Consider the following 57,671-nt stretch of genomic DNA (forward strand, 5'->3'; position numbering starts at 1 on the left):
CAGTGTGCGTTCTTTCATACACTCGTTCGAATTCGTTTGGCGACATATAGTTGCAATGGCTATGAATTCGTTTCGTATTGTAGAAAGCTTCCAGATATTCAAAAATCAACTGGTATGCCTGCTTATAGTCGCGAATTTTAAAGCGATTGAGCCATTCACGTTTGATAATAGAATGAAAGGATTCAATGCATGCATTATCCCACGGAAATGCTTTCTTCGAATAACTGCGCTGCATATTTTCGGTTGCTTTTTTATATTCCTTTGCAACATATTGGCTGCCACGATCCGAATGGATAATTAATGGTTGATCGATATTTCGGCGAGCTTTGGCTTTGTTTATAGTATCAATCACGCAAGATACTTCCAGTGTTTCTGAAAGCGTCCAGGCTATGATTTTTCTGGAAAATAAATCCATAACACTGGTCAGATAGACAAATCCATCTATTGTCCAGATGTAGGTAATATCCGAACACCAGACTGCATTCGGACGATCAGGATTAAATTGCTCATCAAGGATATTTTGTAATTCAGTGCTGAAATCGGAATCTTTTGTGGTGATCGTCCATGGTTTGCTCCACTGAGCACGGATTCCCATTTGGCACATATATGTACCAACGGTTCTTTCCGAAATGACTTCACCAGTTTTTCGAAGTTCTACAGTGATTTTCGGATCACCGTAGTTCTGCTTGGAATCATCCTAAATATCCTGTATTTTTGCTTTTACAGCTTTACGACGTTTTTCTGTATCAGAAGGTACGTGGTGGAGCCATGCAAGATATCCTGAGCGAGAGACACCTAAAAATTTCAACATTCCGGAAACGGAAACCCGGCGTCCAGCCTTTTTTGCAGCTTCCGTCTTCTCAGACACTTCAAGATAAATGGCTTCCGTCATTTTTCCAGAATGTTGATTGCTTTTTTTAACACATCAAGTGCATCTTGGGCATCACGTAATTCACGTCTGAGACGGGCAATTTCCTTCTGCTCATCAGATGCATAATTACCAGAACCACGAACAGGAATATCACCTGATTCCCGGAAGTCTTTCAGCCATTTTGTTAATGTGCTGTATCCGATGCCAAGATTTTCTGCACATCCACGTACTCCGAGATCTTTGTGATCCTGATAGTACTGGACTGCATCAAGTTTAAATTGTTTGTCATGTTGCTTTGCCATATGAGATCCTCCTTCAGCATGCCTCTATTGTATCATGCTTATGTGTATTTGGAATTTCTCATTTTGGCTTGTACTATTTATATTCTAGCACCAGTTTCACTTGTCTGTTGGTTCCACCTAAAGGTGTTCACAGCACTATTTCTAATATCGAAAGGGACAGCCGATATTAAAATACGTGGACTCCCGGTGGGAGGAATGATATATAATATTTGTTTACACATCTACTCTCTTATGCGAAATAACTTTTCTGAATTTTTAGTTGTTAATTCAATTATTCTTTCTTTTGTAGTTCCTCGAATAGACGCTACTTTCTCTGCAATATTCCATAAAGAAATTGATGTATTCGGCCCTATTCTCTCTGGTAGATTAATATACGGAGCGTCTGTCTCAAGAACAATGCTTTCTTCAGGCATGAAACGTACCGCTTTCCCTAATTCCTCTTCATAAAATATTTTGCCGCCAATTCCAAAATAGTTTACTCCCATATCGTAGTAACTCTTCGCTTTTGCAATATCACCGTCAAAGCAATGATAAACAGCACCAAATTCCAACGGATGTTTTTTGAGAATAGAAATAGCATCCTTGTCAGCATCTATATTACATCTATTATATTCAAATTCTTCTTTCGCTCCAGAGTGAATATGAAGTATTGCCGGAAGTTGATATTTATTTGCATAGTCAATAAAAATTTCAAAAAATTTTTTTTGTAACTTCTGATGTTCTAAACAAAAGCTTGAATAACTATAATCCAGGCCTGTTTCTCCAACCGCAATACACTTTGGACTACTAAGCAATTCCGCATACTCGTTCCACCGTTCTTCATTCCATTCATGGACTTCTTTTCTTAAATATTTAGGGTGAGAAGCATGTGCATAATAAATCCACTTATACTCTGGCTTATCAAATAACCTTTTCATTTCGAAATTCGTCCAATAATTAATTGCAGGTACGATACATTTTTTGATATTAGATTTATAAATCGCTTTTAACAATTCTTCTCTATTTATTTCATTAGGCATATTATCAAAACACTTATGGAAATAATGTGCGTGAGTGTCAAAGATATAGCAACTGTCATCTAATAAGCAACTATCACTCAAATTATTGTCTTTCATTATTTGATTACCTCTACATTTTATCTTTTCATCCAAATTACGACTGTTCTCTTTCAAACACGCTCTAACAAAAATCGGATTGCATTAGCTGGAAATTGATCATTTTGAATGGAATCTTGTGTCACGAACGTGATTTGAAAATAACAAAAGCGTTCGTTGTCAGCTAATCCAGCTAACATTTTCGAACGCTTTGAAGCCCGTCGCCAAGAGGATTTGAACCTCCGACCCCTCGCTTAGGAGTATGGCTTACCATGTGATACACGGTTCGGATGTAACTTCCAATATCATCCCTTACGCAGAATGACTTGTAGTAAACGAACTTTATGGTGCAAAACACCTATTCTGACGCAGTTTTATGTGTCCGTTGGGTGGTCCTATTAGCAAATTCTTAGCAAGAGGACACCCCGCCAAAGCCGATTGCTACTGCCATTCTTCACTCCCTTAGTCAAAATGACAAGGCAAATACATGGAGGTTACTATGGACAAGAAAGAGAAAAAGTCACTGCCGGAACCGCGCACATATACCGTGGAACAGATTGCAGCCATGCTTAACATTGGCCGCACAACCGCATATCAGCTCGTCAAGCAGGAGGAGTTCAGGATCGTCCGCATAGGCAATGCGATCCGCGTCTCCAAGAAATCTTTTGACGAGTGGCTGGAAAGTTTGGAATTGTGAATATCGCAAGAAACGCCGTAGGCTCAAAAGACCTATGGCGTTTTTTTATACCCATTTTGAAGGAGGCTGGCAATGAAACTGACAGAAGCAGAAATGAGGATGGTGTTTCAGATTGAAAGTACCAATCAGAACGCCGCCCTGAATGAGATTTATATGACATGGCACTATGCGCCGAACCCGGCAACGAAAGAAACGGCGGAAGGCCTTCTGGACAAGCTCCGCCCACTGTCGGATCAGGAGTGCATGGATTTGATCCGCAAGGTGCAGGCCGAATACCGTCTGCCGGAGAAAGCCCGCACCATCGGAGAAATGCTGGCAGAAGCCAGGCAGCGATCCGGGGCGCAGAAGTTATCTGGCCATGACATTATGGCTTTAGAGCGTTTCGACCCGGCGACCAGACACATGATTGTCTTTGATGTTCTTACCCATGACTCGCCTGTTGGCTGGAAGGGTGAGAAAATGCGCCTGTTCCTGACCGACACCGGATACAGCAAGGCTTTGGAAAATCAGGAAAAGGGACATATCAAAATCCGTAACCATGCGAAGGTGCTTTCCGGCGATCTCCACTATGACCATAAAGACCGTGAGAGGTAGCCGCCCCAAACTGTATCAAAATCAGCGGAAAATCTTCTGTTTCTTCCTCCGTGGCTTGCGTTCTGAACAGAGCGTGGATGTTTTCCCATGCGGGAGGCTATGGAGGCATACAGACGGGTAAACCGCTCAAAATCAACACTTTTTATTTTCACAGGAAGGAGGTGCGAAGATGGCTGTTTTTCGTATTGAAAAGACCCGTGATTATACGGTCATGTCGAACCATCACTTGAAAGATCGGACGCTGACCCTGAAATCCAAAGGGCTGCTGTCCATGATGCTGTCACTCCCTGACGAGTGGAATTACACCACCAGAGGTCTTGCGGCGATCTGCCGGGAAGGTGTGGACAGCATCGGCGCGGCATTGAAGGAGCTGGAAAACCACGGGTATATCCGGCGCACCCAGCTTCGGGATGAAAAAGGCAAGATCACGGATACCGAGTATGTCATTTACGAAATGCCTCAGTGCGAGCCGCCGTCAAGCCCAGGTACGCCTTTACCGGGTACGGCAAAGCCATATACGGAAAACCCGGATATGGGTATCCCGGATACGGCGGAACCGTGTACGGAAAACCCCGCACAATTAAATACTAATCAAACAAAGACTGATTTATCAAGTACGGAGATATCAAATCCTATCCCATCAAATCCTATCCCATCAAATCCCCCTACCCCCGCAGGGGCACGGATGGGAATGGATCGGATGGGAGCCAGAGAATGTTATCGTGAAGTGATTTTGGACAACATCGAGTACAGCTATCTGGTGCAGGACAGCCATATCGACCGTGAGCAGCTTGACGAAATCGTTGACCTGATCGTGGATACCGTGTGTTCTGCCCGCAAAGTCATCCGCATTGCCGGAGACGATTATCCGGCGGAGGTGGTAAAGTCCCGGTTTATGAAGCTGGACAGTTCCCATGTGCAGTATGTCATGGACTGCATGAAGGACAACACCACCTATGTCCGCAATATCAAGAAATACCTTCTGGCGGCACTGTATAACGCTCCGACCACCATCAACAGCTATTATTCTTCCCTGGTGCAGCACGATATGTACGGGGACGGGCAAAGGGGGCGAGGCTAAATGCAGGAGGAAGTAACGCGGGGCGCCGTGACGCTCATTGTTGACGGAGCCAAGCTAAGTGAGCAGGTCTTTGAAAAGGCCGTCAAAAAGTTCCTGGAGGAAATCCGGAAAAGCCAGAAGCCCAAAATCTACCGTGGCAGGCAGAGCCTTAAACAGCTTGCCAGCCAGAACGCCGGTCTTGCCAATATCGAGATCAGCGACAAGAATATCAAGGCTTTCTCCCGTGTGGCGAAGAAATACCATGTGGATTTTGCCTTGAAGAAAGACACCACCGCAGAGCAGCCCCGTTACCTGGTCTTTTTCAAAAGCCGGGATGCGGATGCCATCACAGCGGCGTTTCAGGAGTTTGCCAGCCGGAAAATGAGCCGTGAGGAAAAGCCCTCCCTCCGAGAGCGGCTGACCCAGGCGAAGGAACAGGCGGCAGAGAAAACGGAACACCGCACCATTGACCGGGAGAAAGTAAAGGTCAAAGATCGGAGCGTGCAGAGATGAATATGAAAAAACTGTTTTTGCTGAACCTTCCGTATCTTCTGTTCGTGTATCCCTTCGATAAGCTGGCACAGGCTTTCCGGCTTGCGCCCGGTGCTGACCTCTCTGGCAAGCTGCTTTCCATCGGGGACGGCTTCACGGCAGCGCTTTCCTCCCCGTGGCTCAGTTTCCAGCCAACGGACCTTCTGATCGGCATAGCCGGTGCGGTGGTCCTTCGCATGGCGGTCTACCTGAAAGGCAAGAACGCTAAGAAGTACCGTCACGGGATCGAGTATGGTTCTGCCCGTTGGGGCACGGCGACGGATATTGCTCCCTACATGGACAAGGACTTTTTCCAAAACATCCCCATGACGCAGACGGAGCGGATCACAATGGCGAGCCGTCCAAAGCAGCCGAAGTATGCCAGAAATAAAAACATTCTGGTGATCGGCGGTTCCGGCAGCGGCAAGACGCGGTTCTTCTGTAAGCCGTCGCTGCTGCAAGCTCATTCGTCCTATGTCTGCACTGATCCGAAAGGAACCTTGCTGCCGGAGATCGGCACTTTCCTGGAACGGAAGAAATACCGTATCAAGTGCCTCAACCTGATAAACTTCCGAAAATCCATGAAATACAACCCTCTTGCCTACATTCGATCAGAGAAAGATATCTTAAAGCTGGTGAATGCCCTGATTATGAACACGAAGGGCGAAGGCGAAAAATCTTCGGAAGATTTTTGGGTCAAAGCGGAACGACTCTATTATTCCGCACTGATCGGCTACATCTGGTACGAGGCCACAGAGGAAGAAAAGAACTTCATCACACTTCTGGACCTTATCAATGCCAGTGAAGCCAGAGAAGATGACGAGACTTATCAAAGCCCGGTGGACCTGCTCTTTTCTCAACTGGAGGAACGGGAGCCGGACCACTTCGCCGTCAAGCAGTACCGCAAATTCAAGATGGCGGCGGGCAAGACACTCAAAAGTATATTGATTTCCTGTGGTGCCCGGCTTGCTCCCTTCGATATCAAGGAGCTGCGGGACCTGATGGAATATGACGAACTGGAACTGGATACCCTGGGCGACCAAAAGACGGCATTGTTTGTGATCCTGTCGGATACGGACAGTACTTTCAATTTCGTGGCCGCCCTCATGTATAGTCAGCTTTTCAATCTGCTCTGCGACAAGGCGGATGACTTCTACGGCGGGCGGCTGCCCGTCCATGTGCGGCTCATTCTCGACGAGTTTGCCAACATCGGCCAGATACCGAACTTTGATAAGCTGATCGCCACCATCCGAAGCCGTGAAATATCGGCTTCTATTATTTTGCAGTCGCAGAGTCAGTTAAAGACCATCTACAAGGATGCGGCAGATACCATCGTTGGCAACTGTGACAGCACCTTGTTTTTGGGAGGCAAAGAGAAATCCACGCTCAAGGAAATTTCGGAGCTGCTGGGGAAAGAGACCATTGATCTCTATAACCAGTCCGAAAACCGGGGCAGTCAGGTTTCCCATGGCCTCAGTTATCAGAAATTAGGAAAGGAGTTGATGACCCAGGACGAATTGGCAGTGATGGACGGCGGCAAGTGTATCTTCATGCTGCGGGGCGTGCGCCCGTTCCTTTCGGACAAGTACGATCTCACCCAGCACCCGAATTACAGATACACGGCCGACGCCGACCCTAAAAATGTCTTTGACATGGAACGGTACATGAAGAAGCAGCGTGCCGTGGTAAAGCCCACGGATACCTTCGATGTGTACGAGATTGACGCAACTACTTAAACCCAAATCAAAAACATTTTTTAGGAGGATTATTTTATGGCATTTTTCAACAGTGCAGTTGGTGTTTTGCAGACCCTCGTAGTGGCCCTGGGCGCAGGTCTTGGTATCTGGGGCGTTATCAACCTTCTGGAAGGTTACGGTCAGGACAACCCTGCTTCCAAAAGCCAGGGTATGAAACAGTTGATGGCTGGCGGCGGTGTCGCCCTCATCGGCATCACTCTTGTACCTCTGCTCTCCGGCCTGTTCGGTTGATCGTCCGGCGGTGATCGCTTATGAGCGGCATACTCGACAAACTCGATGAATGGCTCCGAGGGCTGCTCATCGAGGGAATCACGGGAAACCTGTCGGGCATGTTCGATACGGTCAATACCAAAGTAGGCGAGATCGCCGGTGAAGTGGGACAGACGCCGCTGGCATGGAACAGCGGCGTCTTTTCTATGATCCGAAACCTCTCTGAAACGGTGATCGTTCCAATCGCCGGGGTTATCCTGACATTCGTAATGTGTTATGAGCTGATCCAGCTTGTGACAGAGAAAAACAATCTGCACGATGTAGACACCTGGATGTTCTTCAAGTGGATTTTCAAGACCTTCTGTGCCGTTCTCATTGTGACGAACACATGGAATATTGTCATGGGTATCTTTGATGTGGGACAAAGCGTTGTGAACAGCAGTGCAGGCGTCATCATCGGGAATACCTCCATTGATATCAGCAGCGTTATCACGGATATGGAGGCGCAGCTTGAAGCCCTGGGCACGGGAGAATTGTTCGGGCTGTGGTTCCAGTCCCTTTTCGTGGGGCTTACCATGAACGCCCTTTCCATCTGTATCATGCTTGTCATCTACGGCCGCATGATCGAGGTGTATTTGACAACTTCCGTTGGACCAATTCCGCTTGCCACTATGACAAACCGGGATTGGAGCCATACAGGACAGAACTACTTGAAATCCCTGTTTGCATTGGCGTTCCAGGCATTTCTAATCATGGTGTGCGTGGGAATCTACTCTGTTTTGGTACAGAGTATCGCCACGGACGGAAATATCTCAGGCGCGATATGGGCCTGCATGGGCTACACGGTCCTGCTGTGCTTCGCCCTGTTCAAGACCGGCAGCCTCTCTAAGAGCCTGTTCGGAGCGCATTAAGGAGGCTTGATAAATTGGCGTATGTAACCATTCCAAAGGATTTGACGAAAGTAAAATCCAAAGTGTTGTTTGGACTTACCAAACGGCAGCTTATCTGTTTCGGAGCGGCGGCACTCATTGGAGTACCGCTTTTCTTTTTGCTCAGACGCACGGCCAGCAACAGCGCCGCCGCGTTCTACATGATTATCGTCATGCTCCCGTTCTTTCTACTCGCCATGTATGAGCGGCACGGCCAACCCCTGGAAATGGTGGCCGGACAGGTCATCCGCTGTATGTTCCTGCGGACGAAAGAGCGGCCTTACCAGACAAACAATTTCTACGCAGCCTTGGAGCGGCAGGCCCAGGCGGAAAAGGAGGTGAAAGCCATTGTTCAGAAAGCGAAAGCAAGAGCCGCAGGCACGGCAGGCGGCAAAACCCGCGGTAAAGCTGACCGCCGCGGAAAAGCGTGAGATCAGGCGTATCCTGGAGACTGCCAGAGGCGACGGCAAGGTACATTCCGCACAGGATACCTTACCGTTCCGCCAGATGTACCCGGACGGCCTGTGCAAGCTGGACGATCACACCTGGTCGAAGTGTATCGAGTTCGAAGATGTGAATTATCAGCTTGCAAAGCCTGACGACCAGACGGCGATCTTTGAAGCCCTCTGCGATATGTATAACGCCCATGACGCTTCTATCGGGATGCAGCTCTCTCTTGTGAGCCGCCGCATGAACCGGGAGGATTTTGTGAAGCGTATCGAGATCGCGGCGCAGGGAGATCACTTCGACCATATCCGTGAGCTTTACACGCAAATGCTCCGCAAGCAGCTTGAACGTGGCAACAACGGTCTTATCAAAACGAAGTATCTGACCCTCACCATCGAGGCACGGGACAGCAAAACCGCACGGGCACGGTTTTCCCGGATCGTCATGGACGCCCTCAACCATTTCAAGGTCATGGGTGCTTTGGCAAAAGAGCTTGGCGGCAAGGAGTGGCTGGAAATGCTCCACGGCATCCTGCACCCGGACGGGGAACGGTTTGCCTTTGAATGGAGCTGGCTTGCCCCTTCCGGCCTGTCGGTCCAGGATTTTATCGCACCATCTTCCTTCCGCTTCGGTGAAGCACGGAAGTTCACGATGGCGGATAAATTCTGTGCCGTGTCCTTTCTGCAGATCAGCGCACCGGAAATGGATGACCGTATGCTCACCGAACTGCTGGATACGGACAGCGGGCTGCTTGTCAGCCTCCATATCCGCAGCATGGATCAGAACGAGGCAATCAAAACGGTCAAGCGGAAGATCACCGACATTGACAGTATGAAGATCGACGCACAGAAAAAGGCGGTGCGGGAAGGTTTCGATATGGATATCATCCCCACCGACCTTGCCACCTACGCAGGCGAGGCAAAGAACATCCTCCGTGACCTGCAAAGCAGAAATGAGCGAATGTTCCTGATGACCTTCCTGGTGGTAAATTTTGCGGACAGTAAGCAAAAGCTGGAGAATGACCTTCTCCGTGCGGCAAGCGTGGCACAGAAATATAACTGCTCCCTGGTGCGGCTGGACTTTCAGCAGGAGGACGGCTTCGTGTCGGCTCTGCCCCTGGGTGTCAACCGCATTAAGATACAGCGTGGGCTTACCACTTCGGCGGTGGCGGTGTTCGTTCCCTTTACCACACAGGAGATTTTCCACGGCGGCGAGGCTCTCTACTACGGGCTCAATGCCACTTCCGGCAACATGATCCTTGCTGACCGCAAAAAGCTGAAAACACCCAACGGCATGATCTTGGGCACACCCGGCAGCGGCAAGAGCTTTTCCGCAAAGCGTTCCATCGTTGGGGTATTCCTGAACACAAAGGACGATATCCTGATCTGCGACCCGGAGGCGGAATATTTTCCGCTGGTGAACCATCTGGAAGGACAGGTCATCAAAATCTCACCTACCAGCACGCAGTATGTGAACCCTATGGATATCAACCTCAATTACAGCGAGGACGATAATCCGCTGGTGCTGAAATCCGACTTTATCCTGTCGTTCTGTGAACTGGCGGCAGGCGGACGGAACGGTCTGGAGCCGGTGGAAAAGACGGTCATTGACCGTGCCGTGCGGATCGTGTACCGCCCCTATATCGCAGACCCCCGCCCGGAGAATATGCCGCTGCTGGAAGATTTGTATGACGAGATCAAGCGGCAGCCGGAGCCGGAGGCGCAGCGGATCGCGGCGGCACTGGAACTGTATGTGCATGGCAGCCTGAATGTTTTTAACCACCGCACCAATGTGGATATCAACAACCGCATTGTCTGCTTCGATATCAAGGAGCTGGGAAAGCAGCTCAAAAGCCTGGGTATGCTGGTGATCCAGGATCAGGTGTGGAACCGTGTTTCCCAAAACCGGGATCAGGGTAAATCCACCTGGTACTTCGTGGACGAGTTCCACCTTCTGCTGTGCGGCGAGGTCGGTGCCTGGAGCGTGGAGATTTGGAAACGCTTTCGCAAATGGGGCGGTATCCCCACAGGAATCACGCAGAACATTAAGGACCTGCTTTCCTCCCCGGAGATCGAGAATATCTTTGAAAACAGCGATTTTGTGTACCTTCTGAACCAGGCCAGCGGAGACAGGAAAATCCTCTGCGAGCGCCTGAATATCTCCAACCAGCAGGCGGCGCATATCAGCAACGCAGGCCCCGGCGAGGGGCTGATCTTCTTCGGCAATGTGATTCTGCCTTTTGTGGATGACTTCCCGAAGGACAATGAACTTTACAGCATTATGACGACAAAACTTGGTGAAACCGGGAAAGGAGAAAACGAACATGAATGATCCCCATTATTTGCATGCGGAAGAAAAACAGGAAGGTGAAACTTTCTTTGATGTGATGAACCGTCTGATTGCCAGAAGCAAGGCGGTCACGGCGGATATGGAGGCGGTCCTTGCGGAGCTGGAAAGTGAGATCGAACCGTTCCGTGCGCCGAAGGACCATGAATAAACTGACCCATGTGAGCCTGTTTTCCGGCATTGGCGGTCTGGACCTGGCGGCGGAGGCTGCCGGGTTTGAAACCGTCTGCCAGTGTGAGTGGGCGGATTTTCCGCACTCCGTCCTCTCCGCACGATGGCCGGATGTTCCCAGGTTCCGGGATATTACTACTTTTACGAAGGAGGCGTTTTTTGAAAAAACAGGACTTGAAACAGTTACCGTTATCTCAGGCGGCTTTCCCTGTCAGCCCTTCTCCACCGCCGGAAAACGGAAGGGCTTTGCGGATGAACGCTACCTGTGGCCGGAAATGTGCCGCGTTATTACCGAGCTGCGGCCCCGTTGGGTGCTTGGGGAAAATGTTGCTGGCTTCATCAATATGGGGCTCGACAAAACGATCTTTGACCTGGCAAAAGCGGGATACGCTGTTCTCCCATTCGTATTTCCGGCTTGCGGCGTCGGCGCATGGCATGAGCGCCAGCGAACTTTTATCGTCGCGGCTGATGTTTCCCACACCCCTTGCCTCCGACAACAACACCGCCAGGGACGCGGCAAGCCTGGATGTGTTCCTGTCGGACAATGGGATATTCCGCAAGAGGAACCGAAACGGGGCAATCTGGAGCCTCAGCCTGTCGGCGGCGGTATTCTATCTGACCCCGGTGGCATCGGACGGTTTTCGCTCGACCTTGAAGCCGTCGGCCTTCGATCCGGCGAAGAAGGACGGGAACTTGTCGGCGCAGATCATCTCTCAGGAACAGCCGGTGTCCGAAACGGCAGCACTGAACCCGGATTGGGTGGAATGGCTCATGGGCTTCCCGAAAGGATGGACGGACGTATCCTCTGGGCCGTCGAGCCCGAAGGAATCCCCCGCATGACCGAGCGCATGGATGACAGGGCGCTGCGGCTGAAAACTTTGGGAAATGCGGTTTGCCCGCCCCAGGCCTATCCTATTTTCCGCTATATCGCCATGATTGAAAATGGCACCTGCGGCGACTTTTGTCCCTATGGAAAAGAAGGTGACTGCCTATGAGGGAACTGAAAGCAACCGATAAAATCACACAGAAAATGACCCGTGACGGTGCGGTATCGGAAAATCTTGCCACGGGCGAGGTGGAACATATCAGCAACCGGGAGCCGGAAACGGAACTGTCCGCTTCTTCGGAAGAATCCGCTGGCGCTGCGGCTGACCTCGCCCTGCGTGCGGCGGAACACCATGAGAAGAAAAGCGCACGAAAGGCGGAAAAGGCTGACACCCAGGCGGTGCGGGATGGTTCTGCCGCAAGGCAGCGCCCGTCCTCCCGCCTGAAATTCACCGAGGAAGAACGTGCCGATCCCATACTTGGAAAGTACATCGACCGTTCCGAACGTGCGGCGGACAAATTGGATGCGGCAAAAGCAGCCATCCCCACAAAGAAAGTCCTTCGCACCGAGCGTATTTTTGACGAGACAGCCGGAAAAGGCAAGACGCAGCTTCACTTTGAAGAAGTGGAGAAACGCCCCAACGGACGCCTGCGGCACAATCCACTTTCCCGACCGGTCCATGAGATCGCCCACGCAGCCCATGCGAAGGTGCATGAGGTGGAACAGGAAAATGTGGGTGTTGAGGCTGGACACAAGGGCGAGGTGCTGACGGAACGCGGGCTTGCCTACGGAAAAGGCAAAGTCCGTGCCGCCGTCCACCATCACCGCACAAAGCCCTGGCGTGACGCGGCGAAGGCAGAACAGGCTTCTTTTAAGGCAAACGCCGACTACCTTTACCAAAAGGCACTGCATGATGATCCTGCATTGGCAGCTTCTAACCCGGTATCTCGTTTTCTGCAGAAACAGCGGATCAAGCGGAACTATGCAAAGGAACTGCGGCAGGCGGAGAAAACCGCAAAGAACACCGCAGCTACGGCGAAAAGTGCGGCGCAGAAAGCAAAGGACGCCTTCAAGGAAACATTCCTCTACATCAAACACCATAGCCGGGCGGTTCTGCTGGTGATCGGCATTGGCGCCTGTGTTGCCCTGCTGTTTGGCGGGATATCTTCCTGTTCCATGATGGCGGGCTCCGGCGTGGGCGGTGTATTTACTTCTTCTTATCTCTCCGAGGATGCGGATATGCTGGCTGCGGAGGCGGCCTATTGCGAATTGGAGCAGGAACTTCAATATGAGCTGAGCCACTATGAGGCTTTGCACCCCGGATATGACGAATACCGTTTTGACCTGGACGAGATCGAGCATGACCCTTATGTGCTGATCTCCATTCTCACGGCGTTCCATGAAGGGGTGTTCACCATCGACGAGGTTCAGGAGGAACTGCAAATGCTCTTTGAAAAGCAGTACATCCTGACGCAGACCGTGGAGGTGGAGGTGCGCTATCGGACGGAGACACGGACAGACAGCAAGGGAAATGACTATGACGTGGAAGTACCGTACAACTACTATATCTGCAAGGTGAAGCTGGAAAACTTCGATCTTTCCCATGTGCCGGTCTACATCATGGACGAGGAAATGCTTTCCCTGTATGCGGTCTATATGGCAACGCTGGGAAACCGGGAAGATTTGTTCCCCGGCTCCGGCTATGTAGACAAGTACACCAAACCGCCCACCACCTATGATATCCCGCCTTCCGCACTGGAAGATGAAACCTTTGCGACGCTCATTACCGAGGCGGAGAAGTACATCGGCTATCCCTATGTCTGGGGCGGCAGCAATCCGAACACTTCTTTTGATTGCTCCGGCTTCGTATCCTGGGCGCTGACGCAAAGCGGCGTCTGCAATACGGGCAGGCTGGGAGCCCAGGGGCTCTACAATATTTCCACCCCGGTATCCTCTGCCAACGCAAGACCCGGCGACTTGATCTTTTTCGTCGGCACTTACGATACGCCGGGCGTTTCCCATGTGGGTATCTATGTGGGCGGTGGAAAAATGCTGCATTGCGGCGACCCCATCCAGTATGCAGATATCAACACAAGCTACTGGCAATCCCACTTTTACGCTTTCGGGCGACCGCCCTACAACTAAAAAACGATATGGAGGTAATTTGATTTATGGCAACGACACAGAAAATCCGCAATGACATTGCGAAAACCAAAGAAAAGATCACGGAGCAGCAGAAACGCCTTCGTGCGCTGGAGGCTCAGCTTGCGGAGGAAGAAAATCTGGAAATCGTCCGCATGGTGAAAGCCGTGAAGATGGACAACAAGGAACTGACTGCCTTCCTGAAAGCCTATGCCAGCGGTATGATCTCCCTGCCGGAAGGTATGCTGCAGGAGGGCAACACCGAGAATGAGGAAACGGAGGGATACGAGGATGAAGCATAACTTTATGACAAAAATGGTATCGGCTCTTTTGGCGGTGGTGCTCAGCACTGCCGCTTTTTCTGTCACCGCCTTTGCCAGCGGCGGCGAGGAAAGCACGGAGTCCGTGGCTGAACAGGAAACGGCCGGTGATGTCTCTGATCTGCTTTCCGCTCTGGCCGGCAGCCAGGTCACGGTATCCGTCACCGAGGACGGTATCCAGTTCAGTTCCGGCGAAAATGACTCCGGGCAGACCGGCACCGTCACCACGGGCGGCGGCAATCTGAATGTCCGCACGGGTGCGGGAATGGACTACACCGCCTTCACCCAGCTTCCCAACGGAACGACCGTGAAGGTGATCGGCACGGACGGCGACTGGCTGAAGGTCATCCTGCCGGAGAAAGTCGGCTATGTCTATTCCGGCTATATGACGGTAAGTGACGGCGAGACTGGTTCAGGGGAAGGTCCTTTCTCTCTGGACGCGGAAACGCTGGAAAATCTGCTGGGGATGCTGGGCGGCGGCTTGAATGGCGGTGCCGCCTTGACTCCGGACGGGAACCTTTCGCTGATCGACGATATCGGCAGCCCGACCGCCAGCGGCAAGCAGTTTATTACAGTGGAAACGAAGAACGGCAATGTGTTCTATCTCATTATCGACCGTGACGACGAGGGCGAGGAAACCGTGCATTTTCTGAACCAGGTGGATGAAGCCGACCTCATGGCGCTCACGGAGGATGGAGAAAAGGCGGAAACACCTATTGTCTGCACCTGTACGGAAAAGTGCCAGGCCGGAGCGGTCAATACCGCTTGCCCGGTCTGCGTAAAAAACCTCAGTGAATGTGTTGGCACAGAACAGAAAGCTGCGGAGCCCACCGAACCGGAGAATCCGGAACCCGAAAAGAAAAGCAATACCGGGGCGATCCTGGCGGTGCTGCTGATCCTTGCAGCCGGAGGCGGCGCGGCGGTCTATTTCCTGGTGCTGAAACCGAAGCAGGGAAAGAAAGTTCCCGCTGATCTGGATGATTTCGACCTGGAGGATGAAGAAGAATATCTGACTGAGGACGAGGAAACGGAGGAAAAGAATGAGTAAACTGATTATCGCAGAAAAACCGAGTGTGGCAAAATCTATCGCATCGGCCCTGGGTGCTTCATCCAGGGCCGACGGCTTTTATGAGGGCAGCGGCCTTCTTGTGTCCTGGTGTGTAGGGCACCTGGTATCCCCGATGGATGCGGGCGGCTATGACGAGAATTTCAAGAAATGGCGCTATGATGATCTTCCCATTCTGCCGGAGTCGTTCCGCTATGTGCTGGCACCAGGCAAGGAGGATGCTTTTGAAAATCTCCGTGCCCTGATGGACCGCCCCGATGTGGATACCATCGTCAATGCCTGTGATGCCGGGCGTGAAGGGGAACTGATCTTCCGTCTGGTGTATGAAATGACCGGCTGCCGCAAGCCGGTTCTTCGCCTCTGGATTTCCTCGATGGAGGACAGCGCTATCCGAGAGGGTTTTTCTGATCTGCGCCCCGGCGCCGACTATGAAGCCCTGTATCAATCTGCCCTCTGCCGCCAGAAAGCGGATTGGCTGGTGGGAATCAACGCCACGCGCCTTTTCTCCGTTCTCTATCACCGTACCCTGAATGTGGGCCGTGTTCAGACCCCCACACTGGCAATGCTGGCGGAGCGTGACGCGAAGATCACGCTGTTCCACAAGGAAAAATATCATCTGCTGCGCTTGACGCTGAACGGAGCCGAAGCGGTGTCGGAGAAATTCACCGATCCGGCGGAGGCGGAACAGGCAGCGGCTATGTGCAAGGGTGTGACCGTCACCTGTACTTCCGTCACGAAGGAGCAGAAAAAGGAGCAGCCGCCGAAGCTCTATGATCTTACCACCTTGCAGCGTGAAGCGAACCGCCTGTTCGGATACACGGCGAAGCAGACCCTTGACTACGCCCAGAGCCTCTACGAAAAGAAGCTGCTGACCTATCCCCGCACGGACAGCCGGTATCTGACCTCCGACATGGCGGAAACAGCCTCCTGCGTCATCCATCTGGCGGCGAACGTGCCGCCCTTTGACGGGATCAGCAATTTCTTCCCGCTGGTGGAGACCATGATCTCCGACAAGGATGTATCTGACCACCATGCTATCATCCCGACTATGGAGATTGAAAAAGCGGATTTGAAATTGCTCCCCGTTGGTGAACGAAACCTTCTGCTGTTAGTCTGCTGCAAGCTGCTGTGTGCATCGGCGGAGCTGTATGTGTATGAGGCGGTCACGGCCACCTTTGATTGCGGCGGCTATTCCTTCACCGCAAAGGGCAAGCGCATCCTCTCCGAAGGCTGGCGGGAGATCGACCGCATTTTCCGTGCCTTTCTGAAAGAAAAGCCTGCGGATGGGGACGGCGGCACGCTCCCGGACTTCACCGAAGGGCAAATTTTTGACAGTGCGGAAATTGCTGTTACCGAGCATTTCACCCAGCCGCCGAAGACCTATACCGAAGATACCCTCCTGTCCGCGATGGAGAACGCAGGCAAGGATGATATCCCCGATGAAGCAGAGAGAAAGGGGCTTGGCACGCCAGCGACCAGGGCGGCCATTATCGAAAAGCTGGTGACAGCCGGATTTGTGGAGCGCAAGGGCAAGAGCCTGATCCCCACGAAAGCAGGTATCAACCTTGTCACCGTCCTGCCGGAGCCGCTGACCTCTCCCATGCTGACAGCGGAGTGGGAACAGAAATTGACGGAGATCGCAAAAGGCGGCGCTGACCCGGATACCTTCATGGATGGTATCCGCACGATGGTTCAAGAGATCGTGTCCACCTATTCCTGCATTTCCGAGGATGGCAAAAAGCTGTTTGCCCCGGAGAAGGAAGTGATCGGTACCTGCCCCCGCTGCGGCCAGCCGGTTTATGAGGGCAAGAAGAACTTTGCGTGTTCGGATCGGTCCTGCGGTTTCGTCCTCTGGAAAAATGACCGCTTCTGGACGAGCCGTAAGAAGGAACTGACAAAAAAGATGGCGACGGACCTTCTGAAAAAAGGCCGCACCAATGTTAAGGGTATGTGGTCTGAAAAGAAACAGGCTGCTTATGACGCTGCGGTGATCTTGGATGACACGGGTGGCAAATACATCAACTTCAAACTGGAATTTCCGAAAAGAAAGGAAGGTGTCAATGGCAGAAAATAAGACTTTTGAACATTTGCCCGAAGTGAGGGCGGCGGTGGCTGCCCTCTCCCCGGAGGACCGGGAGCTGCTGGCGGCGGTGCAGGCCTCGCCCTTCAAGCTGACAGCACCGGAGCAGTTCAAGGAGTTTGCGGACAACATCGACTATTTCGTATTTGAGCCCAATATCCACGATCTGAATGATCTGGGGTGGCGGTATCTGGCGCAGCACATGGATATGCTGCTGCCCCCAGAACTTCTGAAAGCGATCGACCCTGTTCCTTTTGGCAAGTACGCCATGCAGGAGGAACAGGGCCATTTTACGGAACACGGATACATTTCTCTCTCCGGTGACGAGTGGAACCATGAACGCCCTGCGGAGCCGGAGAAAAAGCCTTCCATCCGGGAACGGCTGGAACAGGGCAAGAAGGAATGTGCGGAGAAAAACAAGGCGCAGCCCCATAAGGAAAAATCTGCGCCGGAGCTGTAAGGAGGTGCTGATATGCCATATTACGATCACGACAAGGATTATCCCTTTGCCGCCTTTATCACCAATCTTGGGAAGTACAATGAGGGCGAGCTTGTGGGCGAGTGGGTGAAGTTTCCCACCACCGCCGAGGAATTGAAAGAAGTGTTTAAGCGTATCGGGATTGGCCAGAAGGATGACTTCGGCCAGCCCTATGAGGAATGGTTCATCACGGACTATGATTGCTATGTGGACGGTCTTTACAGTAAGCTGGGTGAATATGAAAATCTGGACGAGCTGAATTATCTGGCATCGAAGCTGGATGAAATGAGCGAAAGCGAATACGCACAGTTTCAGGCCGGTATGGAAATGGGCGACCATTGCGGCAGCCTGCAGGAGATCATCAACCTCACCGAGAATCTGGATTGCTATGAGGTTTACCCCGATATCCATGACTATGACGATCTGGGCCGCTATTACATCGAAGAACTGGACGTTATGCAGGTGCCAGAGCATTTGCAGAATTACATCGACTATGAGGCCTACGGCCGGGACGTTGCGTTGGAGGAAAACGGCACCTTCACGAATCAGGGCTATGTGCGTGATACGGGTGACAGTTTCCATGAGTATTACGACGGTGAGCGCGGCAGTATCCCCGATGAGTACCGGGTGATGACCTTCCAGGATGACCTTCCCGAAGAAGAAAAATCCGAGTGGGCTATGGATATCGCCTTTGACATGGATGAGTTTTTCCGTCAGAACGATCCGCAGTATGCGGCGGAGCACCCAGAGGCGCACGCCGCAAAGGAAGAACTTTACGAAAAGCTGATGGCAGGACGCATTTCCGCTCTGGATGAAAAGCTGGCGGCGCTGGGGCAGACGCAGGAGGACTATCTTCCTTCGGAGATCGAAAAATTCAAGGACGCCACGGGCTATGAGGAATTTCTTGATTTTGATCCGGCGGAGGTCAAGGCCGCTTTGGATGACCCGGAGAAGTCCCATGCGGATGAAATGCTGTCCGCTGCGGAGAAGGTTGCCTCGGAAAAGATGACTGTGCTTGTAGTAGAGCCTATGAAGGAACCCTATGTGAAGGAGATCGACCCCGACCTTCATTCCCTGCAGGCAGAGGTTGGCGGTGATATTGGAGCGACTTATCCTTATTCTGACCCGGTGGCGCTGGTCTGCAATGATGAAGGCAAGCTCATCGGGCTTGATCTGAACCGTGGGCTGCGGGATGAAAATGGAGAAATTTATGATATCGTAGCAGGGACTTTCCTGGTGGTTGGACTTGGTGAGGAAGATTTTGCGTCCCTGTCCCCGGAACTGATTCAGAAATACACGGAACAGTTCAAAACGCCGGAACGATTTATGCAGATCAATGGCAATATCGTCGTTCTCCCTGTCCCGGCAGAGAAACAAGACCTCGCTTTTCTTCCAGACCGTTTTGAAACTGGCGAACGTGTGCAGACACCGAGGGGCAGCTTTCAGGTGACGGCTATGAGCCGGGAGCAGATGGAGGCAGCCGGTTACGGTGTCCACCATATTTCCGATGATAGAAAGTACCTTATCATGGGAAACGGCACACGGGCCTTTGCCGTGGCAGCGGAGCAGCCGGAAAAGGACAATCCTCTCCGCACGGCAGAAATGACGCTGGAGGATGACTACGGCATGATCGACGGCGTTATCAACAACGGCAGACGCGGCGAGGAACTGGAGAAGGCGCAGGAACACGCGGAGCAGACGAAGCCGGAGAAGCCTTCCATCCGTGAGCGGTTAGAGGACGCCAAACGGGAGTGTGCCGAGCATAAGCCACCGGAGGGCAAGAAGCCCGGCCGTGATGTGCCGGAGCATGACTGCCTATGAGCCGAAGCAAGAAATGGCGGCTGGAATGGGCGTTCTTCCTGGGTGACAACGGCAGGCGGCAGTATAACCATATCTGTAAAAAATGTGTTCACGGCTGCAAGCAGAGTTTCCGGGCGTGTCTGGTCGCTTGTCCGCATTACAGTTCCAAACGGTCTAAAATCTGTGAGGATATGGGTGGAAAAAACACAGAATAATTCCCTGTATCCGTATTTTCAAAGGGAGCCTTTATGATTTTTCATGTGTCGGTCTGCTTGCTGGCACATGAAGAAAAAGGCTTGATTTCAGACACTTTCTGTCACGCAAAACGGGAGTACAGCTTTTCGGTTCATCCGATTGGCTGTACTCCCGCTTTTTCTTTTTGCTATCATCAAATTACTTTAACACGGTTCTGTTGTTTGAACAGGGGTACAAATTGTACCTCCGTTGAAAAGGAATTTCCATAGTATTTTCTCATTAGGATTGGATAGGAAAGGATGGATAGCCGCCGCAGTAGGCGTTGTGGGAATGTGTGTAAACTGCCAGAATTGTGAGGCTGTGGGAAAGCTGTTTGCAGACTTGTGGGAAAAGGCTTGTCTTTTTCCATCAGGTTGTGAATGGCTTTTCCATCGGCACGAGCGGCAGTTTTCCATATTTCCATGACGCAAGAAAATCATCCAACGATCAGCCGGTACACCGTCAGCGGCACATACCACACCGCCACAATAAGCCGCCAGGCCAGAACGAAACCGCCGATTACACCGCCGATAATAAAGTTCAATGCAAACAAGGCGATCCCTCCACCCAGGGAGCCGCCGCCCGGCACGATCCAGAGGCACATCCGATGGAGGCCAAACGGCAGCCCGCAGAGTATCCAGAGCCATACATAGTCAACCTCTCCGTTCTTCACGCAGGCAGATTTGAAGATACAATACAGGATCAGTGCCACGGTCACGGGCAATACGCTTTTGAAGAAAAATGCTTTGATTGCTTCGCTTCTTGTCATCGGTAAAACCTTCTTTCGCAGCTCCATTATACAGGATGCCGGGAGCTGCGCCCAGCGTCTTTCAGAGAAAATTATTCAAGTTCATGTCGCCGCTGTTGTTCCTGTTCCTTTGGAACGGTCAGTAGTGCATCTACATTCTGTTTAACAGTATCGTATTCCTGGGCTTCGGTTCTTGCGGTTTTGTACTCCGCAAGAAGGTGTTCCTTTTCTGCGCTGAGAGTGGCAAGCTCCGTTTTCATGCTTTCTGTTGTCGGCAGCGGTACAGCCCCCAGCCGTTTCAATTCTCTGGCGGCCGCTTCAAAAAGGATGATCTCGCTCTCATGCCCCCGCAGGAGCTTTTCTTTATCATTCGATTTACGGTATCGGTCATAAAGCGGCTTTAGCTGACGGTAAGTTTCAGCGTGCTTCATCACAAGGGCAAGTTCGGCACTTCTACTTTCTATCCGCTTGATTTCTGCATGAGCGGTATCCCTGCGTGCGGATACTGCGTTCAATTTGCTTTCCAGTTCTCCATAACTGCTTATCCCGTGTTCCGTCAGGAAATTCATGGTCTTGGCGGCCTGTTTCAGATTGTTCAGCTTCGCCCAATGGGTGAAGCCTGCACTCTGCTGTGCCTTGATGTTGTTCTGGATATCAATGAGTAGACTGATCTTTCCGTTCCGCTGTTTTGGCTGGTGGGAAGGTCTGGATCGTCCGGCGATCCGGGCGGCAAGGGCTTCTTCGGTGTAGTCAACCCCCAGCGTTTTCAGACGGGTGAACCGTTCCTGATCCGGTGCTCTGGCAGAGATATACTTGCCGCGCTTGATCTCATAACCTTCTCTCTGCAGGCGGCGAAGCAGTTCTTCCAGGTTGGAACAGGCTGGCAGGAGCCGGTCGATGGCCGCTTTCAGCTTTGCCTTATAGCTGGTGCCGTTCTGCGTAGCCTGATGTTCAATATAGCTCTTGCCCTTGTCCTGTCCAGGAATAATGACAGACAGACCATGTTCCTTGCAAAGCCGGTCGGAGGTGCGGCGGATATCGTGATAGCTTCGCTTGTTGGAATGATAGTGTTTATGATCCGCAAAGCTGACCGCATTGAAAATCAGGTGGTTATGAACATGATCTTTGTCTATATGGGTGGTAAGTACAAATTCATACTTGCCGCCCAGGATTTCTTTTGCAAGCTCCATGCCGATCTCATGGGCTTGTTCCGGCGTAACCTCCCCAGGCTGAAAGGCTTGGATCAGGTGACGGCCCAGGTTCGTTCCCTTGTCGATGGCATGGCAGCGGGTCCAGGAAAATTCGATATCCGCAGTTTCGGCGGCACAGCCATAGGAAGAAACAAGCAGCTTTCCGTCCGTCTTTTCCGGGTTGCAGATATAGTCAATGGCTGCTTTCAGCGTTGATTTGATAGGATGTGTCTTTGTAACTGCCATATCTCGTCCAGCCTTTCCCGTATCTCGTCCATATCGGCCTGATACGCAGGACCTCCGGCGTTGATCCGCTTGGCTATCTGGTTGATGTTCCTGCCGATGGCGGACAGTTCCGAGGTAAACGCTTTGATCTCCGTGGTGTCGGTGTAGATGATATACCCGTCAATCGCCATCTTTCGGAGGTAGGCGCCATATCTGCGTGTCGGTAACTGGCTCATTTTTTCGTCTATGAGCCGTTTTTCATCCTCCGTGACATAGAATTTCATTTGAATATTCCGCTTTCGGTTTGCCATTCGCCGCCTCCGTTCTTCATAAGGGTTTGGGACTATCCCAACAAGCAATTTTGAATTTCCGGGTAAGGGACCTGAAAATCTCAAAATTCGCAAGCGGGTACTCGCTTGCTGTGCTTGCTACCGTATCTTATCCCTACTTATAAAGCGTTTCGGAAACCTCAAAATGCCCGCAAAATAAGAAAAACAGAGGATGTTCAGACACCCTCCGTTTCTTCATTCGGCTTTTCAATTTTTAAGGCCCCGTCAATGGCACCCTCCACGATAGGCAAATACTGTTCCGGGCAGAGCTTTAACTTCTGTCCGACCCGCTGGCGCAGCTCGCTTTCCTCTCGCATGACCTCTGGATTGAAATATCTCTCCATCGGCAGGCCGCAGATTTTTACAAGCTGTATGATGACCGGCAGGCTGGGGATCGTGCCCTCGTTTTCAATGTTGGCAAGATACCTGGTATCAATATTCACCTTTTCGGCTAAATCTTTTCGTGCAAGGTTCTTCGCCTTCCGTGCTTCTTTTACATCTGCACCGAAGGTTTCAAAGCCAGGGCAGTCTTTCACTTTTGCCATTCAACATCACCCACATACATTCTATATTTCATAGTTTGCGCGTGGAATGATGTGATATCCATTCTGACTACATTTTATAATTCATATCTTTAACCTTGTATTCTTCGAGCAGACGAAATATAATATTTTAGGAGGTGCAAAATGGACTATATAACATTAAAAGAGGCAAGCCAAAAATGGAATGTTACGCCGCGCCAGATAAATTATTTGTGTACATCTGGGCGCATCCCCGGTGCTGTAAAAATGGCGACGATTTGGCTTATTCCTAAAAATGCAGAGAAGCCAGTAGACAGGCGGAGAAAAGAAAACAAATCTCAGTGAGGTTTCTGTGACATTTGGGTGCTACACTGAAATTGAAGGAGTGTGATACCATGCGAATTTTAGTAGTCGAGGATGATCGGCTTTTGAATAATACTTTATGCTATAACTTGAATACTGCGGGCTATGTTGTGGACTCTGCCCTGACAAAATCAGCAGCCAGTGATTTTCTGACCAAGCAGGACTATGATCTGATCGTGCTGGATGTAAACCTGCCGGATGGGAACGGCTTTGATTTCTGCCGTGAGGTAAAAGAACGCCGGCCGGATACGGCGGTAATCTTCCTGACCGCAAATGATATGGAGAGCGATATGCTCAAAGGCTATGAGCTGGGCGCAGAGGACTATGTGACCAAGCCATTTCCTATGAGCGTCTTTCAAAAAAAGCTGTCCGTAGTGCTGGGGCGGCTGGCGAAACAGTCTGGCGGCGGTGATAGCTATGAGGACGGTGCGCTGTCCATCAATTTCTCGGAGATGACGGCTTCCCTGTCCGGTAAGGCGCTGGTGTTCACTCCGCTGGAATACCGGCTGTTGAAAATCCTGACCAAAAATCCGCAGAATGTTTTGACAAGGCAGGTGCTGCTTGAAAAGCTGTGGGATGCCGATGGGAACTTTGTGGATGAACACGCCCTGACCGCGGCTATCAGCCGGGTGCGGAATAAAATTGAAACGGATGGACGCCAGTACATCAAGACGGTGTACGGCATGGGCTATATGTGGATCGGAGGGGCGCTCAAATGAATATGCGAAAACTCTCCATCAATAAAGCCTGCGTTCTTTTGGGAACGCTTTTGCTGCTGGCAGTGGGCGCAGTCTGCACCACTGTTTATCTACTGACCCGGAATATAATCGCTGTCCGGTGTGTGTTCCTGTTCAGCCTCTTTGTGCTGCTCTGCGTCATCTTCTTTGTGGCGCTGATCCGCTGGAAGCTGGTTCAGTTCTCCGATGCCTTTTGTGGTCAGATGGATGATATGCTCTCCGAAAATATGCAGCCGAAGCAGACGACCTGCGAAGAAAGCCTGTTCTACAAAATCAACTATCGGCTGGGGCGGCTATATGAAGTCATGCAGGAAAATAAAAACAGCATCGCAAAGGAACGGACTGACCTGCAAGAGCTGATCTCTGACATCTCTCATCAGGTCAAGACCCCGATTGCCAACTTGAAAATGATCAACAACACGCTGCTTGAAAATGAGGTTCCTCCGCAGAAGCAAAAGGAATTTCTGACAGCCCAGGCCAGCCAGCTTGATAAGCTGGACTTCCTCATGCAAGCCATGATTAAAACCTCCCGACTGGAAACGGGAGTCATTTCGCTGGAGCAGAGACAGCAGCCGATTTACGATACCCTTGCCGCTGCCCTAGGCGGGATTTTGCTCAATGCCGAAAAGAAAAAGATAGATGTGCAGGTGGAATGCCCGGAGCATTTGGATGCACGCCATGATAGAAAATGGACAAGCGAAGCCCTGTTCAACATTCTGGATAATGCTGTGAAATACACCCCGGCAGGCGGGCAGATCCGTGTGTCGGTGGAAGGCCGGGAAATGTATGTGAAGATCGACATTGCCGATACCGGCATCGGCATTTCAGAGCAGCACCAGGGGACGATTTTCAAGCGGTTTTATCGGGAAGATGTGGTGCATGATGTGGACGGTATTGGAATCGGTCTGTATCTGGCCCGTGAGATTGTGACCTTGCAGGGCGGTTATATCCGGGTAGCGTCTGAGGTTGGGAAAGGCTCAACCTTTTCTGTTTTCCTGCTCCGAAAGTAGAGTAAGCACACCCCGAAAATTGAAATGTCACAGATTCGTGACATTTGGGGCTGAATTTAGCGGAAATTTTTTGTGGCTCGTGACATTTCTGTGAGGTTTGGTCGTTACAATGGGTTTATCAAAAAGAAAGGATGGTGTTCTCTATGAGCATTTTGCAAACGACTGAACTGAAAAAATATTATGGCGCAGAGCCGAACATTACCAGAGCCTTGGATGGTGTGACCCTCTCTATTGAAAAAGGAGAATTTGTAGCTATCGTAGGAACCTCCGGCAGTGGTAAATCCACGCTGCTGAACATGATCGGCGGATTGGATGTGCCCACCTCCGGCCAGGTGGTCGTGGATGGCAAGGAGCTGTCCAAACTCAAAGACGAGGAACTGACCGTTTTCCGCAGAAGAAAGATCGGCTTTATCTTCCAGAACTACAATCTGGTACCGGTGCTGAATGTCTTTGAAAATATTGTGTTGCCTGTGGAGCTGGACGGAAACAAGGTAGACAAGAAGTTTATGAACGAAGTAGTGCAGATGCTGGGGCTTGAGGATAAGCTGAACAATATGCCCAATAACCTCTCCGGCGGCCAGCAGCAGCGCGTAGCCATTGCCCGCGCCTTGGTGTCAAAGCCCGCTATTGTCTTGGCTGATGAACCCACCGGCAACCTGGACAGCAAGACCAGCGCCGATGTGCTGGGGCTTCTGAAAACTACCAGCCAGAAATTCCACCAGACCCTCGTAATGATTACCCATAACAGTGAGATCGCCCAGCTTGCCGACCGCATTATTCGGATCGAGGATGGTAAGATCGTGCAGTAAAGGGGGGCGGGACTATGAATGACATTCTATTTGGCAACAATAATTCCAAAGTAATTACCAAGCTATCCAAACGCTATTTCAAGAAGAATAAGGTACGCAATCTGGCTGCACTGCTGGCAATTATCCTGACTGCTTTCCTGTTTACCTCTATCACTTCCCTGGCGTTCAATATGGCGTCCTCCATCCAACTCTCTCTGCAAATGCAGAAAGGCAGCAAGGCGGATGGCACTTTGGGGTATATGACGGAGAAACAGTACGAGCAGCTTGTAAACAGCGATTTTGTGGACCAGGCAGGACACCGGCGTATCATTGGCTATGCAAGCAACACTTCCAGCCATTCCATTGAAATCAATTATGAAGATAGTGTGCAGCAGGAACTGACCTTCTGTGTGCCTACCCACGGAGCTGCACCGGAGAAAGCGAATGAGATCGCTACTACGGATTTGGCGCTGAAGGCGCTGGGTGTAGAACCTGAGATCGGCGCAGAGGTTCCGTTAGAATTTGAACTGCGGGGGAAAACTTATCATTACGATATGGTGCTTTCCGGCTGGTGGGAAGCAAGCAATGACTCTGTGAGCGTTGCGACTGTTTCAGAGCAGTTTATAAAAGAAAATCCCGATGTGGTTCAGAACACTTATGCGGTAGACCATGTAATGTCCGGCGTTACTTTTTCCGATGTCGTGCTGAAGAATAAAGCAAATGTTCAGCAGCAGTTGAATGAGTTCGTTTACTCCATTGGCGGCAATCCAGAGGATATGGGCGCAGACAATTTCATTCTCGCCTCCGAAAATCAAATGTCCCAGGGATTGACTTCATCAGAGTCCATCGTGCCTGCTGTTGTATTTATCCTGATGTTTGTCGTGTGCGGATACCTGCTGATCTACAATATCTTTGATATTTCCGTGATGCAGGATGTTCGTCAATACGGTCTGCTGCGGACGATTGGAACTTCCACACGGCAGATCAAGAGCATTGTGAACCGTCAGGCGGTCTGGCTCACGCTGATCGGACTGCCTATTGGTCTGATTGCCGGTTTCTTTGCCGGTTGGGTGCTGCTTCCTATCGTGACAGAGATCATTAACCTTGAATACTCTATGGTGGGTACATCCGTATCTACTTCGCCTCTGATCTTTGTTATCGCTGCCCTCTTTACAATCCTGACCGTGTTTATCAGCACCCGGAAGCCTGCAAAAAAAGCGGCAAAGATTTCTCCTCTGGAGGCGATCCGCTACACCGAGCAGAACGCCTATAAAAAGAGAAGTGCCAAACAAACCAATGGGGTAAAGCTGTCCCGTATGGCCTTTTCCAACTTAGGGCGCAACCGCAGGCGTTCAGCGTTTATCATTATTTCCCTGCTTCTGTGCATCGTCCTGTTTAATTCTATCATCATTGTGACGCAAAGTCTTGATGAAGAAAAGTGGGTAAACCGTGTTACCAGAACAGATTTTAATGTCTATAACTCCGCCGCATTTAATGTAATGGAAAGCGTTCAGCACCATGAAGATACGCTCTCACAGCAGGCGGTGGATCTGATTGCCGGACAGCCCGGAGTTGAGGATGAACGCTATCTTTACCGAAATACAAAAGACGATAGAAATGTGTTGGTTGACTATGGGTTTGAAGATTTAAGCGGCATAGAGCTATTCCATGAGGAAGAAGGCGTCGTAAATCAAAGCTATCAGGGATATAGCCTGTACACAAGTTCTGATACCGAAAGGCGCTATTTTGGTAATGTGATGGGAGCCTCCGAGAATTTCTGGGCGGATATGCGTATTTTTGAAGGCGAAAAAGATGCCGAAACCTTAACGCAGAAAATGGCTACCGGAGAATATGTCATTATTGGTTGCCCCATCGACAAATTGACAGAGGAACCAAATAACACTCCGCTGACCGATCAGTTACAGGTCGGGGAGAGCATTTCCTTCTACAAGGATGGGGAACTGGTCAAAACCAGCACCATCCTTGCAAAAGCGATTCTCGTGGGAACAGAAACAGAAACGCCCACAGGCACTACCGCTCAGGCACACATCGCCGGTGATGCTCCTTTTGTATATCTGCCGGACACTGTATTCAAGGAAATCTATGACGCTCCCACGCTTCTGACTTATGGATTCAATGTGGAGGAAGCCTTGCAGCCGCAGATGGAAGAATTCCTGAGCAGCTATGTGAGCGAAAATACTTCGGTTGCCTATACTTCCACCAAGCTGTTGAAAGAGCAACTTGATTCGGTCCGCAGCATGATTCTGGTTATCGGCGGTTTGATTGGCTGCATCATGGCCTTTGCGGGACTGATCAACTTTACCAACATGATTATTACCAACATCATCACCCGCCGCCATGAGTTCGCTACCATGCAAAGCATCGGTATGACCGGCAAGCAGCTTCGCCGCCTGATGGTCTATGAGGGCATCTATTATGCCGCCGGCGCAGACATTATTGGCGGAGCAGCCGCAGCGATCCTGGCAGTCACGGTGCTAAAGAGCGCATTAAATGGCCCCTCCATGTGGTTCTTTACCCTGAACATTACATTGGTTCCTGTTCTGGTCATTGGTGTGCTTTATCTGCTGCTGGCTGCGGTCATTCCGCTGATTGTTCTCCACTTCTTTAACAAGGGAACTGTGGTGGAACGGCTGAGGACTTCGGAGTAACGGCAGAGATTGCTACAATAAATAATCATAAACCTATTGAAAGCCGGGAGGAGGCATTTCCTCTCGGCTTTCCTCAAAAAATTTGAAATCTCACAGATTGGTGAGATTTCAGCTTGTTATTTTGTCGAAATGGCGTATGTCCGTGACATTTCTGTGAGGATTGCCTGTTAAGATAAAAGAAAAGTGAAAAAGTTGCCGCACGATAGCAAAAGAAAAAAAGCCATCGTACAGCGACTATATTGTTATGCACTTTGTAACGGTGGCTTTGAGAAATCAGAGCCGCCGTTTCTTTGCGTTTACACAAACCTATAACGACTTGCAGGGACGCGGTAGCCGATTGGAGGTTATTTTGCCGTGTCCTTTTCTCTTTTTCGCAGTATCCATGATCTGCACCAGCTAAAAAAAGCATAGCCCCTCCATCGGAGCAGTCCGGCTTTGGATATGAACTATACCATGTAAGCAATCTTCTTCATAAAACATTTCTGCGCCCTGCAGGTCCGTTGCGACTTGCTGGGCGCTTTTTGCTGTTTTCCGATGACAAGCCCGCCTCGAAAAAATTTTTTAAGAAATTTTCAAAAAGGAGGCTTTTAGCGGGTAGCGAGCGGCTTTGCGTTCGCCTTGTTAGCGGAAAGGGAGAAACCCACCTCATTCCCCCAGGAAAGGGGGTGAAAAGATGGATATGATCCCCCGCAATGACTATGGCGAGCGGTGCCAGTTCGATGCTTACTGCAAGCTGGTACTCTACCATGAGGCAATCGACTACCTCCGGGAAATGCAAAGGCGCCGTGACAGGGAACTGTCATTCAGCGACCTTCCGCAAATGGAGATGGACAAGCTCTGCGTTGTAGATCATTACCCCAGTGACAGATTTACATTCTCGTCCCACGGGTATGACCTACATATTGAAAATGAGCTTGTGGCTGATGCCTTCGCCGGTTTGTCCGTTCAGGAGCAGAGTATTTTGATCCTGCATTTTGTTCTGGACCTGCCAGATCAGGAGGTCGGCCGCCTTGTGGGAATGTCCCGCAGCGCCGTGCAGCGGCGAAGGGCAAAATCATTGACCGAGCTGCGGATCAAGTTGGCCGCACTCATGCCGAAGGGAGGTTGAAGGTATGAAGAAACCCACTTACAAGGGCAAGGAGCTTCTTCCTCTTTCGGTGATTGACGCCGCCCGTGACGGGGACGCTCAGGCTGTGGATCAGGTACTCCGGTATTATGAGGGCTATATCAATAAGCTCTGCACCCGGACGCTTTACGATCCTGACGGTCAGCCCCATGTTCGGGTGGACGAGTACATGAAGCGCCGATTGGAGATCAAGCTCATTCATTCCATTGTCAGCATGAGCTGACAAGCCCGGTCTGAAAGCGAAAACAGCTTACCCTTTCCCTGTTTCTCTCTTTCGTGGCCGAAGGCAGCACCTTGACAAAGAAAGCCCGTTGGGAGGCCAACGCCGCAGTATAAGGCAAACGGATACATTCCTGTTTGTGCCGAGCCATACGGCCGGTGCGCCATGACCTCGTTTCAAGTCCGCAGGACGGGACCACTGTAACGGGCGAGCGAACAGCACCAGACCGCAAAGTAAGCGTGGCTGCTTGCGGGCGATGACACACGGGCAGGGTCAAAGATACTCGCGCATTGAACGCCCACAAAGCATTGTGCGCCGCACCCATCAGCATGGGCCGGGGTTAGACTCCCGTGGAGCTGTGCCAGCAGCCGTCCGTAAGCCTACTTTTCTTTTTTGAAAGTTTATGGATAGATCGTAAACTTTTCAATTAGCAGCAGACAAACACGGAGCAGCACGGTAAAATGATGGTGGAAGTTATATTATCCACACATATTCGTGCTGTTCCTTTTCATAACTGAAAGGGGGTTCTCATGTCTCAAACATGGAACGGCACGAAGAAAGAAACCCCTGAAAGAAGGACATATACGGTTGACGATATTGCTCAAATTCTGGGCATCGGAAGAACTTCCGCATATATCCTTGTAAAAGAAGGGCACTTCAAAATCGTGCGAATTGGTAACGCCATACGCATTTCCAAGCGGTCATTTGACGAGTGGCTTGACTCCCTCGACCTGTGATCCAAGAAAGGAAGAACGATATGGCATCTATAATCAAGCGAAAGAAAAACTATTCCGTTGTTTACAACTATGTGGACGAAAACGGAGAAACCAAACAGAAGTGGGAAACCTGGCATACCCACAAAGAGGCCTTAAAGCGCAAGGCGGAAATCGAAAATCAGCAGCACACGGGAACTTTTCTCCCGCCAAGCAATCAGACGATCACCGAGTTCCTTTATGACTTCGTATCTCTTTACGGAGAAAAGAAATGGGGCGTGTCTATGTATGACAGCCAAACGGCGCTGATTGCCAACTATATCAATCCGATCATCGGTGATATGGAGGTACAGGCGGTTACTCCCCGTGCGGTTGACGGTTATATCCAGACCTTGCAGAAAACCAAGTCGGTGTCTACCAAGACCCGAAAGGCTGTTACCACCTATGTCAGCGACAAGACCATTGAAAAGATCATCAAGCTCCTGCGGTGTGCGTTTAAGCAGGCGGTACGATGGGAAATCATTGCAAGAAATCCCTTTGACAATGTGATCCTCCCGAAAACGGAGTATGCGAAACGGGATATCTGGACAGCGGATATGATCCGTCTTGCCCTGGACAAATGCACGGACAGCAAGCTCTATGTAGCAATGAACCTTTCCTTTGCCTGCTCTCTGCGCATGGGTGAAATCCTGGGGCTGACCTGGGAGAACGTCCATATTTCCGATGAAGATATTGCGGCGGATAATGCCTATGTCTACATCGACAAGGAGCTGACGAGGGCTTCCAAACGGGCGATTGAAACGCTGGGTGAGAAGGATATCTATTACATCTTCACTCCGCTTATGCCGAACACCAGCACAAGAATTATTCTGAAAAAGCCGAAAACCGATTCCAGCATCCGTAAGGTGTGGCTGCCGAAAACGCTGGCCTACATTCTGCGGGAGTGGAAGAAATCCCAGGACGAGCTGAAAGGTTTCCTGGGCGACGAGTATCAGGACTTCGATCTGGTGGTGGCACTTCCCAATGGACGGCCCTGCGAGGATCGGATCATCCTCAAAGAGTTTGCAAAGCTCCGTGAGGACGCAGGGCTGCCGAAGGTGGTCTTTCATTCTCTCCGTCATTCCAGTACCACCTACAAACTGAAACTGAACCACGGCGATCTGAAAGCCACTCAGGGCGATACGGGTCATGCCGAGATCGACATGATAACCAGTATCTATGCTCACATTCTGGACGAGGATAGAAAGGTCAATGCTCAGAAATTTGAGACAGCCTTCTATGCCAAGCCTGATCTTCGCAATGTCCGTCCGCCGGAGGAACCGGCAAAATCGGAACCTGCGACCCTGAACCTTGAAAGTCTTGTGGAGCAGCTTCAGAAGTCGCCGGAGCTTGCAAGTGCGCTCGCAGCCCTGATAGCGGCGCAAGCCCCGGCAAAGTGATCCGAAAAATCGAATTAGCAAAACGCAGAATTTTCTTAGCAAATTTCTGAAAAGCGTTCGAGTCCAATTAGCAAATATACATCATGCGGCGCATAAAAATCTCCCGGTAACGGAAGTGAAATTACCGGGAGAAGGAGGAACAAAAAAACGCTGCAAACCCCGAAAAAAGGCTTGCAGCGGTGCTTTCTGGCGTCCCAGAGAGGATTTGAACCTCCGACCCCACGCTTAGGAGGCGTGTGCTCTATCCAGCTGAGCTACTGAGACATTTATAAGTTTTATGCAATTTTCAAGGCTCAAAGGAATCGAACCATCTGCCGCTTAGGAGGCGAGTGCTCTATCCAGCTGAGCTATGACGACACATGCCGCAACCCTTGATTTTACTGGGTTTCTGGGAATTTTCCCTTCGACCATATATAAGATTATCAGCTCTGTTATAAGCTGTCAATCACATTTTTATATCTATCCAAAAACTAAGGAAACAGTGTGTCTGGCAGCCGAAGCTGCCAGCCTTTTTATTATAGCACAGCTTTTTTTACGAGTCTACACTTAATTTGCGAAATTGATATGTCCCTGAAGCCATATAGTACCTTTAAATCTTCTTCCGACCTCCGGCTCACCGAGCAGATCCTCTTTGTTAATACAGACATCCAGGTTCATATCGTTGCACTCCAGCCTGAGCTGATAAATGGTTTCTTTTGTATATTTATTCACTGTTTTTTCAACATCCTTAATGTTTCCCATGACCTGATAATGATCACATTCCAGGCCATACGGCATAAAGAGTGTGTCTACAATGCTGAAAAGATCTTCTTTTAAAATCCTCTGATTGACTGCCGCATAAGTATCAATATCTTCCAATGTCAGGCTTTCGATTGCCTCTGCATCACCCTGTCTTGCGGCTGCGATCATTTTATGCCTCTGATTTGCCGAATCACTTCCTGTCGCAGTGACACGCGGCTCCGCCTTCTGTACTGGAAATAAAATTTTGCCTTTCAGGGAAAGTCCGGAAAAGCTCGTGCTGATCTTATCACTCAACAGATGTCCGAGCAGCATTTCCTTTTTATATTTTGCGGCATTCTGTAAATAGAAAATAACCGAAACACCGATCCTTACATCTTCGCAGACACCGGCAAAGGATTCTCTTGCCGCATGGCGTTCAATGATCAGATCTTCTTTGCTGCTGATATCTTTTCCCTGAAAATATGGGAAATAATACTCCTGATGGAAACCATCCGTATCCATAATGCCGCACATCTTGATTCCCATATTTTCACCAAAGCTTTTTGTATACTCTACAAAAGCTTTGTTTTTCCCTTCTCTTGAAACTTCTCTTTCGTCAAAATCGTGGAAAACCTCGGTGAGGATTTCTTTTATATCTTTTTCATTCTGCAGATTGCTAAATCCGATTGCTCGCAGATAATTATGCAATTATGCCACCTCTATTATTTCTTTTCAATCACTTTCATGCCGCCCATGTATGGCTGAAGTACTTCCGGAATCTTAACGCTTCCGTCAGCCTGCAGGTTGTTCTCCAGGAATGCAATTAACATACGAGGCGGTGCAACTACGGTATTGTTTAATGTATGTGCAAAATATTTGCCATTCTCACCATTTACGCGGATTTTCAGACGGCGTGCCTGAGCGTCACCTAAGTTTGAGCAGCTTCCTACTTCGAAATATTTTTTCTGTCTTGGAGACCATGCTTCTACGTCCACTGATTTTACTTTCAGGTCTGCCAGGTCACCGGAACAGCATTCCAGCGTACGAACCGGGATATCCATGCTGCGGAACAGATCTACGGTGTTTTTCCACAGTTTTTCATACCACATTTTGCTTTCTTCCGGTTTGCATACAACGATCATTTCCTGTTTTTCAAACTGGTGGATACGGTATACACCTCGCTCTTCGATGCCGTGTGCACCTTTTTCTTTTCTGAAACATGGAGAATAGCTGGTCAGCGTCTTCGGCAGCTCTTCTTCCGGAATGATTGTGTCGATGAATTTACCAATCATAGAATGTTCGCTGGTTCCGATCAGATACAGATCTTCGCCTTCGATTTTGTACATCATGGAATCCATCTCGGCAAAACTCATAACGCCGGTAACTACGTTGCTGCGGATCATAAATGGCGGTACGCAGTAAGTAAATCCACGGTTGATCATGAAATCACGTGCGTATGCGATCACTGCGGAATGCAGTCTTGCGATGTCTCCCATCAGGTAATAGAATCCGTTTCCGGCAACTTTTCTTGCACTGTCAAGGTCGATACCGTTGAAAGATTCCATGATTTCTGTATGGTACGGGATTTCAAAATCCGGAACAACCGGCTCACCGAAGCGTTCGATCTCTACGTTTTCGCTGTCATCTTTTCCGATCGGCACAGACGGATCGATGATGTTCGGGATAACCATCATGTTTGTTTTCAGTTTTTCTTCTACTTCAGCTTCTTCTGCGGAAAGTTCGTTGATACGGTCAGCACTTGCTGCTACCTGACGTTTTACTTCCTCTGCCTCTTCTTTTTTACCCTGTTTCATCAGGCCGCCGATCTCTTTGGACAGTTTGTTTCTTTCTGCACGCAGAGCTTCTACTTCCTGTTTGATCTCACGGTTTCTCTTGTCCAGCTCCAGTACTTCATCTACCAGCGGCAGTTTTTTATCCTGGAATTTATTTCTGATATTCTGTTTTACAATTTCCGGATTTTCTCTCACAAATTTAATGTCTAACATTTTTTATCGTCCTTTTCTTTTATTTCATTTTATTTCAACTCAAGACCCTCTGGATCACGGGTCACTTCTTTTCCGATTTTAACACATGTAATCTGCCTCGTAAAGTGACTTTGTGTCCTTCTGTACAAACACTTTCTGTTTTAATACCTGACGTTATCCGATATCGTTATGTGCATTTACAGCCTGACGCAGTGCTTCTTTTTCTTCTTCGCCAAGCACGATATAAGACTCGCCTTTTACGATTTCTTTGACATAAGTATAACAGCCTTCTCTGCTGTGGATCGCATTTAATACAAATCCGCTGTTCTCTTTATCCAGCATTGCAAGTGCAAAACTTAATTTGCCGCCGACATCTTTGAATGCATCATATTTTACGATTGCAGTTTTGTTCAGTGTCATTTTCTGGATTTCTTTTAATTTATAAATCTCATCCGCCTGATATTTTACTGCTTCTGTCATGGCATCTACTTCTTCGAATTTCTTTTCAAATGCTTTTTCCAGAGATATCGCATCTTTTCCACGCATGAACATTTTGTACTTATTCGTAAGTCTTGCCAGCTTCATGGACTGCTTGACCAGGAAAAAAATCAGCACAAGCTGTATCAGAATTACAATGATCAGCACGATACCTGCATCAATGCCTATCGCATCAAAAATCCCCATATTTTCCCTCCATTCCTTATTTAATTTTAATGATTCTGAACGCTTTCCAGCAGTTCAATGATCCTCTCCAGTTCCTCATTGGAATAATACTCAATCTCAATTTTTCCGCTATTATTCTTTTTGTGACTGATCTGTACTTTTGTACCGAGTATTTCTTTTACCTTTTCTTCCAGATTCCGGTAAATGATCTCTACATCCGGTTCTTTTGTTTTTGTGGTTTCTTCCTTTTCTTCGCCCAGCTTTCTGACCAGTTTTTCTGTCTCTCTGACACTTAATTTATTATCAAAGATCTGATTTGCCATCTGGAACTGCAGATCTCGGTCTTCAATAGAAATCAACGCTCTCGCATGGCCGGTCGTGAGCATTTCATCGATCACCATCTGCTGTACTCTCTCATCCAGCTTCAGAAGACGCATGGAATTGGTCACTGCCGTTCTGCTCTTGGAAACACGCTCCGCCACTTCATCCTGCTTCAGATGAAACTCGGTGAGCAGCTTTTTATAAGCTCTTGCTTCGTCGATCGGATTTAAATTTTCCCGCTGAATATTTTCGATCAGAGAAATCTCCAGGATTTCCCGATCTGTATAACTCTTGATAATAGCCGGAACCTCTTTTAACCCTGCCATCTTTGCCGCACGCCATCTGCGTTCCCCTGCTATGATCTCGTAATGATCCTCTTTTTTCTGAACAATCAGCGGTTGGATAATTCCAAATTGTTTGATGGAATCCGACAATTCCAGCAACGCATCTTCATCAAAATGTTTCCGCGGCTGTTCTCTGTTTGGTTCAATATCTGTTATCTTCAGAAGAAGCTCATTTTTTTCCGGTTTCTGCTCCGTTTTTTCCGCTTTTCTTCTTACGCTATGCTCCGGGATCAGGGAGTCCAGTCCCTTACCAAGCCCTGCTTTTCTTACAGCCATTCTTCCTCTCCTCTATGAATTACCTCTTCGGCAAGTCTGCGGTAGCTTTCTGCTCCGGTAGAACGCTTGTCATATCTGGTGATCGGCATTCCATAACTTGGTGCCTCTGCTAATCTTACATTTCTTGGGATAATTGTCTTATAAATATTCTGATCAAGATTATTTTTTACGTTTTCCACCACCTGAAGAGACAGATTGGTTCTTGCATCGTACATGGTAAATACCACGCCTTCGATTTCCAGATCAGGGTTCAGTCGATCCTGGACAAGATTGATTGTGTGGATCAGCTGAGACAGTCCCTCGAGTGCATAATATTCGCACTGAATCGGCACGAGTACCGTATCTGCCGCACACATTGCATTGATAGTCAGCATACTTAAAGAAGGTGGACAGTCGATCAGCACAAAGTCATAGTTTTTCTTTACTTTATCGATTGCTTTCTTTAAAATATATTCCTTTTCCTCTGCTCCCACCAGCTCGATCTCTGCTGCTGCCAGATTGATATTTGACGGAAGAACACTCAGATTTTCATACTCACTTTCCATAATCGCATCCTCTACGGAACACTCTTCCAGCATCAGCTCGTACACCGTATTTTCTGCCTGCTCTTTGTCAATCCCCAGTCCGCTGGTAGTATTTCCCTGTGGGTCCATATCCACTACCAGTACCTTCTTTCCCAGTTCTGCCAAAGAAGCTGCCAGATTGATCGCTGTTGTTGTTTTGCCTACACCACCCTTCTGGTTGGCGACTACGATAGTTCTTTCCATTAAATATTCCCCTTTCGTTTCCAGTTCATACCAGATGCTGCTTTGTTTCACGTGCATTTGCCCTGAACACAAAGTATTTTTCAATTATAACACTTCTTTTTTTAGATATCCAGTCTTAAGCATTCCAAAATCCTGGAAATGTTTCACGTGAAACATACGAAACATTAATCCGGCAGATTCTGCACCTCTTCGAGCATGTACAGAAACTTGTCCAGCTTTGCCGTTACCTCTTCCAGTTCCCTCGCTGTCTGTGCCTGCTGCCTTTTGACATCATTCATCTGCTGATGCATCTCATTCAGCATCTCCTTAGACACACGCATATCTGCCCGCGGCGAAAAAATTTCAAAATCAACGTCTTCCTTTTTTTGCACCTCGTCTATGCTTTTGTGAAGGCACTCACGTATCCCGTCAAGCCTTTCCTTTTGAGCTGTCAACCGTTCTTTTTCGGCTGTCAGACTGTCTGCTTTTTCCTTTAAATACTCTTTTACCATTTTATCATCGCTTTCTGTATGTTCTAACCCATTGTACTGGATAAACAGAGTTATGTAAAGCAATGTTTCACGTGAAACATATGAAATTTTTATATCTTCTATATTGTTTCTTATTTCAAGAATACCTCTGACATTCTTGCTGCGATGTGCACGTCATGCATCCCATGCCATATTCTTCTGTGCACATCTGATATACTTTTGCCTTGTCTCTGCTTACATCTTGGATTATAATGAAGGCAATGAAAAATCACAAAGATCTGTATAAGACAATGTTTCTCAGAAAGGAGTTTTTATGAAGCAAAAAATCAAAACCGGCATTCTCATGACCGCTCTGGCTGTTGGCTCTCTTCACATCGTCAATCGCTGTGCCCAGGCTTTTGCCACGGTTAAAAATCTGCTGGATAAACATAAAGGTGCTTTTTATGACTGGCGTTTCGGTCAGGTCTATTATACAAAAACAGGAGGCGGTTCTCCTCTCCTGCTTGTTCACGATCTGGCTCCGGCTGCCTCTTCCTACGAATGGGATCTGCTGCTGAAAGATCTGTCTGCAAACCACACGGTATATTGCCTGGATCTTTTTGGCTGCGGTCGCTCCGATAAACCAAACCTGACCTACACAAACTATTTTTACGTGCAGCTTATCAATGATTTTATCGAGCATGTGATTCACGAAAAAACAGACATCATCGCTACCGGTCTGTCTTCTTCTTTTGTGTTGATGGCATGCAGTACCAATCCGGATGCCTATAACAAAATTATGATGATCAATCCGGAAAGCATTTCCAATCTGAAATGTACACCGTCCAAACGTTCCAGGATCATCAAATTTATTATGGATCTTCCGATCGTCGGTACAGCTGTATACAACATGCAGATGCGGCGGGAAAATATTGAATATTTATTCACTGAAAAGTATTTTTATAACCCTTTCTCTGTCTCAAAGAAGACGTTGGACATTTATCATGAAGCTGCTCATCTCGATGAGTGCGGCGGGAAATATCTGCTGTCCAGCCTGGATGGATTTTATTTAAATGCAGACATCTCCAGAGCCTTAAACAGCATCAACAACAGTCTGTTTATTCTCGAAGGAAGAAAGACAGCGGAACGTGAACGAACCGTCGAAGGCTATGTCCTCCTCAATTCCGCTGTAGAATACGATTTTATTGAAAATACAGAAAAATACCCGCAAATGGAAAATCCGCAGGCTGTACTGGAATATGTTGACATGTTCTTTTAAAATTTAAATCTGATATATGTAAGACTTGCACGCGATTCTGGTCATTTTCAGATGACATTTCCCCAGCAGAATCGCTGTGCAGTCTGCACTCCGTTTCAGTCGGCATAAAATTACCCTGGCGGCAACAAGGCTTTACAGAAAACGAAGCGTGTCAGCAGATTGTTTTCAAATCATCCTGACGTACGTTTTTACATTATTACACTCTTTTTGCACATTCACGCAAGAGGCTCTTTCGTCGGCATCCCGGCTTTTCTCGGGTATTTCTTCGGCGTGCTTCTCTTCTTTTCCACAACCACAAGTGCCCTCTCCATGTCACTTCCCGGCAGATGGAATTTTTCCACTTTTCCGATTTCTCCGCCAAGCACATAAACTGCCTTCTTACTCTGAGCGATTTCTTCATCCACTGAAACAGATTTATAGGAAACAAATTTTCCGCCGACTTTTACAAACGGCAGGCAATACTCGGTAAGGGACGCAAGGTTCGCAACTGCTCTGGAAACAGACAGATCAAACTGTTCGCGGTATTCTGCTTTTTTCGCCGCATCTTCTGCTCTTCCATGCACCGTTTCGATTCCGGTAAGCCCCAGGTTATCCACAACTTCATCCAGAAATTTGATCCTTTTGTTCAAAGAGTCCAAAAGTGTCACCTGCAAATGTGGATAAACAATCTTCAGCGGGATTCCCGGAAAGCCGGCTCCGGTCCCGACATCGATCAGGCTGTTTATTTTTTCCATCTCCACATATTCTGCCGCTGCCACGCTGTCCACAAAATGTTTCTGCATCACTTCGTCAAATTCAGTGATCCCGGTGAGGTTCATCACTTTATTCCATTCTACCAGCAGCTCATAATATTTCTCAAACTGTTCAATCTGCTTCTCTGTCAATGTCACGCCAAATGCCTGACATCCATCTTCTAAAATATGAAATTTACTTCTGTCCACGTTTTCCTCCTGTCAAATATCTCGTGCATCTGACTTAAAATTCAATATTTACGTTTCGTCTGCCAAACATTCTTTTGCCGCAGGACTTCACTTTATTTTCGATCTCTGGATTCCAAATATACGAGCAGTACGGAAATATCCGCCGGTGACACACCGGAAATACGGGATGCCTGTCCGATGGAAAGCGGCTGGAATTTTTTCAGTTTCTGCACCGCTTCAATTCTCAGGCTTCCGACTTCGTCGTAATTAATATCTTTCGGAATCCGTTTGTTTTCCATTTTCTTGAACTGCTCGACCTGCTTCATCTGTCTTCGGATGTAGCCCTGATATTTGATGTTGATATTGACCTGTTCACACACACCGGCAGAATACTGCGGTCTGTTTTTGTCAATCTCTGCTAACATCTCATAGTCCAGCTCCGGACGGCGTACCAGTTCTCCGATGGTTGTTCCGGACTTCAGAAGTGTACTTTCATGTGCCTCCAGAAATTTCTGTACTACTTCGGTTCCGCCGATATTCTCATGATCTACACGTTCCATTTCTTCTGCGATCTGACGCTCTTTTGTTTTCAGATCCTGATAGCGTTCTTCGGAGATCAGCCCCACCTGATAACCTTTCTCTGTCAGACGCAGATCTGCATTGTCCTGGCGCAGAAGCAGACGATATTCTGCTCTGGATGTCATCATACGATATGGCTCACGATTCTCTTTTGTTACCAGATCATCAATCAGAACGCCAATATAAGCTTCCGAACGATCAAGGATCAGCGGCTCTTTTCCCTTTACCTGCATTGCTGCATTGATACCGGCAATCAGTCCCTGTGCCGCTGCTTCCTCATATCCGCTGCTGCCGTTAAACTGTCCGCCACTGAAAAGTCCCCTGATATTTTTAAACTCCAGGGATGCATCCAGCTGTCTCGGATTGATGCAGTCATACTCTATCGCATAGGCATTGCGGACAATCTTTGCGTGCTCAAGTCCGGCTACCGTGTGGTACATTTCATGCTGAACATCTTCCGGAAGAGAGCTTGACATACCGCCGATATACATTTCGTTCGTATGCAGTCCTTCCGGCTCAAGAAATACCTGGTGTCTGTTTTTATCTGCAAATTTTACCACTTTGTCCTCGATGGACGGACAATATCTCGGTCCGGTTCCTTCGATCATACCGGAATATAGGGGGGAACGATCCAGGTTTTTGCGAATAATTTCATGTGTCTCTTCGTTTGTATACGTCAGCCAGCAGGATGCCTGGTCGATCTGGACACTCTCCGGGTCGGTTGTAAAAGAAAAGGGTACCACTCTCTCATCGCCAAACTGTTCCTGCATTTTTGAAAAATCAATCGATCTGCGGTCTACACGTGCCGGTGTACCGGTCTTAAATCGCTGCATCTCGATTCCATGTGCTTTCAGGGAATCTGTCAGATGATTTGCTGCCTGCAATCCGTTTGGCCCGGTATAATTACTGATATCACCGTAAATACATCTTGCACGCAGATATGTTCCGGTACAAAGCACGCAGGCTTTGCAGTGATACGTTGCCCCGGAGAATGTTTTGACTCCGGTGATTTTTCCGTCTTCTGTCAGAATTTCTGCAACTTCTGCCTGCACGATTGACAGGTTATCTGTGTTTTCCAAAACTTTTCGCATGGATCTGGAATATTCTGCCTTGTCTGCCTGTGCACGCAGAGAATGTACGGCAGGTCCTTTGGATTTATTGAGCATCTTGGACTGGATAAACGTTTTGTCGATATTTTTTCCCATCTCACCGCCAAGTGCATCGATCTCTCTTACCAGATGACCCTTGGAGCTTCCACCTATGTTCGGGTTGCACGGCATCAGTGCAATGCTGTCCACACTCACGGTAAAAATGGTTGTGGAAAGTCCGAGTCTTGCACAGGCAAGTGCTGCCTCACATCCGGCATGTCCGGCTCCTACGACTACCACATCTGTATATTCTTCTAATGTATTCATTTCTTGCCTCCACTTATTTGCCCATACAGAACTTACTGAAAATTTCATTTACCAGATCATCATCCACGGCCTCGCCGATAATCGTTCCCAGAGATTCATATGCACTCATCAGATCGATCGAGAAGAAATCCTCCGGCATATCCTGTGCGATGCTCTCCGTCACCTGCTTCAGGCTCTCTTTTGCATCCATAAGCGCTGCCTTATGACGCATATTTGTGATACATACCTCATCGTTAAAAGAAAGGCTACCTTCGAGAAACATATTTTTAAGTGTATCCTCAAGCTGTTCAAATCCAGTCTCATCTTTTGCAGAAACGCAGATCACCGGATGTTCTCCCACTTTTTCCTTCAGGATCTGTTCTGTCGTTACCGGCTCCAGATCCGATTTATTTAAAAGAACGATCACCTTTCTGCCTTCAAATAGTTCGATAATCTCTTCATCATTCTCATCCAGTGCGGTCGATGAATCTGCCACGTACAGAATCAGGTCTGCTTCTTTTGCATATTTTTTTGCACGCTGCACACCAATCTGCTCTACGATATCTTCCGTATCACGGATGCCTGCGGTATCCATCAGGTTAAGTGTGATGCCGTGAAGATTGATGCTCTGCTCCAGCACATCTCTTGTCGTTCCCGCAATGTCTGTCACGATCGCCTTTTCCGTTCCGCAGAGCTTGTTAAGCAGAGAAGACTTTCCGGCGTTTGGCTTTCCAAGGATTACCGTCTTGATGCCTTCCGTCATGATCCTTCCATCGTTTGCAGAGCGGATCAGCTTCTCGATCATCTCGATCCACGCTTCATTTTCCTTTTCAAGCTCCTGCGGATAACCGTCAAGGCTGATATGTTCCGGATCATCCAATGCCGACTCAATATATGCAATATGATAAATGATCTTTGCTCTCAGATCCTTTATTTTCTGACCGATGCTTCCGCGAAGCTGGCCGACGGAACTTTTCAGAGCGTATTCATTTTTTGCCTCAATGACATCCATCACCGCCTCCGCCTGCGACAGATCCATTCTTCCATTTAAAAAGGCACGTTTGGTAAATTCTCCCGGCTCTGCCGGAGCTGCACCATTTTTGATCACAGCTTCCAGCACTCGCTGTATCGCATACACACCGCCGTGGCAGTCGATTTCTACGGTATCTTCCGCCGTAAAACTTCTCGGTGCACGCATCAGAACTACAAGCACCTCATCCAGCACTTCGTCTCCGTCACAGATATAACCATAGTGAACCGTATGGGATTGCTGTTCTGATAATTTCTTTTTGCCTTTCGGACTTCTGTATACACGGTCCGCTATTTCAAATGCCTGATCTCCGCTGATTCGCACAATCCCGATTCCGGAACTGTTGACTGCTGTGGAGATCGCTGCAATCGTTTCACCTTTCATTGATTCCTCCTGATATTCAAAAAGTCTGATTTTCGGCAGCATATCTGCCGCACTGAAAATCAGACTCATATCACTTACAACTATTTTACTTTACTGTTTTTTAATGTAACAACTACTTTACGATACGGCTCTTCGCCCTCGCTGTGTGTGGACACCAGCGGATCATTCTGAAGTGCAGAATGGATTACTCTTCTCTCGTATGGATTCATCGGCTCCAGGAATACCGGTTTCTTTGTTCTCTTTACTTTGAACGCAATATTCTTTGCCAGATTTTCCAGCGTCTCTTTTCTGCGTGCACGGTAGTTTTCGGTATCTACCTTCACACGTACATATCCCGCATTGCCTTTGTTGACAACGAGGCTTGTAAGATACTGGATAGAATCAAGAGTCTGTCCTCTCTTACCGATCAGAACACCCATGTCTTTACCGGAAAGCTCGATGTTCAGATTGTCATCTTTATCAAATGATGTTTTGATGCAAACTTCTGAATCCATTGCTGCAAACATTTTCTCTAGAAATTCTTTTGCATCTTTCTCTGCTGCTTCTTTGTTGATTGGAAGCTTTTCTCTTGTAACTGCCGGTTTTGCCTGCGGTTCTTCTTTCTTTACTTCCACTTCTTTTTCAGCTTTTGACTGCGGCTGATTTTCCGGTTTTCTTTCCGGTTTCTTCTCAACCGGTTTTTCTTCCTTCTTTTCAACCGTTTTCTCAGGCTGTTTTTTTACCGGCTCTTTGGTAAATTTCTTTGCCGGTTTTTTCATAAAGCTTTTCTTTTCAGAAATGTCCTTCAAAGGATCTCTTACGGCTTCCTCAAAATCAAGAGAAATATCTTTTTTCTTTCTTGCCCTTATAATGGCCGGTTTTCTTCCGATTCCAAAAAGTCCGGAAGTTGCTTCCTGAATAACATCATATTCAATATTATCGCTGCTTGTTCCAAGCTGAATTGCTGCATTCATGATCGCTTCTTCTTTTGTCTTCGCAGAAACCTCGATATACTCTTCCATTTTAATACCTCCCATCCTTCTCCCCATATTACTTCTCTTTATTACCTTATTACTTTAATTCTTATTTTTCTTACCTTTTGGATTCTTTTCATCAAACTGCTGAACCATTCTCGCTTTTGCTGCAATACTTCCCGGTTTCGCATCTGCGTGTTTATAGTACTCCGTAGAATCCTGGATTTTTTTCTGACGTTCTGCCTGTTTCTTCTCATCCACTTTCTGTGCATCCTCAAGATCTTTGAAGTTTACTTTTGCATGCTCAGAAATTTTCTTTGGCGGAAGTCCCTGTTTCTTACGTTTGGCATTCATTTTCTCCACATTTTTGCGGATCAGTGCGTCCATATCCATCTTTTCCATATGTTTGTTGACAACAACCTGCTGGATACCTCTGAATACCGCACCTGCGATCCAGTAGATACCAAGACCGATCGGAAGTGACAGACAGAAGAATACGGATACCAGAGGCATCATATTGTTCATCATCTTCATGGAGCTTTCCATGGAACTGTCGTCTCCCGCCGGGCTTGCTGCTGCCTGCGGCATCAGTCTGGTGTTGAGCCACTGGCTTAAACCTGCCAGTACCGGGATTGCCAGTGCACATACAAATAAAATCCAGTTATGTGCCTTGAAATTTTCCACCATCGCTGTCATCGGTGAATTGGAAATATTCAATCCCAGGAAATAGTTCATTTTATCAAGACTGCCTGTTGTCTGTGAGATCATACCTGACAGATCCGGAAACTTCTCTGCCATTGCAGTCCAGTCTGCCGGTTTGAACTTGTACAGTGCATCGATCGCACTGTTTGCTGTATAACCAAGTCTCTGGAAATTGACCTGGTTTCCTACTATATCAGCTAAAAACTGCTGTGTACCCTGTGTCTTTAAAAGAACATTTACAAGAGGAGTAAATACATCTTTTACACTTGCAACGTAAGCCGGAATATTCCAGATTACACGATACAATGCAAACAGGATCGGCAGCTGAATCAGCATCGGAAGACATGTTCCCATCGGAGAAACACCGTATTTTGCATATACATTCTGTGTTTCTTCGTTCATCTTCATCATACTTACCTGGTCGTTTTTGCCGGCATACTTTTTCTGGATTGCCTTTATCTCAGGATTCATGATCGCAGACATCTTTGAAAACTTCTGCTGTTTGATCGTGAGTGGAGTGAGCAGGGCATAAATAACCAGTGTAAACAAAATAATACATACACCGATATTGGAAATCCCAAACACCCCGTCAGTGAAACTAAAAATCGCATTCATCAAAAGACCTAACAGTGTTGCCACCTGTCCAATGATGATGGTGTTGCTTTTTGTTAATAACATAACCTTCCTCCTGCATATTCACCTGACATTATACAGCAGTTCTTCATATTCAATTTTCTATTTTTAATTCTTCCTACCCGTTTACGGAACGGGATCATAACCACCCTTGGAAAAGGGATTGCATCGCAAAATCCTCCAGCATGCCAGAAGACTTCCTTTAACAGCCCCGTATTTTTGTATCGCCTCCAGGCCATACTGCGAGCAGGTCGGTGTATAGGGGCATCTCGTATGCTTTAATGGTGACAGAAATTTCTGATAAAACCGGATCATTGCGATTAAAATATTTTTCATGAATATCAACCTGCTATTTTATGCACTTTACCAAGATGTAATAATGCACTTTCTACTTCAAAATAATTCTTATCTTTTGCAACAGGTCTTGCAATTACTACAATATCATATCCTGAGTGAAACCTGGTTTCACTCAGGCGATAACTTTCTCTTATCAATCTGGCCAGTCTGTGTCTGACCACACTATTGCCCACCTTTTTACTGACCGAAATCCCAAGTCTGTTCCTCTCTGTCTGATTCGGATAGATATACATAATGAGATAACGGTTGGCGGCCGACTTTCCATACTTATATACCGTCTGGAAATCTCTGTTTTTTTTCAAAGACTCTGAAAATATCATACTGCTTCCTTTTTTCTGTCATCCTTTCAAAAGACGAACATAGAAGAAAAGGCCACACATCTGCGGCCTATGCTGATAATTTTTTTCTTCCTTTTAATCTTCTGGCAGCAAGTACTTTTCTTCCGCCTGCAGTGCTCATTCTTGCTCTGAATCCATGAACTTTAGCTCTGGATCTTTTCTTTGGCTGAAATGTCATTTTCATTATTACGGCACCTCCTTATCAAATATAAAATCTGTTTTATCTGTTTAGAAAACATCGTTTCAATTATATATGCAAAGCCCCATAAAGTCAAGTAATTCCGTGATTTTTTCAATTGAACCGAGCTTTGGGGCAGAACCATTCCTGTCAGTCCCATAGACAAACGGATGCAAAGCGGACATCTGCATAGTTTACACTCAGTTATCCACATTTTGGGGATAACTTGGGGATAACTTTTTTATTTGATGTGAAAAACTTTTTTCTTTTTCAAAAAAATGCCTTAAAATAAGGCTTTTCCCACTGTGGATGATGTTCCTTTAGTTATTCACACTGCCAATCCCCCCTCTTTCCTTCTTTCGACATTTTTCTACATTTTTCGAAGTCTGTGATTCCCAAAATTCCTTTATTTTTCAACCTTTTTTTCATCTGGTTCTTCTGTAACATACTTATGTAAACTTATTGGTTTACATAAAGTTATCCACATTTTGGGGATAACTTGGGGATAACTTCGTGTGTAACTTTTGCATATTTTCTACATTTTTCCCACAAACGCCCATTTTATCGCATTTTTGAGTGTGGATTATTGTCGAAAAGTTATGCACATTCAAAAATAAGCATTGATAATTTTCCTGTTTTAGTTTAATATTAAATAAGTAAAACTGGCCTTAAAAGGAGATCCTCATGAATATCATAGAAGAAAAGTGGGACAGTGTTGTGGATACCCTCAGTACAGAATTCGGATTTTCCCCAATTTCCATCAACACCTGGATCAAACCACTTCAAGTACAAAGATATGACAGTGACGAAGGCACTCTTTTTATTTATGTCCCGATTGATGAAATGGGTATTAACGAGGATTTCATTAATTCCTATATAAATAAGAAGTTTACAACTCCGCTTCGTTCTACGATTGCAGAGCTCACAGGACTGGACTGCACCAAGATCGTGTATACTGTAGAACAAAATGTTGTAAAAGAAGCGGATTCCTCTTCGAATACTGACAATTCTTTCAATAATATATTAGAAAAAGCAAATTTAAATCCGGAATATACCTTTGAAAACTTCGTTGTCGGAAGCAACAACAAATTTGCACACGCTGCATCTTTGGCAGTTGCCGAATCCCCGGGCGAAATCTACAACCCCCTCTTCCTCTACGGAGGTGTTGGACTGGGGAAAACCCATCTGATGCACTCGATCGCACACTTTATCCTGGAAAATAATCCACAGACCAGAGTACTTTATGTAACGAGTGAATCCTTTACGAATGAACTGATTGAAGCGATCCGAAACGGCAATAATACTGCTATGACAAAATTCCGTGAAAAGTACCGTAATATCGACGTTCTGCTGATCGACGATATCCAGTTTATCATCGGAAAAGAGTCCACACAGGAAGAGTTTTTCCACACATTTAACGACCTGCATGGTGCGAAAAAGCAGATCATCATTTCATCCGATAAACCGCCGAAAGAGATCGCAACGCTGGAAGGAAGGCTGAAATCCCGCTTTGAATGGGGCCTGATCGCAGATATTTCTTCCCCGGATTATGAGACAAGGATGGCAATCCTCCGCAAAAAAGAAGAACGTGATTCCAAAGAAAAAGGTTACCATCTGGATGATGAAGTCATTCAGTATATTGCTACCAATATCAAGTCCAATATCCGTGAACTCGAAGGTGCACTGAACCGGATCACTGCAATGAGCAGTCTTGAACACCGCGAAATTACAGTAGAACTGGCACAGGAAGCCTTAAAGGATATGATTTCACCGAATGCAAAACGAGAAATCACCCCGGATCTGATCCTTCTGACCGTTGCAGAACACTTTCATATCAAAACAGATGATATAAAAGGTTCCAAACGAAGTGCTGATATCGTGATTCCAAGGCAGATTGCCATGTATCTGTGCCGTGAAATGACCAGCACACCGCTCAAAGCGATCGGAAAACTGATGGGAAACCGCGATCATACGACCGTACTTCATGGAGTTGAGAAAATTTCGAAAGAAATTGAGACTTCCGATGATCTGAAAAACACGATAGATATCATTAAAAAGAAACTGAATCCAAACTAGACGGCCGAAAAAGCATCGTCTTTTTATTTGTGCACAAAATAATGTGGATATGTGTTGGATACTGTGTGAATAACTTTAGCCAATTTCTGAGGATGTTAATAACCCACCGGTTTTCCTCAGAAATTTGTGGACTTTTCACCAGTTTATCCAACCTGTTTTTTCCCTTAAATTCAAGGATTTTGGGAGTTATTCACATATTCACATCCCCTACGGCGGCTACTGCGAATTTTCTCTTTAATTTATCTCATTTAACCCACAAAGGAGTTATCAACACAATGAAATTAGTATGCTCAAAAAGTAATCTTTTAAAAAGTGTGAATATTGTTCTGAAAGCAATCCCAGGAAAAACAACCATGCCTATCCTGGAATGTATTTTGATTGATGCATCCACAAACAATATTAAATTTACAGCCAACGATATGGAACTTGGAATTGAAACCATCGTTGACGGTACCATTCTGGAAAAAGGAATTGTTGCAATTGATGCAAAAATTTTCTCTGATATCATTCGTAAACTTCCTGATAATGATGTTACAATTGAAACAGACGGAAATCTGACGACTACCATCACCTGTGAGAAGGCAAAATTCAGCATCAGCGGTCAGTCAGGGGAAGAATTTTCCTATCTTCCTTATGTAGAAAGAGATAATCATATTGTTGTCTCTCAGTTTACATTAAAAGAGGTGATTCGTCAGACTATTTTCTCAATCGCAGCCAATGAAAACAATAAGATGATGACCGGCGAATTATTCGAAGTCAAAGGCGATATGCTGCGTGTAGTATCCCTGGATGGACACCGCATAAGTATACGAAAAATTGAATTAAAAGAGGAATATTCTGATATCAAAGTTGTCGTTCCTGGAAAGACACTTATCGAAATCAGTAAGATTTTATCAGGCGAAACCGAAGATGAAGTCAGTATTTTCTTTACAAAAAATCATATTGTCTTTGAATTTGATGATACCGTTGTTGTGTCACGTTTGATTGAGGGTGAATATTTCCGCATTGATCAGATGCTTTCCAGTGACTACGAAACCAAGATTCAGGTAAATAAAAAAGAGCTTCTGGACTGTATTGACCGTGCGACACTTCTGGTAAAAGAAAGTGATAAAAAACCGATCATCCTTTCAATCACAGATGATAATATTGAACTTAAGATTCAGTCTCAGATCGGTTCCATGGATGAAGAAATTGACATCAATAAAGAAGGCAAGGACATTATGATCGGATTTAATCCGCGATTTCTGATCGATGCTCTTCGTGTTATTGATGATGAAACGGTTGATATTTATCTGATGAACCCGAAAGCACCATGCTTTATCAGAGACGAACAGCAATCTTATATATATTTGATCTTGCCGGTTAATTTTATGGCATAAGGAGTGAAAGTTTATGGAAACAATTAAATTAAGAGATGAGTTTATCAAACTTGGTCAGGCATTGAAAGCAGCAGGTTTTGTAGAGTCCGGCGTGGACGCAAAATATGCCGTTCAGGATGGTCTTGTGAAGGTAAACGGCCAGACAGAAACACAGCGAGGCAAGAAACTGCATGCCGGCGATGTGGTAGAATATGATGGTCAGACTGTAAAAATTACAGATTGATGGAATGATAGTAAAATCTTTGAAGCTGAATCAGTTCCGCAATTATGAGTCGCTGCAGTTGTCTTTTGATAAGGGAACAAATCTTTTCTATGGGAACAATGCCCAGGGGAAGACCAATATTCTCGAAGCGGTATATCTATGCGGAACGACGAAATCCCATAAGGGAAGTAAAGACAGGGAAATGATCCGTTTTGGTGAGGAAGAAGCTCATATACGGATGGCGATCAGCAGAAGCCAGAGTGCTTATGAGATCGATATGCATCTGAAAAAGAACCGGCCGAAGGGCATTGCAGTCAACGGCGTGCCGATCCGAAAGGCGGCAGAGCTGCTTGGAATCGCAAACTTCGTTTTTTTCTCACCGGAGGATCTTGGTATCATTAAAAACGGACCGGCAGAGCGGCGGCGTTTTATTGATATGGAACTTTGTCAGCTGGATAAGCTTTACTTACACGAGCTTTCCAATTACAATAAAGTGATCGTACAGAGAAATAAGCTGCTGAAAGAGTGTTCTTTTAACAGTCAGTATGAAGAAATGCTGGATATATGGGATATGCAGCTGGTAAAATATGGAAAAAAGCTGATCGAATCAAGGGAGCGGTTTGTCGAAGAGCTTGGCGTGATCGTAGCAGAGATACATAGAAATCTGACGGGCGGCAGAGAAGAGCTGATGGTCCGTTATGAGAAAAATGTTTCTGCGGACGAATTCGAAAGAAAACTTCAGACTTCCAGGAAACGGGATCTGAAGGTGAAAATGAGCATGACAGGTCCTCACAGGGACGATCTGCTTTTTGAAGTAAAGGGTGTAGATATCCGCAGATTTGGATCGCAGGGGCAGCAGAGAACGGCTGCACTTTCGCTGAAACTTGCGGAGATCGAACTGGTAAAAAGAGCGATCAAAGATACGCCGGTACTGCTTCTGGATGATGTACTTTCCGAACTGGACAGCAGCAGGCAGCAGTATTTATTAGACAGTATACATGATATACAGACGTTGATCACCTGTACGGGGATCGATGATTTTATAGAAAACAAGTTTCAGTTGAACAAAGTTTTTCATGTTGCAGACGGTGTTGTTTGCGAAGGATGAAAAGAAAAGACAGGAGGTTACTATGGGCACAGAGAGCAATGCAGAATACGGTGCAGATCAGATTCAGATATTGGAAGGTCTTGAGGCTGTACGAAAGAGACCGGGTATGTATATCGGCAGTACATCCTCCAGAGGTCTTCATCATCTGGTTTATGAGATTGTAGATAATGCAGTTGATGAAGCTCTTGCGGGGTATTGTGATACCATCCAGGTAACGATAAATAAAGATAATTCCGTAACAGTCATTGACAATGGACGAGGCATTCCGGTCGGAATCAACCACAAAGCAGGTATTCCGGCGGTAGAAGTCGTGTTTACGATCCTGCATGCCGGCGGAAAATTCGGCGGTGGCGGATACAAAGTTTCCGGTGGTCTGCATGGTGTAGGTGCGTCTGTTGTAAATGCACTTTCTACACATCTTGAAGTTACGATTTACCATGAAGGTAAAATTTATCGTCAGCGATATGAAAGAGGAAAAGTAGTATATAAATTAAAAGTGATCGGAGAATGTGATCTAAAGAAAACAGGTACAACGGTTACATTCCTGCCGGACAGCGAAATTTTTGAAGAAACAGTTTTTGATTTTAATGTGCTTAAACAGAGACTTCGTGAGATGGCATTTCTTACAAAAAATATCAAAATTGTTTTAAGAGATGACCGTCCGGAAGAACCAATCGAAAAGACGTTCCATTATGAGGGCGGTATCAAGGAGTTTGTGACTTACCTGAATAAAGGCAAGACACCGCTTTACCCGGATATTATTTACTGTGAAGGAATGAAGGATAATATTTATGTGGAAGTTGCCATGCAGCACAATGATGGATACACCGAAGGTTCCTACAGTTTTGTAAATAACATCACGACTCCGGAAGGCGGAACCCATCTGACTGGTTTTAAAAATGCACTGACAAAGACTTTTAATTCTTATGCGAGACTGAATAAACTGATCAAGGACACCGAGACACTTTCCGGTGATGATATCCGTGAAGGTCTTACCGTGATCGTAAGCATCAAGATTGAAGATCCGCAGTTTGAAGGTCAGACCAAGCAGAAACTGGGCAACAGTGAGGCACGAGGTGCCGTTGACAATATTGTTTCCGAGCAGCTGATGATCTATCTGGAACAGCATCCGCAGGTTGCAAAAATGATCCTTGAGAAATCTATCATGGCTCAGAGAGCGAGAGAGGCAGCCAGAAAAGCAAGAGATCTGACCAGAAGAAAATCTGCACTGGAAGGAATGTCTCTTCCTGGAAAACTGGCAGACTGTTCAGACAAAGATCCGAAAAACTGTGAAATCTATATTGTTGAGGGAGATTCTGCCGGTGGTTCTGCAAAGACAGCGAGAAGTCGTGCAACCCAGGCAATCCTGCCGCTTCGCGGAAAAATCCTGAATGTGGAGAAAGCAAGACTTGACCGTATTTATGCAAATGCGGAGATCAAGGCGATGATCACTGCGTTCGGAACCGGTATCCACGAAGATTTCGATATTTCAAAACTGCGTTATGACAAGATCATCATTATGACCGATGCCGATGTTGATGGTGCACATATCAGTACACTGCTTTTGACATTCCTGTACCGTTTCATGCCGGATCTGATCAAAGAAGGACATGTATATCTGGCACAGCCACCACTGTATAAACTGGAGAAAAACAAAAAAGTCTGGTATGCGTACAGCGATGAGCAGCTGGCAGCGATTCTGGGAGAAGTCGGACGAGACCAGAACAACAAGATCCAGCGTTACAAAGGTCTTGGAGAGATGGATGCAGAGCAGCTCTGGGAAACTACCATGGATCCGGAAAAACGAGTGCTCCGCCGTGTTGTTATGGATAACGAGAATTCTTCAGAACTGGATGTTACCTTTACAACGCTGATGGGCGATCAGGTAGAACCAAGAAGAGAATTTATTGAAGAGAATGCTCAGTTTGTAAAAAATCTGGATATTTAGTGCTCGGAAGTAGGAGGAAAAACTGTTGGAAGACAATATTTTTGATAAGATACATGACGTGGATTTGAAAAAGACCATGGAAGAATCTTATATCGATTATGCAATGAGCGTTATTGCAGCACGTGCATTGCCGGATGTAAGAGACGGTCTGAAGCCGGTGCAGCGAAGAGTTTTGTATTCCATGATCGAACTGAATAACGGACCTGACAAGCCGCACCGTAAATGTGCACGTATTGTCGGTGATACCATGGGTAAATATCATCCACATGGAGACAGCTCCATCTACGGAGCACTGGTAAATATGGCTCAGGACTGGTCAACCAGATATCCGCTGGTAGACGGCCACGGAAACTTTGGTTCTGTCGATGGCGACGGAGCTGCTGCCATGCGATATACTGAGGCACGTCTGAGCAAAATTTCCATGAAAATGCTTGCAGATATCGATAAAAATACGGTAGATTTTTCACCAAACTTCGATGAAACGGAGAAAGAGCCAGATGTACTTCCGGCAAGATTTCCGAATCTTCTGGTAAATGGTACGACCGGTATCGCCGTAGGTATGGCAACGAATATTCCGCCGCATAATCTGCGTGAAGTTGTAAAAGCCGTTGTGAAGATCATCGACAACCGCATTGAAGAAGGCAGGGAGACGGAGATCGAAGAAATCCTGGATATCGTAAAAGGTCCGGATTTCCCGACCGGTGCAATGATCCTCGGAACAAGAGGAATCCAGGAAGCTTACCGCACAGGACGCGGCAAGATCCGTGTGCGTGCCGTAACAGAAATCGAATCCATGCCAAACGGCAAGAGCCGTATTTTGGTATCGGAGCTGCCGTATATGGTAAACAAGGCCAGACTGATCGAAAAAATGGCAGAACTGGTACGTGATAAAAAGATTGACGGAATCACAGCGATCACAGATGAATCAAGCCGTGAAGGTATGCGTATCAACATTGAGCTTCGAAGAGATGTCAACGCAAATGTCGTACTGAATCAGCTTTTCAAACATACACAGCTCCAGGATACCTTTGGTGTGATTATGCTCGCACTGGTAAACAAAGAGCCGAAAGTTCTGAATCTTCTGGAGATGCTCCAGCATTATCTGAGACATCAGGAAGATGTTGTTACAAGACGTACACAGTACGAACTCAACAAAGCAGAAGAACGTGCACATATCTTAAAAGGTCTGCTGATCGCACTGGATCATATTGATGAAGTCATCAGCATTATCCGTGCATCCAGAACAGCAGCACTTGCAAAAGAAGCATTGATGACACGTTTTGAACTTTCCGATGCACAGGCACAGGCGATCGTAGATATGCGTCTGCGTGCACTGACCGGTCTGGAAAGAGAGAAGATCGAAGCAGAGTATGAAGCTCTGATGGCAAAGATCAAGGAGTTGAGAGCCATTCTGGCAGACGAAAATCTTCTGCTTGGCGTGATCAAAACAGAGATCATGGAAATCGCAGATAAGTATGGTGATGAGAGAAGAACTTCCATTGGATTTGATATGTATGATATTTCTACAGAAGATCTGATCCCGCGTGAAAATGTTGTGATCGCCATGACAAAACTTGGTTATATTAAACGTATGAGTGTTGACAATTTCAAGGCTCAGAACCGCGGTGGCAAGGGCATCAAGGGTATGCAGACCATCGAAGACGACTACATCGAAGAACTGCTGATGATGAATACACATCACTATCTGATGTTCTTTACCAACACCGGAAAAGTATACCGCCTGAAAGGATATGAAATCCCGGAAGCCAGCCGTACGGCAAGAGGAACGGCGATCGTCAATCTGCTCCAGCTCGCACCGGAAGAAAAGATCACGGCGATGATCCCGGTCAAAGAGTACAAGCAGGGCAAATATCTGTTTATGGCAACCAGAAAGGGTATCGTGAAAAAGACACCGCTTCTGGATTATGCAAACGTAAGAAAGACAGGACTTGCAGCCATCAGCCTGCGTGAAGATGATGAACTGATCGAAGTCAAGCTGACCAACAACAAGAAAGATATTTTCCTGGTAACAAAATACGGTCAGTGTATCCGCTTCCCGGAGACCGATGTCCGCAGCATGGGACGTACGGCGATGGGAGTCATCGGCATGCAGCTCAATGACGGCGACGAAGTCATTGGTATGCAGCTCAATACACAGGGAGATCACCTTCTGATCGTATCTGCAAACGGCATGGGAAAACTGACCTCGATCGATGAGTTCAAGAGCCAGAACCGCGGTGGTAAAGGTGTGAAATGTTATAAGATCATGGAGAAGACAGGAAACGTGATCGGTGTGAAGAACCTCCATATGGATGACGAGATCATGATGATCAATACCGAAGGCATTGTCATTCGTATGATGTGCAGCGACATTTCCGTTCTTGGACGTGTGACATCCGGTGTGAAACTTATGAATCTTTCGGAGAACGTATCTGTGGCAAGTATTGCGAAAGTCCGTGAAACTTCAGCAGACAGCGAAGATATCATTAAAAAAATCGAAGACGAAATGATCGAAGATGAGAAAAACGACGAAGAAATCAAAAACGAAGAGACAACACAGGAGTAATCAAACTGGAGGAAGACCATGATTTTGCGAAGAATGCTTGCAATCTGGATTTCAAAAGCAACATGTGTAGTATGTAAACTTGCCGGCAAACAGGGGGTAACCCTGGCCGGCAAAATTGCACTTAAAATAGATCCGAAAATCCTGATGGAACTTTCCGGGCAGGTGCGTAAAAAGATTTTTATCACCTGCGGAACAAACGGAAAGACGACAACCAATAATCTGCTCTGCTCGGCAATCGAGGCAGAAGGTGAGAAAGTGATCTGCAACCACACCGGTTCCAATATGCTCAACGGTGTCGTATCGGCATTCGTGCTGGCAGCAAAATGGAACGGAAAACTGGATGCGGATTATGCGTGTATTGAGATTGATGAGGCATCAACAGTAAGAGTTCTGCCGTATTTTAAACCGGACTATATGATTTTGACCAATCTTTTCCGTGATCAGCTCGACCGTTACGGGGAGATTGATATTACGATGGAACTGCTCAAAAAAGCCATGCATATGGCTCCTGATATGACACTTGTCGTAAATGGCGATGATGCACTTTCGGCATTTCTTGCAAAAGATTCCGGTAACAAATATGTTACGTTTGGTATCGGAAAGCAGTGTCAGCAGGAAAAAGAAAATGCAAGAGAGATCCGGGAAGGGCAGTTCTGCAAATGCTGCGGAGAAAAGCTGAATTACCATTTTTACCATTACAGTCAGCTTGGGGATTATGAGTGTCCGAACTGCGGATTTAAAAGACCGAAGCTCGATTTTGATGCTGAAAACGTAAAAAGCGGTGGAAAACTTTCCTTCGATGTGGATAACAGAGAAATAAAAGCCAACTACCGTGGATTCTACAACGTTTATAATATTCTGGCAGCCTATGCAGCAGCTCGCACAGCCGGTCTGGAATTAAAGAATTACAACAAAGTGCTGGCAGACTACAATCCGCAGAACGGACGTATGGAGCATTTTCATATCAAAAATACCGATGTTCTGCTGAACCTTGCAAAGAATCCGGCTGGATTTAACCAGAATATTTCCGCAGTGCAGGAAGATGACAAACCGAAAGATATCATCGTGCTGATCAACGATAAAGATCAGGATGGTACGGATATTTCCTGGCTCTGGGATGTGGATTTTGACCGTTTTCAGGATATGAATGCAGCGTCGATCACGGTCAGCGGAATCCGATGCCAGGATATGCGTCTGCGTCTGAAATATGTTGATATTCCATCCAGGCTGGAACCGGATGTAGAAAAGGCGATCCGCAGCCGCATTGCAGACGGAACCGGAAATCTGTACGTGCTGGTAAATTATACGGCACTTTATGACACTCACAATATCCTGAAAAAATTAGAGCAGGAAAAAGCGTAGGAGGCGGCAGAAGCTATGAAAATTACAATCGGACATCTTTATCCGGATCTGTTGAACCTCTACGGAGACCGGGGAAATATCCAGTGCATGATGAAACGCTGCCAGTGGAGAGGCATTGAAGCAGAAACGCTGGAATTTAAACTGGAAGATGAAGTAGATTTTTCCAAACTAGATATTGTGCTGCTCGGAGGCGGTTCTGACCGTGAGCAGATGATCGTCTGCAAAAGACTGCAGCAGATCCAGAAAAACTTTAAAGATTATGTGGAAGACGGCGGTGTTGTGATCGCTGTCTGCGGTGGTTATCAGTTGCTTGGAGATTACTATCAGACGGACGAAGGCCGCATGGAAGGACTGCATCTGGTCAAACTCCATACGGAGCAGAAACCGGGAAGACTGATCAGCAATATCGTGCTGAAAAGCGATCTTTTTGATATGCCGGTCGTTGGATTTGAAAATCACGGCGGACGTACCGATATCGGTGATAACCAGCCGTTTGGCAAAGTCCTGTATGGTTCCGGAAACGACGGTGAATCTGGCTATGAAGGTATTGTATACAAGCATGTGATCGGCACCTATCTGCACGGACCACTGCTGCCGAAAAATCCACAGGTCTGTGACTGGCTGATAGAGAAAGCACTGGAGCGAAAATACGGAAAAGACATTGAGCTTCAGCCACTGGATGATCAGGAAGAAAAAGAAGCAAACGCTTATATAGTAAACAGATT

Annotated in this window: 58 protein-coding genes and 1 tRNA gene (1 of these 59 running past the window's edge); 36 read left to right on the top strand and 23 right to left on the bottom strand. The window is 47.3% G+C overall.

The genetic code is table 11. From position 1 onward, the window contains the following. The 4 genes from LKD42_RS04250 to LKD42_RS04265 form a co-directional block, all read right to left on the bottom strand. A partial coding sequence (locus LKD42_RS04250) for an IS3 family transposase (RefSeq protein WP_248834955.1) occupies window positions 1-664 on the bottom strand: 664 nt, incomplete at its 3' end. A gap of 33 nt (window positions 665-697) precedes the next feature. Next, complete coding sequence (locus tag LKD42_RS04255) at window positions 698-892, bottom strand: hypothetical protein (protein ID WP_243872018.1); 195 nt, start codon at window positions 890-892, stop codon at window positions 698-700. Beyond that, on the bottom strand, window positions 889-1,173 hold the full coding sequence (locus LKD42_RS04260; RefSeq protein ID WP_248834908.1) for a transposase: 285 nt from the start codon (window positions 1,171-1,173) through the stop codon (window positions 889-891). The genes LKD42_RS04255 and LKD42_RS04260 overlap by 4 nt, the downstream gene beginning before the upstream one ends. Window positions 1,174-1,394: 221 nt before the next feature. Beyond that, on the bottom strand, window positions 1,395-2,324 hold the full coding sequence (locus LKD42_RS04265) for a TatD family hydrolase (protein WP_248834909.1): 930 nt from the start codon (window positions 2,322-2,324) through the stop codon (window positions 1,395-1,397). A 442-nt stretch (window positions 2,325-2,766) separates the two neighbouring features. On the opposite strand from LKD42_RS04265, the gene LKD42_RS04270 reads away from it, so the two are divergent. The 18 genes from LKD42_RS04270 to LKD42_RS04355 all read left to right on the top strand — a co-directional run bounded on the left by LKD42_RS04270 (window position 2,767) and on the right by LKD42_RS04355 (window position 19,936). After that, window positions 2,767-2,964, top strand: coding sequence for a helix-turn-helix domain-containing protein (locus LKD42_RS04270; RefSeq protein WP_114000934.1), 198 nt, complete (start codon window positions 2,767-2,769; stop codon window positions 2,962-2,964). Between the two features lie 72 nt (window positions 2,965-3,036). Continuing rightward, window positions 3,037-3,558: a DUF5720 family protein gene (locus tag LKD42_RS15335; protein WP_248834910.1), complete on the top strand. Its 522-nt coding sequence runs from the start codon at window positions 3,037-3,039 to the stop codon at window positions 3,556-3,558. Between the two features lie 169 nt (window positions 3,559-3,727). Beyond that, window positions 3,728-4,639, top strand: a complete 912-nt coding sequence (locus LKD42_RS04280; protein ID WP_248834911.1) for a DUF6017 domain-containing protein — start codon at window positions 3,728-3,730, stop codon at window positions 4,637-4,639. Next, window positions 4,640-5,131: a PcfB family protein gene (locus LKD42_RS04285; RefSeq protein WP_248834912.1), complete on the top strand. Its 492-nt coding sequence runs from the start codon at window positions 4,640-4,642 to the stop codon at window positions 5,129-5,131. It begins immediately after the preceding gene. Continuing rightward, window positions 5,128-6,885 (top strand): VirD4-like conjugal transfer protein, CD1115 family, encoded by a 1,758-nt coding sequence (locus tag LKD42_RS04290; protein ID WP_248834913.1) that lies wholly within the window; start codon window positions 5,128-5,130, stop codon window positions 6,883-6,885. Before LKD42_RS04285 ends, LKD42_RS04290 begins: the two co-directional genes overlap by 4 nt. A 36-nt stretch (window positions 6,886-6,921) precedes the next feature. Beyond that, window positions 6,922-7,137, top strand: coding sequence for a Maff2 family mobile element protein (locus LKD42_RS04295; protein WP_071143480.1), 216 nt, complete (start codon window positions 6,922-6,924; stop codon window positions 7,135-7,137). Between the two features lie 20 nt (window positions 7,138-7,157). Then, window positions 7,158-8,027, top strand: a complete 870-nt coding sequence (locus LKD42_RS04300; protein ID WP_248834914.1) for a VirB6/TrbL-like conjugal transfer protein, CD1112 family — start codon at window positions 7,158-7,160, stop codon at window positions 8,025-8,027. A 14-nt stretch (window positions 8,028-8,041) separates the two neighbouring features. After that, complete coding sequence (locus tag LKD42_RS04305; RefSeq protein ID WP_248834915.1) at window positions 8,042-8,476, top strand: PrgI family protein; 435 nt, start codon at window positions 8,042-8,044, stop codon at window positions 8,474-8,476. Continuing rightward, window positions 8,394-10,823: a VirB4-like conjugal transfer ATPase, CD1110 family gene (locus LKD42_RS04310; protein ID WP_349192365.1), complete on the top strand. Its 2,430-nt coding sequence runs from the start codon at window positions 8,394-8,396 to the stop codon at window positions 10,821-10,823. Before LKD42_RS04305 ends, LKD42_RS04310 begins: the two co-directional genes overlap by 83 nt. Further along, window positions 10,816-10,989: a hypothetical protein gene (locus LKD42_RS04315; RefSeq protein WP_217793041.1), complete on the top strand. Its 174-nt coding sequence runs from the start codon at window positions 10,816-10,818 to the stop codon at window positions 10,987-10,989. Before LKD42_RS04310 ends, LKD42_RS04315 begins: the two co-directional genes overlap by 8 nt. After that, on the top strand, window positions 10,982-12,004 hold the full coding sequence (locus LKD42_RS04320) for a DNA cytosine methyltransferase (protein ID WP_248834916.1): 1,023 nt from the start codon (window positions 10,982-10,984) through the stop codon (window positions 12,002-12,004). Before LKD42_RS04315 ends, LKD42_RS04320 begins: the two co-directional genes overlap by 8 nt. Then, entirely contained in the window at window positions 12,001-13,980 is a 1,980-nt protein-coding gene (locus tag LKD42_RS04325; protein ID WP_248834917.1) for a C40 family peptidase, read from the top strand. Before LKD42_RS04320 ends, LKD42_RS04325 begins: the two co-directional genes overlap by 4 nt. Window positions 13,981-14,006: 26 nt before the next feature. After that, window positions 14,007-14,279: a DUF4315 family protein gene (locus LKD42_RS04330; protein WP_025653854.1), complete on the top strand. Its 273-nt coding sequence runs from the start codon at window positions 14,007-14,009 to the stop codon at window positions 14,277-14,279. A gap of 4 nt (window positions 14,280-14,283) precedes the next feature. Further along, window positions 14,284-15,345 carry a CD1107 family mobile element protein gene (locus LKD42_RS15560; RefSeq protein ID WP_248834918.1) on the top strand — a complete coding sequence of 354 codons (1,062 nt, stop codon included), beginning with the start codon at window positions 14,284-14,286 and terminating at the stop codon, window positions 15,343-15,345. Next, window positions 15,338-17,437: a type IA DNA topoisomerase gene (locus LKD42_RS04340; protein ID WP_248834919.1), complete on the top strand. Its 2,100-nt coding sequence runs from the start codon at window positions 15,338-15,340 to the stop codon at window positions 17,435-17,437. The genes LKD42_RS15560 and LKD42_RS04340 overlap by 8 nt, the downstream gene beginning before the upstream one ends. After that, complete coding sequence (locus tag LKD42_RS04345; RefSeq protein ID WP_113999334.1) at window positions 17,424-17,903, top strand: hypothetical protein; 480 nt, start codon at window positions 17,424-17,426, stop codon at window positions 17,901-17,903. The genes LKD42_RS04340 and LKD42_RS04345 overlap by 14 nt, the downstream gene beginning before the upstream one ends. A 12-nt stretch (window positions 17,904-17,915) precedes the next feature. Then, window positions 17,916-19,742, top strand: a complete 1,827-nt coding sequence (locus LKD42_RS04350) for an antirestriction protein ArdA (protein ID WP_248834920.1) — start codon at window positions 17,916-17,918, stop codon at window positions 19,740-19,742. Then, window positions 19,739-19,936, top strand: a complete 198-nt coding sequence (locus tag LKD42_RS04355; protein ID WP_113999336.1) for a hypothetical protein — start codon at window positions 19,739-19,741, stop codon at window positions 19,934-19,936. Before LKD42_RS04350 ends, LKD42_RS04355 begins: the two co-directional genes overlap by 4 nt. A 455-nt stretch (window positions 19,937-20,391) precedes the next feature. Here the strand turns inward: LKD42_RS04355 and LKD42_RS04360 are convergent, their stop codons facing one another. The 4 genes from LKD42_RS04360 to LKD42_RS04375 form a co-directional block, all read right to left on the bottom strand. After that, complete coding sequence (locus LKD42_RS04360; protein ID WP_113999337.1) at window positions 20,392-20,724, bottom strand: DUF6050 family protein; 333 nt, start codon at window positions 20,722-20,724, stop codon at window positions 20,392-20,394. A gap of 71 nt (window positions 20,725-20,795) precedes the next feature. Continuing rightward, entirely contained in the window at window positions 20,796-22,139 is a 1,344-nt protein-coding gene (locus LKD42_RS04365; RefSeq protein ID WP_248834921.1) for a relaxase/mobilization nuclease domain-containing protein, read from the bottom strand. Further along, on the bottom strand, window positions 22,100-22,429 hold the full coding sequence (locus tag LKD42_RS04370) for a MobC family plasmid mobilization relaxosome protein (RefSeq protein ID WP_113999339.1): 330 nt from the start codon (window positions 22,427-22,429) through the stop codon (window positions 22,100-22,102). The genes LKD42_RS04365 and LKD42_RS04370 overlap by 40 nt, the downstream gene beginning before the upstream one ends. 194 nt (window positions 22,430-22,623) lie before the next feature. Then, on the bottom strand, window positions 22,624-22,992 hold the full coding sequence (locus tag LKD42_RS04375) for a helix-turn-helix transcriptional regulator (RefSeq protein ID WP_021738115.1): 369 nt from the start codon (window positions 22,990-22,992) through the stop codon (window positions 22,624-22,626). A 141-nt stretch (window positions 22,993-23,133) separates the two neighbouring features. Here LKD42_RS04375 and LKD42_RS04380 point away from each other — a divergent pair, with 141 nt between their 5' ends. The 9 genes from LKD42_RS04380 to LKD42_RS04420 all read left to right on the top strand — a co-directional run bounded on the left by LKD42_RS04380 (window position 23,134) and on the right by LKD42_RS04420 (window position 32,033). Beyond that, window positions 23,134-23,313, top strand: coding sequence for a hypothetical protein (locus LKD42_RS04380; protein WP_005335797.1), 180 nt, complete (start codon window positions 23,134-23,136; stop codon window positions 23,311-23,313). A 50-nt stretch (window positions 23,314-23,363) separates the two neighbouring features. Beyond that, the gene (locus LKD42_RS04385) at window positions 23,364-24,050 is read left to right on the top strand and encodes a response regulator transcription factor (RefSeq protein WP_113999340.1); all 687 of its coding nucleotides are present in this window, start codon (window positions 23,364-23,366) and stop codon (window positions 24,048-24,050) included. Further along, window positions 24,047-25,078 carry a sensor histidine kinase gene (locus LKD42_RS04390; RefSeq protein WP_248834922.1) on the top strand — a complete coding sequence of 344 codons (1,032 nt, stop codon included), beginning with the start codon at window positions 24,047-24,049 and terminating at the stop codon, window positions 25,076-25,078. Before LKD42_RS04385 ends, LKD42_RS04390 begins: the two co-directional genes overlap by 4 nt. A 143-nt stretch (window positions 25,079-25,221) precedes the next feature. Continuing rightward, entirely contained in the window at window positions 25,222-25,887 is a 666-nt protein-coding gene (locus tag LKD42_RS04395) for an ABC transporter ATP-binding protein (RefSeq protein ID WP_040342337.1), read from the top strand. 14 nt (window positions 25,888-25,901) lie between these two features. Continuing rightward, window positions 25,902-28,535, top strand: coding sequence for an ABC transporter permease (locus LKD42_RS04400; protein WP_248834923.1), 2,634 nt, complete (start codon window positions 25,902-25,904; stop codon window positions 28,533-28,535). A gap of 673 nt (window positions 28,536-29,208) precedes the next feature. Further along, on the top strand, window positions 29,209-29,643 hold the full coding sequence (locus LKD42_RS04405) for a sigma-70 family RNA polymerase sigma factor (protein ID WP_005541445.1): 435 nt from the start codon (window positions 29,209-29,211) through the stop codon (window positions 29,641-29,643). A 4-nt stretch (window positions 29,644-29,647) separates the two neighbouring features. Then, the gene (locus LKD42_RS04410; protein ID WP_248834924.1) at window positions 29,648-29,884 is read left to right on the top strand and encodes a helix-turn-helix domain-containing protein; all 237 of its coding nucleotides are present in this window, start codon (window positions 29,648-29,650) and stop codon (window positions 29,882-29,884) included. A 527-nt stretch (window positions 29,885-30,411) separates the two neighbouring features. Further along, window positions 30,412-30,618 (top strand): helix-turn-helix domain-containing protein, encoded by a 207-nt coding sequence (locus tag LKD42_RS04415; RefSeq protein WP_005541444.1) that lies wholly within the window; start codon window positions 30,412-30,414, stop codon window positions 30,616-30,618. A 20-nt stretch (window positions 30,619-30,638) separates the two neighbouring features. Beyond that, a complete protein-coding gene (locus tag LKD42_RS04420) occupies window positions 30,639-32,033 on the top strand; it encodes a site-specific integrase (RefSeq protein WP_248834925.1) in 1,395 nt (464 codons plus the stop codon). 187 nt (window positions 32,034-32,220) lie between these two features. On the opposite strand, the gene LKD42_RS04425 is transcribed toward LKD42_RS04420, so the two are convergent. The 7 genes from LKD42_RS04425 to LKD42_RS04455 form a co-directional block, all read right to left on the bottom strand. Next, window positions 32,221-32,297 (bottom strand) — tRNA-Arg (locus LKD42_RS04425). A 282-nt stretch (window positions 32,298-32,579) separates the two neighbouring features. After that, entirely contained in the window at window positions 32,580-33,461 is an 882-nt protein-coding gene (locus LKD42_RS04430) for a DUF3881 family protein (RefSeq protein ID WP_022118024.1), read from the bottom strand. Window positions 33,462-33,475: 14 nt separating this feature from the next. Next, window positions 33,476-34,759: a serine--tRNA ligase gene (serS, locus tag LKD42_RS04435; RefSeq protein ID WP_248834926.1), complete on the bottom strand. Its 1,284-nt coding sequence runs from the start codon at window positions 34,757-34,759 to the stop codon at window positions 33,476-33,478. A 153-nt stretch (window positions 34,760-34,912) separates the two neighbouring features. Further along, window positions 34,913-35,422, bottom strand: a complete 510-nt coding sequence (locus tag LKD42_RS04440) for a DUF4446 family protein (protein WP_022118026.1) — start codon at window positions 35,420-35,422, stop codon at window positions 34,913-34,915. A gap of 26 nt (window positions 35,423-35,448) precedes the next feature. After that, window positions 35,449-36,342, bottom strand: coding sequence for a ParB/RepB/Spo0J family partition protein (locus LKD42_RS04445; RefSeq protein ID WP_173866470.1), 894 nt, complete (start codon window positions 36,340-36,342; stop codon window positions 35,449-35,451). Next, window positions 36,333-37,109 (bottom strand): ParA family protein, encoded by a 777-nt coding sequence (locus LKD42_RS04450; protein ID WP_147632212.1) that lies wholly within the window; start codon window positions 37,107-37,109, stop codon window positions 36,333-36,335. The genes LKD42_RS04445 and LKD42_RS04450 overlap by 10 nt, the downstream gene beginning before the upstream one ends. A 164-nt stretch (window positions 37,110-37,273) precedes the next feature. Then, window positions 37,274-37,600, bottom strand: coding sequence for a hypothetical protein (locus tag LKD42_RS04455; RefSeq protein ID WP_248834927.1), 327 nt, complete (start codon window positions 37,598-37,600; stop codon window positions 37,274-37,276). Between the two features lie 292 nt (window positions 37,601-37,892). Here LKD42_RS04455 and LKD42_RS04460 point away from each other — a divergent pair, with 292 nt between their 5' ends. Beyond that, a complete protein-coding gene (locus tag LKD42_RS04460) occupies window positions 37,893-38,837 on the top strand; it encodes an alpha/beta fold hydrolase (RefSeq protein ID WP_248834928.1) in 945 nt (314 codons plus the stop codon). A 215-nt stretch (window positions 38,838-39,052) separates the two neighbouring features. Here the strand turns inward: LKD42_RS04460 and rsmG are convergent, their stop codons facing one another. The 8 genes from rsmG to rpmH form a co-directional block, all read right to left on the bottom strand. Then, window positions 39,053-39,778, bottom strand: coding sequence for a 16S rRNA (guanine(527)-N(7))-methyltransferase RsmG (rsmG, locus tag LKD42_RS04465; protein WP_248834929.1), 726 nt, complete (start codon window positions 39,776-39,778; stop codon window positions 39,053-39,055). 92 nt (window positions 39,779-39,870) lie between these two features. Beyond that, window positions 39,871-41,799, bottom strand: a complete 1,929-nt coding sequence (mnmG, locus tag LKD42_RS04470; RefSeq protein WP_431834993.1) for a tRNA uridine-5-carboxymethylaminomethyl(34) synthesis enzyme MnmG — start codon at window positions 41,797-41,799, stop codon at window positions 39,871-39,873. After that, window positions 41,765-43,144, bottom strand: coding sequence for a tRNA uridine-5-carboxymethylaminomethyl(34) synthesis GTPase MnmE (gene mnmE, locus LKD42_RS04475; protein ID WP_248834957.1), 1,380 nt, complete (start codon window positions 43,142-43,144; stop codon window positions 41,765-41,767). The genes mnmG and mnmE overlap by 35 nt, the downstream gene beginning before the upstream one ends. Before the next feature lie 80 nt (window positions 43,145-43,224). Beyond that, the gene (gene jag, locus LKD42_RS04480; protein ID WP_248834931.1) at window positions 43,225-44,145 is read right to left on the bottom strand and encodes an RNA-binding cell elongation regulator Jag/EloR; all 921 of its coding nucleotides are present in this window, start codon (window positions 44,143-44,145) and stop codon (window positions 43,225-43,227) included. 54 nt (window positions 44,146-44,199) lie between these two features. Then, window positions 44,200-45,477, bottom strand: coding sequence for a YidC/Oxa1 family membrane protein insertase (locus LKD42_RS04485; protein ID WP_248834932.1), 1,278 nt, complete (start codon window positions 45,475-45,477; stop codon window positions 44,200-44,202). Window positions 45,478-45,558: 81 nt separating this feature from the next. Then, window positions 45,559-45,768, bottom strand: coding sequence for a membrane protein insertion efficiency factor YidD (gene yidD, locus LKD42_RS04490; RefSeq protein WP_147632221.1), 210 nt, complete (start codon window positions 45,766-45,768; stop codon window positions 45,559-45,561). 5 nt (window positions 45,769-45,773) lie between these two features. After that, window positions 45,774-46,109, bottom strand: coding sequence for a ribonuclease P protein component (gene rnpA / locus LKD42_RS04495; RefSeq protein ID WP_022119703.1), 336 nt, complete (start codon window positions 46,107-46,109; stop codon window positions 45,774-45,776). Window positions 46,110-46,176: 67 nt separating this feature from the next. Next, entirely contained in the window at window positions 46,177-46,311 is a 135-nt protein-coding gene (gene rpmH / locus LKD42_RS04500; RefSeq protein WP_022119702.1) for a 50S ribosomal protein L34, read from the bottom strand. A gap of 678 nt (window positions 46,312-46,989) precedes the next feature. Between rpmH and dnaA the strand changes: the two genes are divergently transcribed. The 8 genes from dnaA to LKD42_RS04540 all read left to right on the top strand — a co-directional run. Beyond that, window positions 46,990-48,381 carry a chromosomal replication initiator protein DnaA gene (gene dnaA / locus LKD42_RS04505; protein WP_022118258.1) on the top strand — a complete coding sequence of 464 codons (1,392 nt, stop codon included), beginning with the start codon at window positions 46,990-46,992 and terminating at the stop codon, window positions 48,379-48,381. Between the two features lie 275 nt (window positions 48,382-48,656). Next, window positions 48,657-49,760 (top strand): DNA polymerase III subunit beta, encoded by a 1,104-nt coding sequence (gene dnaN / locus LKD42_RS04510; protein WP_022118259.1) that lies wholly within the window; start codon window positions 48,657-48,659, stop codon window positions 49,758-49,760. 13 nt (window positions 49,761-49,773) lie between these two features. Next, on the top strand, window positions 49,774-49,983 hold the full coding sequence (locus tag LKD42_RS04515) for an RNA-binding S4 domain-containing protein (RefSeq protein ID WP_022118260.1): 210 nt from the start codon (window positions 49,774-49,776) through the stop codon (window positions 49,981-49,983). A 4-nt stretch (window positions 49,984-49,987) separates the two neighbouring features. Continuing rightward, complete coding sequence (gene recF / locus LKD42_RS04520; RefSeq protein ID WP_248834933.1) at window positions 49,988-51,070, top strand: DNA replication/repair protein RecF; 1,083 nt, start codon at window positions 49,988-49,990, stop codon at window positions 51,068-51,070. Between the two features lie 22 nt (window positions 51,071-51,092). Next, window positions 51,093-53,018, top strand: a complete 1,926-nt coding sequence (gene gyrB, locus LKD42_RS04525) for a DNA topoisomerase (ATP-hydrolyzing) subunit B (protein WP_248834934.1) — start codon at window positions 51,093-51,095, stop codon at window positions 53,016-53,018. A 25-nt stretch (window positions 53,019-53,043) separates the two neighbouring features. After that, window positions 53,044-55,584 carry a DNA gyrase subunit A gene (gene gyrA / locus LKD42_RS04530; RefSeq protein ID WP_173866477.1) on the top strand — a complete coding sequence of 847 codons (2,541 nt, stop codon included), beginning with the start codon at window positions 53,044-53,046 and terminating at the stop codon, window positions 55,582-55,584. An 18-nt stretch (window positions 55,585-55,602) separates the two neighbouring features. Then, window positions 55,603-56,946: a Mur ligase family protein gene (locus LKD42_RS04535; protein ID WP_022118264.1), complete on the top strand. Its 1,344-nt coding sequence runs from the start codon at window positions 55,603-55,605 to the stop codon at window positions 56,944-56,946. A gap of 15 nt (window positions 56,947-56,961) precedes the next feature. Beyond that, window positions 56,962-57,671, top strand: the 5' portion of a protein-coding gene (locus LKD42_RS04540) for a type 1 glutamine amidotransferase (protein WP_248834935.1). The gene runs 10 nt beyond the window's last position; 710 of the gene's 720 nt are visible here — the first part of the coding sequence; it begins with the start codon at window positions 56,962-56,964; the stop codon falls past the right edge of the window.

Origin of the sequence: Hominisplanchenecus faecis (assembly GCF_020687205.1) — a bacterium.
Taxonomy (GTDB): domain Bacteria; phylum Bacillota; class Clostridia; order Lachnospirales; family Lachnospiraceae; genus Hominisplanchenecus; species Hominisplanchenecus faecis.

What these genes read in the sequence shown, in the direction of transcription:
- LKD42_RS04255 (WP_243872018.1), bottom strand. Translation starts at nt 892, where the DNA reads ATGACGGAAGCCATTTATCTTGAAGTGTCTGAGAAGACGGAAGCTGCA.
- LKD42_RS04260 (WP_248834908.1), bottom strand. Translation starts at nt 1,173, where the DNA reads ATGGCAAAGCAACATGACAAACAATTTAAACTTGATGCAGTCCAGTAC.
- LKD42_RS04270 (WP_114000934.1), top strand. Translation starts at nt 2,767, where the DNA reads ATGGACAAGAAAGAGAAAAAGTCACTGCCGGAACCGCGCACATATACC.
- LKD42_RS15335 (WP_248834910.1), top strand. Translation starts at nt 3,037, where the DNA reads ATGAAACTGACAGAAGCAGAAATGAGGATGGTGTTTCAGATTGAAAGT.
- LKD42_RS04280 (WP_248834911.1), top strand. Translation starts at nt 3,728, where the DNA reads ATGGCTGTTTTTCGTATTGAAAAGACCCGTGATTATACGGTCATGTCG.
- LKD42_RS04285 (WP_248834912.1), top strand. Translation starts at nt 4,640, where the DNA reads ATGCAGGAGGAAGTAACGCGGGGCGCCGTGACGCTCATTGTTGACGGA.
- LKD42_RS04290 (WP_248834913.1), top strand. Translation starts at nt 5,128, where the DNA reads ATGAATATGAAAAAACTGTTTTTGCTGAACCTTCCGTATCTTCTGTTC.
- LKD42_RS04295 (WP_071143480.1), top strand. Translation starts at nt 6,922, where the DNA reads ATGGCATTTTTCAACAGTGCAGTTGGTGTTTTGCAGACCCTCGTAGTG.
- LKD42_RS04300 (WP_248834914.1), top strand. Translation starts at nt 7,158, where the DNA reads ATGAGCGGCATACTCGACAAACTCGATGAATGGCTCCGAGGGCTGCTC.
- LKD42_RS04315 (WP_217793041.1), top strand. Translation starts at nt 10,816, where the DNA reads ATGAATGATCCCCATTATTTGCATGCGGAAGAAAAACAGGAAGGTGAA.
- LKD42_RS04320 (WP_248834916.1), top strand. Translation starts at nt 10,982, where the DNA reads ATGAATAAACTGACCCATGTGAGCCTGTTTTCCGGCATTGGCGGTCTG.
- LKD42_RS04325 (WP_248834917.1), top strand. Translation starts at nt 12,001, where the DNA reads ATGAGGGAACTGAAAGCAACCGATAAAATCACACAGAAAATGACCCGT.
- LKD42_RS04330 (WP_025653854.1), top strand. Translation starts at nt 14,007, where the DNA reads ATGGCAACGACACAGAAAATCCGCAATGACATTGCGAAAACCAAAGAA.
- LKD42_RS15560 (WP_248834918.1), top strand. Translation starts at nt 14,284, where the DNA reads ATGACAAAAATGGTATCGGCTCTTTTGGCGGTGGTGCTCAGCACTGCC.
- LKD42_RS04340 (WP_248834919.1), top strand. Translation starts at nt 15,338, where the DNA reads ATGAGTAAACTGATTATCGCAGAAAAACCGAGTGTGGCAAAATCTATC.
- LKD42_RS04345 (WP_113999334.1), top strand. Translation starts at nt 17,424, where the DNA reads ATGGCAGAAAATAAGACTTTTGAACATTTGCCCGAAGTGAGGGCGGCG.
- LKD42_RS04350 (WP_248834920.1), top strand. Translation starts at nt 17,916, where the DNA reads ATGCCATATTACGATCACGACAAGGATTATCCCTTTGCCGCCTTTATC.
- LKD42_RS04355 (WP_113999336.1), top strand. Translation starts at nt 19,739, where the DNA reads ATGAGCCGAAGCAAGAAATGGCGGCTGGAATGGGCGTTCTTCCTGGGT.
- LKD42_RS04360 (WP_113999337.1), bottom strand. Translation starts at nt 20,724, where the DNA reads ATGACAAGAAGCGAAGCAATCAAAGCATTTTTCTTCAAAAGCGTATTG.
- LKD42_RS04365 (WP_248834921.1), bottom strand. Translation starts at nt 22,139, where the DNA reads ATGGCAGTTACAAAGACACATCCTATCAAATCAACGCTGAAAGCAGCC.
- LKD42_RS04370 (WP_113999339.1), bottom strand. Translation starts at nt 22,429, where the DNA reads ATGGCAAACCGAAAGCGGAATATTCAAATGAAATTCTATGTCACGGAG.
- LKD42_RS04375 (WP_021738115.1), bottom strand. Translation starts at nt 22,992, where the DNA reads ATGGCAAAAGTGAAAGACTGCCCTGGCTTTGAAACCTTCGGTGCAGAT.
- LKD42_RS04380 (WP_005335797.1), top strand. Translation starts at nt 23,134, where the DNA reads ATGGACTATATAACATTAAAAGAGGCAAGCCAAAAATGGAATGTTACG.
- LKD42_RS04385 (WP_113999340.1), top strand. Translation starts at nt 23,364, where the DNA reads ATGCGAATTTTAGTAGTCGAGGATGATCGGCTTTTGAATAATACTTTA.
- LKD42_RS04390 (WP_248834922.1), top strand. Translation starts at nt 24,047, where the DNA reads ATGAATATGCGAAAACTCTCCATCAATAAAGCCTGCGTTCTTTTGGGA.
- LKD42_RS04395 (WP_040342337.1), top strand. Translation starts at nt 25,222, where the DNA reads ATGAGCATTTTGCAAACGACTGAACTGAAAAAATATTATGGCGCAGAG.
- LKD42_RS04400 (WP_248834923.1), top strand. Translation starts at nt 25,902, where the DNA reads ATGAATGACATTCTATTTGGCAACAATAATTCCAAAGTAATTACCAAG.
- LKD42_RS04405 (WP_005541445.1), top strand. Translation starts at nt 29,209, where the DNA reads ATGGATATGATCCCCCGCAATGACTATGGCGAGCGGTGCCAGTTCGAT.
- LKD42_RS04410 (WP_248834924.1), top strand. Translation starts at nt 29,648, where the DNA reads ATGAAGAAACCCACTTACAAGGGCAAGGAGCTTCTTCCTCTTTCGGTG.
- LKD42_RS04415 (WP_005541444.1), top strand. Translation starts at nt 30,412, where the DNA reads ATGTCTCAAACATGGAACGGCACGAAGAAAGAAACCCCTGAAAGAAGG.
- LKD42_RS04420 (WP_248834925.1), top strand. Translation starts at nt 30,639, where the DNA reads ATGGCATCTATAATCAAGCGAAAGAAAAACTATTCCGTTGTTTACAAC.
- serS (WP_248834926.1), bottom strand. Translation starts at nt 34,759, where the DNA reads ATGTTAGACATTAAATTTGTGAGAGAAAATCCGGAAATTGTAAAACAG.
- LKD42_RS04440 (WP_022118026.1), bottom strand. Translation starts at nt 35,422, where the DNA reads ATGGGGATTTTTGATGCGATAGGCATTGATGCAGGTATCGTGCTGATC.
- LKD42_RS04445 (WP_173866470.1), bottom strand. Translation starts at nt 36,342, where the DNA reads ATGGCTGTAAGAAAAGCAGGGCTTGGTAAGGGACTGGACTCCCTGATC.
- LKD42_RS04450 (WP_147632212.1), bottom strand. Translation starts at nt 37,109, where the DNA reads ATGGAAAGAACTATCGTAGTCGCCAACCAGAAGGGTGGTGTAGGCAAA.
- LKD42_RS04455 (WP_248834927.1), bottom strand. Translation starts at nt 37,600, where the DNA reads ATGGTAAAAGAGTATTTAAAGGAAAAAGCAGACAGTCTGACAGCCGAA.
- LKD42_RS04460 (WP_248834928.1), top strand. Translation starts at nt 37,893, where the DNA reads ATGAAGCAAAAAATCAAAACCGGCATTCTCATGACCGCTCTGGCTGTT.
- mnmG (WP_431834993.1), bottom strand. Translation starts at nt 41,799, where the DNA reads ATGAAATTTTCAGTAAGTTCTGTATGGGCAAATAAGTGGAGGCAAGAA.
- mnmE (WP_248834957.1), bottom strand. Translation starts at nt 43,144, where the DNA reads ATGAAAGGTGAAACGATTGCAGCGATCTCCACAGCAGTCAACAGTTCC.
- jag (WP_248834931.1), bottom strand. Translation starts at nt 44,145, where the DNA reads ATGGAAGAGTATATCGAGGTTTCTGCGAAGACAAAAGAAGAAGCGATC.
- LKD42_RS04485 (WP_248834932.1), bottom strand. Translation starts at nt 45,477, where the DNA reads ATGTTATTAACAAAAAGCAACACCATCATCATTGGACAGGTGGCAACA.
- yidD (WP_147632221.1), bottom strand. Translation starts at nt 45,768, where the DNA reads ATGAAAAATATTTTAATCGCAATGATCCGGTTTTATCAGAAATTTCTG.
- rnpA (WP_022119703.1), bottom strand. Translation starts at nt 46,109, where the DNA reads ATGATATTTTCAGAGTCTTTGAAAAAAAACAGAGATTTCCAGACGGTA.
- rpmH (WP_022119702.1), bottom strand. Translation starts at nt 46,311, where the DNA reads ATGAAAATGACATTTCAGCCAAAGAAAAGATCCAGAGCTAAAGTTCAT.
- dnaA (WP_022118258.1), top strand. Translation starts at nt 46,990, where the DNA reads ATGAATATCATAGAAGAAAAGTGGGACAGTGTTGTGGATACCCTCAGT.
- dnaN (WP_022118259.1), top strand. Translation starts at nt 48,657, where the DNA reads ATGAAATTAGTATGCTCAAAAAGTAATCTTTTAAAAAGTGTGAATATT.
- LKD42_RS04515 (WP_022118260.1), top strand. Translation starts at nt 49,774, where the DNA reads ATGGAAACAATTAAATTAAGAGATGAGTTTATCAAACTTGGTCAGGCA.
- recF (WP_248834933.1), top strand. Translation starts at nt 49,988, where the DNA reads ATGATAGTAAAATCTTTGAAGCTGAATCAGTTCCGCAATTATGAGTCG.
- gyrB (WP_248834934.1), top strand. Translation starts at nt 51,093, where the DNA reads ATGGGCACAGAGAGCAATGCAGAATACGGTGCAGATCAGATTCAGATA.
- LKD42_RS04535 (WP_022118264.1), top strand. Translation starts at nt 55,603, where the DNA reads ATGATTTTGCGAAGAATGCTTGCAATCTGGATTTCAAAAGCAACATGT.